The sequence below is a fragment of the Methanoculleus sp. genome (assembly GCF_030019085.1).
Lineage (GTDB): Archaea > Halobacteriota > Methanomicrobia > Methanomicrobiales > Methanoculleaceae > Methanoculleus.
Genome location: NZ_JASEFJ010000017.1, coordinates 1 through 40382, shown reverse-complemented (window position 1 = coordinate 40382; position 40382 = coordinate 1). Strand labels below are relative to the sequence as shown.

The window sequence follows — 40382 nt, the reverse complement described above, 5'->3', positions numbered from 1 at the left end:
ATGAATCCTCTGGCCCTGCAGAAATTCATAGCCCCCTCTTCACTCCGGAGATCTTCTGTTTCAGTTTCATCATCCGAAGGTCTCTCTCGGCCTGATTGTTGGTGAAGGGGATGTTGAAATCCTTCATGAATGCCAGGATCTCTTCCTGGTAGTTGCGACAACGATCCAGGAGATTCTTTGCTTTTGACTGTTTCTTTCTCCCATGCTTTCCCTGTCCCCTGGGGTCTCGGAGATTTTCGTTTCCTCCTCCGCTGCTTTGAGAATCTTCTGATACTGTTCTTCAAAGGCAGCGATTCTCTCCGGCACGAGAATAGTCTCCTCTTCTTTTGCAACATCCACCGCGGCTTTTATCCCGTTGAGGAGGTTGCTCAGAGTTTTGCTCCACTGATGGTTGTAGTTCTCTGAGATCCCCCGGCGTTCGCGCAGGAGGTGGGCGTTACAGATAGCATGATCACTGGTATACCTGAAGTATGGCGCCCAGAAGTCATGGATCATCGTTCCCTGGAGTGCGGGCAGGATTCCCATGGCATCGGTTGCTTGCGCTCCTCGTTTTCGATGGCACCCGTAGGAGGTGAGGTGGTCGGTACTGGCGACATGCAGCCAATGCCGCGTGTCGCCCACCCGCATGCTGGTTTCATCGACGTGGAGAACCTGTGCATCTTGCAGGAGGTTTCGGGTATGTTCTTCAACTCCGGTCAGGTTTCGAGAGCACTCACCCGTGATTGCAACAACAGTTGCCTGGCTCAACGAGTGGCCAAAGAGGTCAAAAACCATCTCAGAGGCCCGTTCATAGGGAAGCAGCTGGTAGATGCAGAAATAGACCAGGAGCACCTTCAGGTTGATGTCATACTGCACGGGGTGCGCTACCTCGACAGGAAATCAGTTGGGTGAAAACACCCACAATGGGGGCACCGTTTGTGTTCTGCACGGTGTTCAGTCACGATAATCCGGGGAGGAGGTATGTCAAAAACCTGACGTCGTTCTACGACAGATGGGTCGACATGTTCCAGGGATGCCCCGCACCGGGAACAGGTGGAAGCAGTATGGACGAGGACCACATACGGGTTTGGAACGAGCTGAAGGGTATGACCTTCGTGGCCCTTCTGACCACCCGGAGGGCGTTCACCCTTCTTCCGTGATGTTTTTGGTCGATGAAACCCATCCATCGAGGGAGGGCGACTGCTGTTGCGACTGTTCTGGTTCAACTGGGATTCGAGGTCGGCAATCCGGGCCTTTAGGTGAGCATTCTCAGCACGGAGTTCCGTGATGAGACGCTTGAGATCACCGATGACTGCAAGAAGAACCGGGATATCCTCAACGGTGTACTGGGAGAGAGGTCGATTCTCAACACCTGTTTCGGGATATGGGTCTTCAGCAGTCATTATATTTTATTTAGAGACCATTATAAAAAGATCTTTCGGTTTGGGCTGAATAGTTATTCCTGGATATATGGTTTGTAGGGGTCGAGTTTGCTGGGTTTATTTCGGGTGTGGGGGGTTTCCAGAGGGTGATCGCTCCTGAGGTAACGTCTCACGGTCTTGCGATCAAGACCGGTCTCACGGGAGAGTTCGCTGATATTGACCCGTCCGGTGTTCTGTTCCTGTTCACGTGCGAGATCTTTGAGCATAAATAACGACAAATGTCAGAGAGGTCAGAAATCTGTTCAACTAAAGTCATTGACATCCTTCCGTATATGATTCTTTCTCCTGAATAAGTGCGATATACTCGTTTACCAATCGCTCGCTCATCTCGAGAGTCCGAGAGATTTCGAGTGGGCTCATTTGTCCATAGAGTGTTTGGACTTTTTTGAATGACTTGATGTAACGATCACAGGCTTCTTCAGTGTGACATGTTTTTCGAGCGATATCGGGAGTGGGAACATTTTGCAGGAACAATGTGACAATTTGTTTTTTGTGAGTCAGGGATGGCCCGATATCATGGACGGTTCCACGATAGGGAAGGATGACCGCATGCTCCTCCTGGTATTCCCGGATATCCTTTCCAATAGTACCTGCGCTCACACCCAGCAATTCAGCGATGTCAGCCTGCGTGAGAACACCGTTCTGCTCAAATGCTTCATTGAGCAGCCGTGCTACCTTGAACCTCCTGATTTCCTTGTGAGAATAGCCATTCAATCGCATATTCCTATCTTTTTCGTGAGCCAGGGAGAGGATGACAGGGGTGACTTTCATCTTCGCCAGAGTCTTTGCAGGACCAGGTTTCTCATTCTTGTCAACAGCGAACCACAGAGTCTGGCCAACCTCGAGGGTCCAGGGATCCTGGGAATATTGCCGGAACAACCGTACCATATCCTTGGCAAACATATCCTGAATCTTCTCGCCGCCGATGAATGAATATTCATCCCTGATCAGATGCTTGATCGCTGACTCAATCCCTTTTCCTGCAGATGGGGCGGAACTCATGGACTGACCCCCCGTCCCCCTTTTTTCCTGTCGAGTTCGGGAGACGATACCGTCATGATTTGGGCTATCCGATCTCCTCCCATCTCCTTGTATGTCTCATACAACGAGAGATATTCCTGGATCACTTTCTCTGACTGACTCGTCAACTCCCTGATTTGCAAGGGAGAGTATCCCTTGGATGTGAGCAGAATGACCTTTGAGAAACCGTTGATGTATCGCTTGATGGCATCGCCTGTATGGCGCGTTCTCTGCTCGATATCGGTATACTCATACCCTTTCAGGTAAAGTTCGATTATCTTGGTTTTGTGGGATACCGTCGGTCCGATGTCCTGGATTGAACCCCGGGTAGGTACCTCGATACCTTGTTCTCGCATCTCCCGCATGTCCCTCTGGATGGTGCGAGTACTGGTCGTAAGGAGCAACGCCAGGTCTTCCTGGGTCAGGAGCCCTCCCTGATCGTAGGTTTCATTGGCAAACCTGAGAAGCTTGTGTTTCCTGAGGCCACTGACGCCCTTTAACTCGAGGATATCAGCATCTTCAGGTTCTGATATCGTGAGGGCCACGGATACCAGGGAAAGTTGCTCTATTGATTTACCGGGTGGTTCGTGTACGCTGACTGCATGGTAAATGATCTGGCTGTCGTTGCGGAGGTTCCCATAGTTTGCCTCGATGTGCTCGTGCATGAGGTGGACCAGCGAGCGACATATCGCCCGGGAAAATCCATAATCTTTCTCCAACTCGGTAAATAACTGGTTCTCATTGGTTTTTTTCCAGGCGTTGGTCAGTAATTTGGGGTTATCTCCTGCAGCCGACATGTCTTTATCCCGTAATCCATGTGCCTCATGCAACGTTAAATGGGTCGACATTTGTCGGAGATGTAAACCAATCCTCCGTGTCGAACATCTGGCCTCAACAAGTTACTAACTTGAACCGGCCTGGGGAACCTTATTCCGACGCGATTGAGGAAACTCATTCCGACGTTGACAGCTCCGAGATGTGGGGGTTAGGGTAGAGGGATCTTGCGGTCGCTTATTCGGGAGATAGCGTGAATCGGGGAGGCGATTACCTTCACTTAAACGATGAAAAAGAGGGAAAAACTGTAATAAAAAAGCCTCCTTGCGCTATGTCTTTGACCGGAAAATGGCGCGGGCAAGCCGTTCGACGAAACTCTCTTTGACGCCTGCAGTCTCCTCCTCGACATACTCAATGCCTGCCACATCCGCTGCGATGTGCCCGAAGGCGCGGGATGCGCTGGATGTCGGATATTTCACAACAACCGGCGTCCTCGCGGCGGACGCGCGCCGAACGTTTGGGTCCTCGGGTATGACCCCGATCACCCTGGTTCCAAGGAGTTTCTCCATCTGAGCCGTGTTGAACTCGTTCCCGCTGCTTGCGACCCGGTTGATGATCGCCCCCTCTATATGCCCGCCAACGGTCTCTGTCAGGATCTTTGTCTTTAAAGAATCGACAATCGAGGATATCTCGGGGTTTACCACCAGGATCACGCCGTCTGCGAGAGTCAGCGGGATGACCCCGTCCCTGCTGATCCCTGCAGGGGCATCAAGGATCAGGATATCGAACTCGCTTACGAGATCCGTCATGACGCCTTTAAGCCGATCCGGGTTTGACTGCTGGAATCCCTGTAGAGAGAGTCCGGATGGGACAACTTTTACCCCGAACGGCCCTTCATAGATAGCATCCCTGACACGTGCCTTACCAGCCAGCACCTCGTGCAGGGTCACAGGCAGTTCGTCAAGCCCGAGAATGAGCCCGAGGTTTGCCATGCCGACATCGGCATCCAGAATGCAGGTCTTCTTACCGTAATGGGCAAGCAGCGCCCCCAGATTTGCTGTGACTGTTGTCTTCCCTGTACCGCCTTTGCCGGAAGCAATTGTGTATACCTTTACCATGTAACCACTTGATGTTTTGATCTCGTCGGTCTCATACCCAGTGCCGCAGGGTGCTCTGTATATCCTGTTCGAGTGCGTCTCTCTGCTCCCTTGAGATGGGTGCTGAAGGGCGGGTGATGGCGATCACCGTCTCTCCGTGGTGGGATATGCCAAGGAGTTCGACTCCATTCTCGTCATGTAATCTTCCCTCTTTATACATGTGGCTGTAACGCGCGGCCTCGTTCTCACTCCCCTGTTTTGTTGAGGCGATCAGAAGGCCGTCAGCGGATGCCAGGGTCACAGATTCAAGATCGTATTTCCTGCAGATTGCATCAAGAGCCTCTTCCAGGCTTCCCATGGCGCCGGGCTTGAGGGGTTCGAGGATGGGCCCCTTGCGGGTCGGACTTGAGGTATCCGCTGGCGGTAACGGCACCTGCGGAGAGCCTGCCATCTTGAGAGTTCGACTGATCTCCGCAAGGTAGTAGGTAATTGTGGCAAAACCGATCGTTGTTATTATCGTGAGGAGGATCAGAAAGAACTGGATGATACCGGTTGAATCCATTCTGCTATCAGCCCCTGAAATTATGTTTTGTTCTCCTTGATGAGATGATCGAGGTGGATCTTCTTGAGCATTTCCTTGCAATTCGTCCTGAAACTGCTGACAAGGTTCTCGATGTTTATCTCTTCCATATTCTGGATGAGTGTGTCAATCTCGTCACCTTCCGATTGAGAGGTCTCGGCCATCTCCTGCGCGGGTTTAACACCTGACATGGGGATGGTATGCGACTCAGCGGCGGGTTCAGGAGTGTGGGCGGAAGACCTCTTCCCCACGCTGGAGACGGTATCTGACCTTTCTGGAGCAGCACCTGCTTTTGAGGGTTTCGCTGGTTTACCGTCCATAACCGGTTTGGCCTCTCTGGAAATACCGCTGCCTGCGGGCTGGTTTCCGGGTTTTCCGGGAGTTGCCGCTTTCGCCCCCTCTGAAACACCCCTTTTCGCTGGCGATTTTCCGGGTTTTCCTGTGGTGGGCACCTCGATCGCACACTGGCGGTTGAACTCCTGAGAGAGTCGAACCTGCTCGGCCGTCAGAATGTTCAGTTCAGCCCCTGCTTCCTCCTCGCTCCCAAGCACCGCATCAAGTGCCTGCTGCCCTTTTAGCACCCCATACTCGGCAAGCATTAACTGACCTTCGTTCAACACGATGGTCGCGCTCTCGCTGCCAAGGACAATCTTACAGATCCCGGTAAACCTTGCTGTTCTCATCTCTTCGATCAGGGCAGGTGTTGTCGTGGACTTGATGATCTTGTGGAACCGGCCTCGTGGCAGTTGCATTCAGGCAAAGCTAGCTATTTTGTAGGGTATAAAGTTTGTCATTTATATCTCCAATGAAAAGAGGATTGTGCATGATTCTGAGTTTCATCTGAGGTACAACTAATCCTTTATAGTTCCCCTACAGTCGATCCACTCTTCCAGTATAGCCAGAATCTTCTCTTCTGCAACGTGGATCCCCTCCCTGACCGCCGGATCAATCTCCTGGCTGAATGCCTGGATCTCACCCACTTCAATCCCGATAACCACGATCTCCCCCGTATAACCGAGTTCCTTTGCCATCGTCACCGCATCCACGATCCCTATGTCGTGGGGTATCCTTGCGGGGATCTCAGGGGTTGGAAGATTTTCAAATGTAACGACGTCGCCTGTGTGGTCACCTATGCCAACCGTAGCATCTACGATAACAACCTTGTCGTAGCCTTCCATCAATGGGATCAGGTCGAAACCGCCGGTACCGCCGTCGATCGTATCAACTCCGGGAAATCTCCTCTCAAAGAGGTGCATCACAAGGATCCCTACCCCATCGTTTCCCATGAGTGGGTTGCCGCAGCCGATGATGCAGACACGGTTTTCGCGCATCTTCCTCGTACCTACTGATTATATCCTGCGGGGTACAAAAGTGTACTGAAAGATCCCTGACCGCGAAGATCCGGTTCCAGGAGTGGGGTGGTGAGGCGCAATGATTCATATCGTACCGAAACCGACCGATACACCGGAAGACAACTCAACCGGTGCCGTTATACGGGAACTGGAGCGGGCGTGTGCCCGCTACCGTCTCCTTGACCTCGCTGCAATCGACCCCCTCAACTCGAGGCTTGAGCAAGAACTCATATGGGTCTGCGGCATACGGCAGGACCTACACCAGTTCGAGACGCTGGACGTGCTTTCGCTCTCTAACCGGATTATCAACACTCCTGCAGCCATCGCCACCTGTGCTTCCAAGGTGATGACGACTGCACTTCTCATGCGGCATGGAGTGCGGACGCCGGAGACAGTCTACTTATCTTCAGAAGAGCAGGCGCGTGACTTCCTTATGCGGCATGGAAAGGTTGTTTATAAACCCGTCTACGGGTATGATGGGAATGGCATCCGGCTTGTGACAGAGCCCGGCGACCTCGGACCCGGCCCCTGGTATCTGCAGGAATACGTCCCGAACGATCGGGACTTCCGTGTCTTCGTCCTGGGTGGGGAGGCTGTTGGCGCGATAACCAGGATCTCTCGGGGGTTGATGCACAACATCCATCAGGGCGGGATTGGCATGCCGGTCGAGATCGACGACGAGATGCGCGCCATAGCCGAGGTCTCAGCAGCAGTGGTCGGCGTTGATTACTGTGGCGTCGACCTTCTGTGCGACCGGGAAGGATACACGGTTCTTGAGGTGAACGGGACGCCGAACTGGCACTGCATGGCAGCACCCATCCCCAAACTGCTTGCCTCATACCTCGTTGAGTGCGAACGCAAGATGCGCGCCTGAGAAGATAGGAGCGGTCTTCGACACCGGGTGGTGCCGCTCCGCATATGTGTGCAACCTTACTGGAGGAATTCGAGGTCTTTTAAGGTCTTATCGGCGAGTTCTTTCATCCTGGCAGAAATCCTGTTTGATGACGCGAATTCCACGTCCTTCATGGCATTTGCAAGTTCGGTTCCAAGCACGAAGATGGCGTACTTGTGTTCCATTTTACTCTTATGCACCTGAGAAGGGTCGATCTTCAACGCGTAGTATTGCGAAAATTTCAGTTCCGGGTTCTGCACCTCAAAAAAATCTTTAATTTCAGTTAGAATCCCATGTAGCGCTATTAACTCTTCTTTGTGCATCGTCTCTCCCCGAGAGAGAAGATAGTGAACGTTAATATATATAAATTTGCACCAGGGATCGGTCATCAAACTATCTTTATGAGTCTGATTGAGAGCGGACGCTTTATAATCCCCTTAAAGTCCGTGGCAGCCACGAACTCAAGGTCTTTTCCACCGAGTTGATCGAGGAGTTTCTGGTCAATTACACGGTCAACGACAAGTCCCTCGACATCGCCGTTCAGGTTCTGGAGTGCGTTTTCGAGATCTGCGGCGCTGGATTCCAGGAGGACGGTATAATCTGGGGAGAGAAATCTGGCAATCTTTTTGTTCCGGACGTCTGCCATGTGTTCACCGAGCGTCGAGGGTGGTTTTTTGCTCTCCTCAACCGGCGGTGGCAGTTCATCCTCGCCGCGTGGTACCCTGACACTCACTGGTGTCGCATGAACAGGCACTCGCTCTGTAGCCTCCTCCAGCGGGAGGTGTTCGATCAGTCCGACGGCAGGCACTTTGTTCCGGAGCGCTTTGACGATCTCTTTACGACTCATCTCCTCGACGCTCTTTCCGCGCGGGCAGTAGGCCACAAAGTCGATCTCGGCGACCTGGAGGAGTTCGCGAAGGATCAGGTCGCCACCCCTGTCGCCGTCTAGTAGCGTGGTTGCAGTCTTCTGAGCGCAGAGGTCGATTATTATCTGTGGGATGTTTGTACCTTCCACCGCAACGGCGTTCTTGATCCCGTAGCGTAGCAGGTTGACAACGTCAGCCCGTCCTTCAACGATTATTATGGCATCGGAGGCCATAACGTGAGGGCCGGCGTGGACTCGCTCTTCCCCGAGGTACTCAAGTTTCTCGATCCTGATGGCTTCCCTGACTTCGTCGAGCAGTTCGTCGCTGTTTATGGATCCCTCATCGAAGTTTTCGAGGAGAAGTTCTTTTGCACGCTCGACGATCCGACGTCTTTTCGTCACCCGGATGTCTTCGATGCGGTCAACCATCACATGGGCCGTACACGGTCCAACCCGGTCGATCGTCTCAAGCGACGAGGCGAGAAGTGCGGTTTCTGCCCTATCGAGCGATGATGATATGAGGATCTCACCTTTTGTCTCACCACGTTTAGTGGTTATCTGTACATCTATCCTGCCTACACGGCCGGTTCTCTGCAAATCACGCAGGTCAAGGTCTTCGCCAAGCAAACCTTCCGTCTGGCCGAATATAGCACCCACTACGTCGGGTTTATCGACCACCCCCTCGATCTGCAGCGTAAGGTGGATAAGGTATTTTGTTGTATCAGGTGAATACATGGAGCCCTGCCCTCCTATGTAGATATAATCATGATTTCCGTAACCCACACGGTTACTTTATGCGCGGATATACGGGTTGATATATATTTAGGATACGATTACTTAAATCAGATGGGGCCGTATCGCAATTTTTTTTAAGTGAATAATTCAAACCAGAAATAGGTTTTAACCCCTATTTTACTTTGTTCTTCTACTCTCTTCTTTTACGAAGGATACAGGCAGAATGCCCTCGACGGAAGGAAGGGGATGAATGCCGTCAAATAGCAGATCCCAATTATTTTTGTGCAATGCGTAAAAAAGTACCAGTATCGACTCCCGTAAAATTGTAGGTTACGCCTCCTATGGACATTTCATGTATTGGATCGCTTCAGGCATTCGAGAGCACGGGAACGTGACAGACCGGCGATCGACACAACCTTTGATGAAGACGCATATCCGGCAACGATCGTCACGTTGCCACGGGGCACCTCAAAAGTCTTTGCCAGGAGGTCTATGATGGCACGGTTTGCTCTTCCACCTATTGCGGGTGCTGCCACATGACATCGTATACTCTGGCGCCACTCGTTGTAACCTGCGGGGAACAGAGACCGTTTTGCGCCTGTTGTAACATCGAGAGCAAGTGTCACTCCGTGTGGCGTTTCGGAGATAGCATCGACATAGGTCTCCATCAGAAAAGCCCCTTGGACGAATGTCGCCCGGCACTAACGATCCAGGATCACTGGTGGCCTGTGCCGTCCCTCACCCGATCGAACCCATATGCCGGGCGTGCCTGTCGCGCACCCGGGTTGTCCCGTGGTTCATATCCAGGCGTCATGCCGACGATCGCCCGGGGACCTATAAGGTGCGCTTTATCGGCTCAGCATTATTTATCCGGGTGCGATAAATATCCTTCGCCGGGGTAGAATTGCGGGTGTCTCTCCTGGAGGTCGCCGTGGGCGTAGACCCGCACCCCCCCAACGATCACCACTTCCGGGAAGATCGCTTCATGCCCCTCGAACGGCGACCACCCGCACTTCGCATGGAGGCCGGAAGCATCGATCCGGCTGAGTTCGTCAGGGTAGAGGGCATAGTCCGCCCGATCGCCAGGTTCAAACCCCGGGCGGGAGATGCCGAGGATTTCCGAGGGTTTCCATGAGGTCTTTTCAATAACGGATGAGAGGCTGAGTCGCCCCCGGTGCACCTCCGCCATCAGGAGCGGGACCATCGTCTCGAGACCGGGGATCCCTGAAGGTGCATTCCCGAATTGCACCTTCTTCTCGGCAAGAGTATGGGGGGCGTGATCAGAGGCAATGACGTCGATCGCATCCCAGCATGACCGGAGAGCGCGTCGTGTCGCTTTGTCCCTCAGCGGCGGGTTAACCCGTGCCAGGGTGTCGTCCGGATCGAAGTCTTCGTATGAGAGGAAGAGGTGGTGCGGTGTCACCTCCACGGTGCCGTGTGCGGCCCTGACCGAGGCAGCGGTGCTCAGGTGGCAGAAATGGAGCCGCATCTCTCCTGGTGCGAGTTCGCCAACCCTTCTTACAGCGCGTGCCTCGCCCTCAGGCGGCCGAGCCCGGTCGTGCTCGGCGAGGGTTTCCGGCGCCATCCCGCAGACCTCCTCGGCATGGATGGTGGCAAGCCCACCGAGGGCGTGGATACGGGCGAACAGATTCCTCAGGCTCTCCGGGTCGAGTCCTTCACCGTAACTCGACGGTGCTGCGAATATCTCTCCAAACGCCATCGCTCCTGCCTTCCACATTCCTGTCAGGTCCGCATCCGGGAGGACGCCGGCGTTAATGGCAAACCCGCACACGGCCTGTTCCTCAGCCTCGTGAATCCGTGCAAGGAGGCGCTCGGCCGTGGTGATTGGGGGGACGGTGTTAGGCTGGTCAACGACGAGTGTAACCCCGCCGGCGACCGCGCTTACCGTGCCCGAGCACCAGTCCTCCTTATCTGCCTGAACCCCGCCCCGCATGTGGACGTGCATGTCGACCGCGCCGGGAAGGCAGGTAAACCTGCTGCAGTCGATCGTCTCATCGGCTCGAACCGCTGCGCCTATGTGACTGACAACGCCGCTGGTAACTGAGATGTCGGCGCACCTTCCGGTAAGCAGTGTAACGTTCCGGAGCACCAGGTCGGCGGTCACCGGCAGCATGCCTCCAGGTCGTCCCGGGTCGCATAGTGGACTTCAATCATGCAGGTGGGGTGGTAGCGGGTCTTTGAGTCGCGGAGCCCCGGTACACCCATGTCACACTCCCGGTTGATGTAGCGGTAGCGGTCACGAAGCGCCCTTGCCGTATCGCTCATGATAACCTTGTAGATGTCGCGATAGGTCTCAGGAAGCGCTTTTTCGAAGTGGACAACGGCCATACTTCTGTTCACCGGCCCCACAATCGATATCGCCCCGATGGAGTCTCCGATCCTTATAGCCCAGCCTTCAAGTCCGATCTCAAAGAAGTTGTTCACAGCAAACAGGATTGCATCTCTCTCGTAAGCAAGGATGGGCATGGAGTCACACTCGCGCCACTCGCACCAGATTACCAGGAATTCCCAGACGTCGTCCAGGTTATCTCGGGTGATCTCCTCGATGGCGTATTTGTAGTCCCGCGCAAACCGGTGCACCTGATGCCGTATTGTGGCGTAACCCTTACCCGGGAGATCGGCGAGGTCCGCCGTCCGATAGACGTAGTCAAAGAAGTTCCTGTCGGGGTGCAGTGGTAGGTCGGGATAGCGTTTCCGGAGGAATGCTTCGCCGCCTGGATCGAGAACCTGCATAGGTATCTCTCCACCCTCCCTGAGTGCGAGTTCGATGACCTCATCGAGCAGATCGGGATCTTCCGGCCCGATCGGGTAACGGAAGGTGGTTACACCATCGATGGTACTTGAAAGGACTATCGAGTCACCGGATTTACAGAAGCGGTAATCCGCATAGTGGTTCCAGCAGACCATGTTCGCGAACGTGTTGTCGCTATGCACCTGTGGGTAGTGTTGATAATGCTCCTGAAAGAGTTCGTGGTCTTCCAGTTTCACGGGTTTGAAATCAGCAAATCTCAACATTCTTCATCTCTTTTCAGGGTACCACCGCATTGGTGTATGCCCCTCCATTCTCTGGAAACCAAGCCCGGTATAAAATGTCTCGGTTCCGGGCTCGGCTATAAGGGCGATCCAGGTGATACCTGCAGACTTACATTCTTTGAGCAGCGCAGATAAGATCATCGTTCCGATGCCCCGGCCCCGGCAGTCCGGGAGGACGACCAGATCCTGAACGTAGCCGTCAGAGACTCCATCTGAGATCACCCTCCCCATACCGACCGCCCTCCCGCTCGAGTGCTCGACTGCGACGGCAAAGGCAAAACTTCCTCTGATGAGCCTGGTCAGGCCTGCCGGGTCCCATTCCTCTTTCCACCAACCGCCAGACCGGTAGAGATCCTCAATCGCCTCCACATCCCACGAGTCCACAAGACATATCTCGACCTCTGTCCCATCTACCATTGAATCTCTCCGTAAAGAGCCATTCTGGAGCAACCTTGAGAAAAAAAGAGGTGGTTGCTCCCTAACAGACCCGTGGTACTGGGTCACCGATCGGTGGTTCGATGAACCTCTCTCCCCCCACTGCCGTCCGCATAACAACATGCGATCCTTCGACGACCTCGCCGACGATCGCTGCATCATGCCCGTAAGGGTGCGAGCGCAGTACCTCAAGAACGGTCTCTGCATCATCGGGCGCGACCCCCATGACGACCTTTCCCTCGTTTGCCACCTCGAGGGGATCTATGCCGAGCATACCGGCGGCGCTCCGAACGCTCGTCCTGATGGGGAGTTCCTCCTCCTCTATTATAACCCCAACGCCGCTCTTCCTTGCCATCTCGTTTATGGCGTTAGCAAACCCTCCTCTTGTCGGGTCTTTCATGGCGTGAATGTCACCGGCAGCAAGCGCCCGCTCGATAAGCGGCCATAGAGGGGAGACGTCGGACCTGATCTGGCCGCCGAAATCGAATCCCTCCCGGTGGGCCATGATGGCGATGCCGTGGTCACCGAGGGTGCCGCTGACGATGATCAGATCGCCGACCAAAAGCCCGCTGTCCCGTACCACCCGCTCAGCGATGCCGATGCCGCTGGTGTTGATGATGATGGTGTCAAGCGCACCTCGCTCCACCACCTTGGTATCCCCGGTGACAAGGCTTGCACCACATTCTCCAAGTGCGGTATCCATAGAAGCGACGATCCGCTCGAGGTCTGCAACCTCGAACCCCTCGGGGATGACCATGCCGCAGGAGAGCGCGATCGGTCGCCCACCCATCATGGCAAGGTCGTTGATCGTTCCGCATATGGCGATACGCCCTATATCCCCTCCGGGGAAGAAGATAGGCGAGACAACATGGCTATCGGTCGTAAAAACGATGTTCTGGCCGTTTAGTGGGATGACCGCGCCGTCGTCAAGCGATTCGAGCCCTATCCCGCCGGCGTTGTTGTGCTTCAGGTTGGTGATGACGCGCAGCAGTTCGCCCATCACCTCGCCGCCGGCACCGTGCATGAGATTGACCTTCATTCTTCGTCCACTTCTATCTCGATGTTGGTGACCACAATCTCCATTCCTGCAACGATCTCAGGAAGCTTCCCGCATTGGGGGCAGACAAACCGTTCGTCCCCCTCGTAACCGCAGGAGCAACGTGTGCGCACATCGACGTTCTGGCAGGAGAGTTCGGTCGCCGGGAAGAGCGGGTCGTCCTCGATGATGACGTTGAAGAGGAACTCCACCTGTTCGGGGTTCACCATTGCCATCCTGCCGACGTTCACAGAGATACGTTTCACCTCTTTTGCGTTGTTCTCCACCGCAGCCCGGCGGGCGGTTGTGTAGATGTCGTAGGCGATGCTGTACTCGTGCATCAGTCCTCCATCGCAGCGTAGACCTGCTTGAAGACCTCGCGGGTCTCAAGCCCCTCCTCTCTGCTGAGGCGCTGGATGGCGAACCCCACATGGACGAGCACAAACTCACCGACCCTGACATCGACAAGGTCGAGCCGGACCTCCTGCTGCAGGTCGCCGAAGTCGACGACGCCGATGTTGCCCTCTTTTATCTCGATTACCTCACCGGGTATTGCAATACACATGACCTCTCTTCCTCTTCTGTTAGTTTTGTCTGCGTGTCAAAAAAGGTTGATCATGCTGCAGAAGGGGTTGCCGGAGAACGGTCGTATCCTTGCGCTCATGCAGCGGTTTCACATGCCGGTGCACCATAAATCGGGCTGAATGACACATTCTTTATGATCCCTTGACATGCTGCCATAAAATAAGCGATCTGAGGCATAAACTCGCCACAGTTTCTACGTAGCGGCGCGGGCAGTACGTGGCGATTGGCGGTGGGAAGCCGTGTCAGTGACAGGATAAAATTTCAGGTAAGTTATCGCGCCTGGAACCCTGTGAAGGGAATTTCCCTGGCACTGTATCGGTTGAGAATCGCTATTTCAGGGAGAGGCTGACGGGGGGAAAGCCCCCCTGTCTTTCTAAGCCTCACTAAAAAACCACATGATGCCCGTCAGGGCTACAGGCATACCGGATGAAGATCGGGGGTCATTTTCATACGAAAACATCACTTGCCGGACTCTACAATTGGTCGGCACCGCTTCTCTTCCACTCTCACCCAGAAAACCGTTCCTGGTGTCAGACCTGGATAAAAAAGGTTTTATCAGGCGAACATCTCGCCGAAGTTTGTATGGATATGGTGGCGATCGAAGTCCACCGAGAGTTTCTCGATCGCTTTCATGAAATCCTCGTTGGTGACGGTTTCGCGCTCCATCCTGATGGCAAACATGCCCGCCTCCATGCATATCGCCCTTAGATCGGCACCGTTCTTGCCCTCTGTTAGCCTGGCAACCTCGGCAAGATCGACGTCTTTGCCAAGGTTCATGTGCCTGGTGTGGATCTTAAGGATGGCAAGCCTTCCCCGGTGGTCGGGGAGCGGTATCTCGATCATCCGGTCGAATCGACCGGGTCGCAGGAGGGCGCGGTCAAGAATATCGATCCGGTTGGTTGCGGCGATGATCTTGACATCACCCCGGTTATCGAACCCATCCATCTCGGCCAGGAGTTGCATCAGAGTCCGCTGCACCTCGCGGTCGCCGGAGGTTGTCGAGTCGCTCCGCTGCGCGCCGATCGCATCGATCTCGTCGATAAAGATTATTGACGGGGCTTTCTGTTTCGCAAGGTCGAAGAGTTCTCTGACCAGACGGGCACCCTCACCGATGTATTTCTGAACCAGTTCTGAGCCGACAACCCGAAGGAAGTGCGCATTCGTGTGGTGGGCTACCGCGCGTGCGAGGAGGGTCTTTCCCGTCCCCGGCGGGCCGTAGAGGAGCACGCCCTTCGGCGGGGATATCCCGACCCTTTCAAAGAGGTGGGGCTTCGTGAGGGGGAGTTCTACGGCTTCCCTGAGTTCTTCGATCTGCGGTTCAAGGCCGCCGATGTGCTCGTAGGTCTCTTCCGGACACTCGACAAGTTCCATACCATAGACCTGCGCGTCATAACTCGTGGGTAGCACATCAACGATCGCAAGGGACTGCTGGTTGAGCGTGCACCGCACCCCTGGCTTGAGGAGTTCGGGGTCTATGAGCTGGGAGGTGCGAACCAGGAACCGCGGCCCCGCGCTGCTACGCACAATCACCCTGTTACTGTCGATAACATCGGTAACCGTACCGATAACGAGGGGGGGACTCCTGAGTTGCTCTATCTCGCTCTTAAGTTTGCGGAGCTCGCGCTCGTAGCGGATCTTCTGGGTCTCGATGTAGCGTTTCTCGGACTCCATCTGTCTGAATTGCTCGCGCAGTTCCAGGTTCCGGTTTTCGAGGCTGCTGATCCGTTCAAGGAGGTACTGGTAGATGTCTTCACCGGTTTCCTTGTCTGGTGCCTGCCGGGCAAAATCTCCCATATGTCCCCTCGATTAATTATATAGGTTAAAATAAATATAAAGTTGTTTGCGAGAGTTATGCAGTGTGAACTATGCGGTGCTCCCATCCAGGGACAGTCGAAAATCATCAAGATCGAAGGGGCGGAACTCCGCGTCTGCGCTCGATGTGCAAAATACGGTACAGAAGTCCAGCAACCACGCCAGAGTGTTGGTTCGCAGAAGACACAGGGGTTCGCTGCTCCACAAACCCCCCGGCGGAGATCCAGAGATGTCTTTGACCTGATGGAAGGCGAACTGGTCGAGGATTACACGAACCGGATCCGCGCGGCCCGTGAAGAGCGAGGCTGGTCCACGCTTGACCTTGCACAGGCGATCAAGGAACGCGAGCTCCTGATCAAGAAGATCGAGAAGGGGGACCTCATCCCCGAGGATGATGTCCGGCAGAAACTTGAGAAGGCGCTCAATATCAGATTGATAGACTCGGGTGAAGACTCCACCTCCACAGGGGGACCTGGCCGGGTGACAACGACCGTCGGAGATGTTATTTCCTTTAAAAAGAGTCGGAAATAAGCCATTCCCACATTATTGGCCCGGACGGGGTGCTCCTGACTCTCGCCCGAGGGGGTATCGGCATGTTTTTATACATGAACAGATAATGCTACTTCCAATGCGTGGTGAATGTTTTTTCGCCGGTGACCGCTTTTACCCCGGTTAACGGAGTTGCCATCACCTGCGCAGGAGTAATTCGCCGATTTTTTACCGCCGATCCCCATAACAGCGGAGCGGCAGGTATCTATCGCTATTTTAACTGGTTTAGCCAGTTTTGATCTTTCCCGGAAAAGACCGTATCATCAAATTCCGGGAGGAGAATGGTTATGAGAGGTAAAGAGATTCGTCTGGAACGTATTATGGATCGAAACACCGGCAGGACCATCATCGTGCCGCTCGACCACGGGGTGACGCTCGGCCCCATCCCGGGGCTGATCGATGTTGAGAAGACGATCGATCTGGTTGCTGAAGGCGGAGCAAACGCTGTGATCGGGCACCTCGGACTTGCTCTGCACGGTCACCGCCGGCACGGTCGTGATGTGGGTCTGATCATGCATCTCTCTGCGAGCACCAGCATTGGTCCTGACCCAAACGATAAGGTTCTCGTCAACACGGTCACAAACGCCATGAAGATGGGTGCTGACGGAGTCTCGGTGCACATCAACGTTGGTGCTGACTCGGAAGCACGGATGCTCCAGGATCTGGGCAGGATCGCGGTTGAGTGCATAGAGTGGGGGATGCCGCTCCTTGCGATGATGTACCCCAGGGGCAGGAAGATCGCAGATGAGCACGATCTCGAGAGCGTCAAACTTGCGGCCCGCGTGGCAGCGGAACTCGGTGCCGATATAGTCAAGACGGTCTACACCGGGGATCCTGACTCGTTCCGTGAGGTGACCCGGGGGTGCCCGGTGCCAGTCGTGGTCGCGGGGGGTTCAAAGACCGATGAGCGTGCGATCCTGGATCTGGTGGAAGGCGCAATGAATGGTGGAGCTGCCGGGATATCGATCGGGAGGAACGCCTTCCAGCACCCGGCGCCCGACCGCCTCATCCGCGCCGCAGCAATGATCGTCCATGGGGGGCGGTCAGCAGATGAAGCGATGGAGATTCTAAGAGTCTGATAACCATGATCGGAAAAGAGATCAGGCTTGAGAGAATTATGAACCGGAACACCGGTTGCTCCGTGATCATCCCAATGGATCACGGGTTCACGATGGGGCAGATCGAGGGGCTCCGCAACATGCCAGAAACCGTCAACGCCGTGAGCGAAGGGGGTGCAAACGCCATCGTCCTCCACAAAGGCATGGTTAAGGGGGGGCATCGGAAGAGTGGAAAGGATATCGGGCTCATCGTCCACCTATCCGCAAGCACCTCGCTGAACCCTGATCCAAACGACAAGGTGCTTGTATGCACCGTGGAAGAGGCGGTTGCGCTCGGCGCCGACGGTATCTCGATCCACATCAACCTTGGCGCGCCGAACGAGTCGCGGATGATAGAATCGGCGGGCGAAGTGGTCAGGGACTGCAACCGCTGGGGTATGCCGCTGCTGATCATGATCTATCCACGCGGCAAAGGGATCGATCCTGTATCGCCGCAGGCGGTCGGGCACTGTGTCCGCGTCGCCGAGGAGCTCGGTGCCGACCTGATCAAGACGAACTACACCGGGGATCCTGCCTCGTTTCGGCAGATCACTGCCGCGTGTTCGGTACCCGTCCTGATCGCCGGAGGCGAGAAGGGGGGTGACCTTGAGACGCTCACAACCATTCGGGACGCCGTTGACGCTGGTGCTGCGGGGGTCTGCATGGGTAGGAACGCTTTCCAGCGCCATGATACCGCACGGTTCGTGGCCGCGGTCTGCCGGGTGGTGCATGAGGGTGTAAGTCCAACCGAAGCCCTGGGGACGGAGCAATGAAGTTGTTCTGGGTTGATCTCCGGCCCTGGAGAAAAGACCTCGCGACCACGGCGATCGAGAGCGGGGCAGATGCCCTTCTCGTCGATGATCCGGAACGCGTTCGGGAACTCGGGCGCGTTAGGACGGTCGCACCTGACGGTGACCTGGTTCCCGGGAGAGACGTCTTTGAGGTTGAGATAGTTGACAAAGATTCCGAGGAGGAGGCAGTCCGGCTTTCCCGGCAGGGCCAGGTGATCGTCAGGACACGGGACTGGACGGTGATCCCCCTGGAGAACCTGGTTGCGCAGTCGGGGAGGATCATCGCTGCAGTCTCGAACGTCGAGGAGGCGAAGGTCGCCCTGACCGTCCTTGAGCGTGGTGTGGCGGGGATCCTGCTTTCAACCGATGACCCGGAGGAGATCCGGCGGGTGGCAGAGGTGATCGCCGGTTCAACCGCGCCAGTCCCCCTCGTCCCATTCGAGGTGACCCGGATCATCCCTGTCGGGATGGGCGACCGGGTATGTGTGGATACCTGTTCAATCCTGGCGGATGGAGAGGGGATGCTCGTCGGAAACACCTCATCGGCGTTCCTGCTGGTGCACCCGGAGACCCTGGAAAACCCCTATGTGGCGCCCCGGCCGTTCAGGGTGAACGCCGGAGCGGTGCACGCTTACACTCTCCTGCCCGACGGCAAGACCGCATACCTCTCTGACCTCTCGGTGGGTGACCGGGTGCTGATCGTGGAGCACTCGGGGGAGAGCCACGAGGCGGTTGTCGGCAGGCTGAAGATCGAGCGCCGTCCTCTCCTCCTTGTGGAGGCGAGGTCAGGAGAGGCGAAGGCGAGTCTGGTACTCCAGAACGCCGAGACTATCCGTCTTGTGAGAGAAGATGGCACGCCCATATCCGTAGCCGCGCTGGCGGTGGGTGACCGGGTGCTCGGCAGTCTGGCGGAGGGCGGGCGACACTTCGGGATAGCCGTCGCCGAGACTATCATGGAGAAGTGAGGGCATGATTGCAGGTATCATCGGCGGCACGGGTCAGATGGGGCGGTTTTTTGAAGGTGTCTTTCAGGCCGCGGGCTGGGAGACGGTCGTCTCCGGGAGGAGGACAGAACTCACGAACCGGGATGTTGCGGAGACAGCAGACCTTGTGATGGTCTCGGTGCCGATCCGCGTCACCGTGGAGGTGATACGCGAGATCGCACCGCTGCTCTCGGAGGACCAGATCTTCTGCGATCTCACCTCCCTCAAGGTCGAACCGGTCCGGGCAATGCTTACCTCCAGTGCAGAAGTGATCGGGCTTCACCCGATGTTCGGGCCCGGCGTCGCGTCGTTACGGGGTCAGACGATCGTTGCAACCCCGGCTCGATGCCGCCAGGAGACCCTCGATACTCTCCTCTCGGTCTTTCGTGAGCAGGGGGCGGAGATCACCATCTCAACAGCGGAAGACCACGACCTGATGATGGCAGTGATCCAGGGTCTTACCCACTTTGTGACGCTCGCAAAGGCTGAGGCCATCCGACGGACAGGAACTGACGTTGCGGAGTCTCTCCGATTCACAAGCCCCATATACAGGATCGAGATGGGGCTGGTTGGACGGATCCTTGCCCAGGACGCCGGCCTCTACGGGGATATCCTCCAGATGAACCCGGCCATACCGGAGGTGCTCGCCAGGTTTGAGGAGGCGGTCATGGCGCTCCGGGAGATCGTAGAGGCCGGGGATGCCGATCGGTTCCAGGAGTTCTTTGCCGCCAATGCCGGGCATTACACCTCTTACCTGAAGTCTGCAACCGAAGAGACTGACGACCTCATCAACCACGTGGTGGGCGGTCGATGACCGTCCTGACGCTCGGACCGGCCGGCACGGTCAGCCACGACCTTGCAACACGACTATACGGCGACGATATCAAACTCATGCCGACGATCCGTTCGATCATTTCCGGGGTGGCGACCGGTTCGGGCAGCGGGCTTGTGCCGATCGAGAACTCGGAGGCCGGAGGCGTGGGGGAGACGCTCCAGGGGTTGATGGAGTTTGGGGTCTCGATCACCGCCGAGGCCTACATGCCCGTTCGCCATCACCTTGCGGCGCGGGGCGATCCTTCGCGCCTCTCGGTCATCTACGCCCATCCTCAGACACACGAGCAGTGTTCCCTCTTCCTCGACGATCTCGGGGTGGAAGTCGTTCACACGAGCAGCAACGCTGCGAGTGCGGTTGCGATGCAACGAAACGAGAACGCCGGTGCCATAGTATCAGAGATGGCGGCGCTGATCTACGGCCTCCCGATCGCCTTGAGGGACGTTCAGAACCGGAAGGACAACACCACCAGGTTTGTCGAGATCTCTACTCTCCCCCGTGATGTTGCAGGATGTACGAAGTGCAGTCTCCTGGTTGACCCGGAGATCGATCGGGTCGGTCTCCTTGCCGATATCCTGGGGGTTTTTGCCCGACGCGGGATCAATCTTACCCGGATAGAGTCGCGGCCGTCCCGGAGGGGTATGGGGAAGTACCTCTTCTTCATCGACCTTGAGATCTCTGAAGGCTGGTGGGAGGCGAAGGAGGAACTCAGTGGCATGACAACGGTGAGAGAACTCGGGTGCTACCCCCGTCTGGAGGTGCCCGGAGTATGATGGTCAGGGTTTCGCGGACCGGCCCGGTCGAAGCGGTCTTTGAGGCGCCGCCTTCAAAGAGTTACACCCACAGGGCGCTGATTGCGGGAGCGCTCGCGGAGGGGAAGACGCGTATCGCGAACCCTCTCCGGGCGGTCGATACGGAACTGACCGCTGCGGGACTTGAGGTTCTCGGAGTGGCGATCGAGTGGCGGCCTGGAGAGATTCTTATCACCGGTTGCGGCGGCACCTTCCAGACAGAGGGGGAGGTGACCATCGACTGCGGAAACTCGGGGACGACACTGCGACTGCTTGCATCCTTGGCGCTCCTTGCCCCCCACCCGGTTGTGCTGACCGGCAGTCCCAGGATGCTTGAGCGGCCTGTCGGCCCCCTTGCCAGGGCGCTGGAGGGGCTCGGGGGTGAGATTGTGTTTCCCGGTCGGCCGGGCTACCCGCCGGTCAGGATCTCCGGGAGGCTTCGTGGCGGGAGGACGGAGATCGACGGGAGCGTGAGCAGCCAGTTTGTCTCGTCCATCCTGATGGCAGCGCCATGCGCGGAGGAGGATGTGGAGATCACGCTCCCGGCGCTCCCTGCCTCGCGGTCGTACCTGGATCTGACACTGGACGTGATGCAGGGATTCGGTGCCAGGTTTGAGCGACAGGGCTACGAATGGTTCCGTGTGGAGAGCGGCGTGCCTTACCGGGGGAGGGATTACCGGATCGAGGGCGATTACTCATCGGCGTCCTACCTATTTGCGATCGCGGCTATCTGCGGCGGCAGGGTCACCGTAAGGGGCCTGAACCCGGTTTCCGTTCAGGGTGACCGCCGGTTCCTGGACGCTCTTGTCTCGATGGGCTGCAGCGTCACATCCAGTGGGGACGCGGTGACGGTTGAGCGGGCGGGCGATCTTGATGGTATAGAGATCGATATGTCCTCTTCCCCCGACACCGTCCAGACCCTGGCGGCAGTGGCGGCGGTGGCTGGATCGCCGACAACGATCCGCGGGACGGCACATCTCCGCTACAAGGAGAGTGACCGCATCGCGGTGACGGCGGATACGCTCCGCAGGATGGGTGCTGGGGTCGAGGTGACGGAGGACTCCATCAGGATCAAACCTGCACCGCTTCACGGCGTGGCTGTCAACCCCCACGACGACCACCGGACGGCGATGGCGTTTGCCGTCGTCGGGCTCGCCGTGGGGGGGGTGGTGATCCGGGACCCTGACTGCGTGGAAAAGTCATTTCCAGGGTTCTGGGAAGCTCTATATGGGGAGGGGTTGCTGTGAAGGTCGTGCTCATCGGTTACCGAGGGACGGGAAAGACCTCGGTTGGTCGAATCCTTGCGGAACGACTGGATTTGCCCTTCTTTGACACCGATACACTGGTTGAGCGGACGGCCTCGGTCTCGATCCCGGAGATCTTCCGGCAGCATGGCGAAGCGCGGTTCCGTGCCCTGGAGCGCGAGGTTATCGAGTCACTTGCGGGCGTGGAGGGGGTGATCAGCACAGGCGGGGGGGCGGTCTGCGACCCGGCGAACGTCGCCTTCCTGCGGCGGCAGGGGAGGGTCTACCTGCTCTCCGCCACGCCGGAGGCCATAAGGAAACGGATCGCCGGGAGCGACCGGCCGGGGCTGACCTCTCTCTCGCCAGAGGAGGAGGTGCGAAGCCTCCTTGCCCGGCGAAAGGACGCCTACCTTGGCGCTGCCGATACCTGTATAGATACTGGTTCCCGAACACCGGTTGAGGTTGCTGGCACCATCCTCAGAGACCTCCGCGGGGAAAAAAGTATCCCGCCGGAAGAGCGGTGCGAGCGTGACCTCCTCCTGGAACGGTTCGGGCTCTCCGGTCTGCGGGAGATGCTCGACCTGGATCCGTGGCTGATGGTCTGTGGCATCGCCGGTTACCCCTGTGCCCACAGCAGGAGCCCGTTCCTCTATAATCGGCTCTTTGAACGGTTCGGGATGAACTACCACTACACGAGGTTTGAGTGGCCGGACGTCGGGACGATCATCCGCCTGGCGTCCCTCCTCCCGACAAAAGGTCTCTCTGTCACCATCCCCTTCAAGACCGATGTGATGCGTCACCTGGATGAGGTGGACGAGCATGCTGCGGCAATAGGTGCGGCAAACACCGTGGTCAGATGCGGTGGGAGGTCTTACGGGCATAACACCGACTGGCTGGGCGTACGGACGCCGCTTCTCCACCGGCAGGGCGCCAGGGCGGTTGTGCTCGGTGCGGGGGGTGCGGCGTCCGCAGCGGTCTACGCCCTCCGTTCGCTCGATATGGAGGTGACGGTCCTTGCCCGGCGAGCCGATGCGGCACAGAGACTTGCAGAACGGTTCAACTGCCGCTGGGGGGGACTGGAAGATTTCAGGGGGTGTGAAACCGATGTGGTGCTGAACGCAACCCCGGTCGGGATGGAGCCGGACACCCGGAGCCTGCTTGATGCCAGCGACCTTGAGCGGGGGATGACCGTGTTTGACCTGGTCTACACTCCACCGGATACGCCTCTCATCCGGGCTGCGAGGGAGGCCGGGTGCGAGGCCATACCCGGCACGGAGATGTTCGTCCACCAGGCTGTGGAACAGTTCCGACTGATCACCGGGATCGCGGTCTCGCCGGAGGAGGTTCGGGAGGTGCTTTCATGAACACGTTTGGTAGAAATTTCAGGTGCACGACGTTTGGCGAGAGTCACGGCAGGGCTGTAGGTGTGGTCATCGATGGCTGCCCACCGGGGATGCCCCTGGTGGAAGGAGATATCCAGCCCTACCTCGACCGTCGGCGACCGGGGAAGACCCCGCTTGAGTCCGGACGCAGGGAGCCAGATCGGGTGGAGATCCTCTCGGGGACGTTTGAAGGGCGGACGACCGGCGCTCCTATCGCGCTCATAGTTGCCAATCAGGACGTCCGTTCGGAGGACTACGACGCGCTCCGGGACGTCTACCGCCCCGGGCACGCGGACTATACATGGCAGGTGAAGTACGGGCTACGCGACCACCGTGGGGGAGGCCGGAGTTCCGGCCGGGAGACGCTCGGGCGGGTCGCTGCCGGTGCGGTGGCGATCCACTGGCTTGCGCCGCGCGGCATCGCGATCCGGGGCGAGGTCGTCGAGGTGCATGGTGTGAGGGGACGGGAAGCGATGGAGGCAGAGATCCGTGCCGCCCGCGATGCAGGTGACTCCGTGGGTGGGGTAGTCGAGGTGACGGTCTCGGGCTGCCCGCCAGGTCTTGGCGATCCAGTCTTCGGGAAACTCGATGCCGCCATTGCCGGCGCCATGATGGGTATCGGGGCGGTTAAGGCCGTTGAGATCGGTGAGGGGTTCGGCGCAGCCCGACTCCTGGGGAGCGAGATGAACGATGCAATAACCGCAGAGGGGTTTGCAAGCAACCGTGCCGGCGGCATCCTTGGCGGGATAACCAACGGAGAGGATATCGTTGTTCGGCTCGCCGTAAAACCGACCCCCTCGATACGCAGCCCTCAGCGGACAGTCGATATCGCCGGGGTGGAACGGGAGATAAGGGTTGAAGGGCGGCACGACCCCTGCATCGCTCCCCGGATCGTCCCTGTTGCAGAGTGTATGCTGGCGCTCGTGATCATCGACGCAATGCTTGAAGAGGCGAAGTACCGGGGATGGGGTTAGCCCCACACACCGGTGTGGCGTTACCCGCCGTCAGATCAGAGATGCGGTTTACCCGAACCCCTACCTCACCTCAATAGTTCAGCGATCTCGCGCATCTCTCTGATATGATACTGCCCTTCGGCCATCGGCCTTCCTGCGTGGCAGAAGACAAACTCTGAGCCGAAGAGGGGCAGGATCGCACGTGCGAAACGGAACCTGCTGCCCATGACGCTTGTGCAGATTGGTTTCTGTGCATCGTGGGTGAACCGGAGTAGGTCGATGAGGTCGTTTGGGTTTTCGGGCTGAACGACGATCTTCGGGATATCGCCATATGACCTGAGCGTCCTCTCGATCCTATTCAGGTCTGCCGTGCCGGGCATCTCGTCTATGTGGAGGGAGGCCAGGATCCTGACCCCCTGGCTCCTGAGGGATGGGACATGCTCGCGGTAGCGCGTTTCAACGTCAACGATATCGACGTATCTTGCAATTGGCCCGACTATCCCGGCCCAGAGTTCGGCATCGCCGACAAAGTCTCCACCTTCTTCCCTGCTCCTTAGCGTGGCGATCAGGGGTATGGCTGTCATCTCCCGGATTGCACGGACGTGATCCAGCAGGTCACCCTCCATACGGTCGAGTCTGATCTCAATGAATGCCGGGTTGTATTCCAGCACCCCGCTGATGAGGGCAGGGTCATCCACGGATACGGCGATCTTCATATCTGAAGGATGTATTTCCATGCTGTATCACTTAAATGCCTGCCCTGTGTCATTCGCCTCTGAGGATCTCGAAGCTATCAGACCAGAGTAACTTCAAGGCTGCCCTGGTTTGATGAACCTCTTCCAGGGCGGATTTTTGAAGGACCCTATGTCGCTGCAAGGCCGTACCTCCTCCTTCTCTATGACATTTCCCTGGTACAGTCTCCGGGAGGTACTTTTCTGGCGTCAACTCTTATTTCCGTCCCGGTGCACGGCTTTCCCCTCGGACATCACCACCCACCTCCCGGTCGGTCGGGTTATTCGTGGGCAGAGCAGGGTATAGCCAAAAACCCCATAAATGTGGAAACGCCTCTGCCGCTGCAGGGTATATAGTCTTCTGGAGCGAACCCTAACAGAGAGATGCCGCACAATCATGATCGTGGTCCAGGGTTGCCGGAACTGCTTGCGCCGGCAGGGTCTCCTGAGGCTCTGGCCGCAGCAGTCAGCGCGGGTGCCGATGCCGTCTACCTCGCCGGGAGAAGGTTCGGTGCCCGGCAATACGCGGCGAACTTCTCGGAGGAGGAACTCGTCTCCGCAATCGATTATGCGCATCTCCGGGGTGTCAGGGTCTACGTCACCGTGAACGTCCTGGCCAGGGAATCAGAACTCCCCGATCTGGCCCGCTACCTCTACCGACTCTACGAGATCGGGGCAGATGCCGTCCTGGTTCAGGATCTCGGTGTGGCGGCAGTTGCACGTGAGATAGTCCCGGGCCTCCCCCTCCACGCATCCACCCAGATGACGATACACAACCGTGAAGGCGTTGCCTGGGCCGCTGAAGAAGGCTTTTCCAGGGTGGTGCTGGCGCGGGAACTCACCCTTCCCGAGATCGAGGACATATCTGCCGATCCCCGTGCAGAGGGGGTGGGTCTTGAGGTCTTTGCCCACGGTGCTCTCTGCTACTCTTACTCCGGTCAGTGCCTCCTCTCCTCTGTTATCGGCGGCCGCAGCGGGAACCGCGGTATGTGTGCCCAACCGTGCCGGAAACCCTACCGGCTCGTGACCGCCGGTGTGGATGAATACGGTCGGCCGGGGGAGCCACAGCCCCTGCCCGTGAATGAGCGATACCTCCTCTCTACGCGGGACCTCTGTGTCTATCCCTACCTCGATCGCCTGGTGCAGGCCCCGGTGGCCTCGCTAAAGATCGAAGGCAGGATGCGTTCTCCCGCTTACGTCGCCACTGTGACCCGGATTTACCGGCGTGCTCTCGATGCGATCGCCGCCGGGGACGACTGGTCGCCCTTAAGGGAGGATCTGCGAGACCTGGCGCTCGCGTTCAACCGGGAGTTCACGGAGGGCTACATCCTCGGCGCCCACGATCTCATGGGCCGTGACCGGCCGGGGAACCGGGGGGTAATGCTCGGGCGGGTTACAGGTTACGACCCGCTGAGGGGGGAGGCAACCGTTCGCCTTACAGGGGATATAGTGCCAGGATCCGGTGACGGCGTGGTCTTCTGGGGAGAGGATCCCGGGATGGATGTGGGAGCGGTTATCCGCGGGGCACCCGCTGTCCGGAACGGCACGCTACGACTCAGCGTTCCTGCGCCGGTAAGGCCCGGTGCACGAGTCTTCCTCACAAGGAGCATGGACCTGGAGGAGCGGGCAAAGAGGATAATGGATGCGTCTCCTGAACCGCTGCAACTCGATCTCCTGGTCACCTGGGACGGGGAGACACCCTGTCTGGAGGCGGTCGTCGAACCGATCGGCGGCGAACCGCTCCGGGTGCGTTACCGCTCCGCTCTCCGGATGGAACCGGCACGGAACCGGCCGCTGACAGAAGAGCAGATCGCGGAGCAGTTCGGGAAGACGGGGGGGACGCAGTTTGTGATCCGGAACATGGATATCCGATATCCTGGCGGGCTTTTTGCCCCGCTTGGAGAGTTGAACCGCGTCCGGCGGGCATTTCTCGAGCGGGTTGAGGAGACCCTCCTTGCCGCGCGACGCCCTGATGCGGGGGCGGTTAATGCGGCCCGGCAACGGCTTGAAACGGCGCTTGCCGGGATTGGAAGGGTGGCGTTGCTCGGCCGTGAACCCCGTCCCCTCCAGGTCTCGGTCTATACCGACACCCTGGATGGCGTGGAGGCCGCTCTCGGTGGAGGGGCGAGGACTCTCTACCTGGAGGTGGCCGCTGTCCCCTATCTCCTCAAAGAGGCTGCCAGAGTCTGTCGCGAAGGGGGTGCAGAAGTTGTCTGGAAATGGCCTGCAATCACCCGGCGCTCGTTCCTGGATACGGCGACGTCCATCCTGCCATCGCTATACGGGGCTGGCGTTCGCGGGGTGATGGTGAGCGGGATGGGTGCCGCGGATGCTGTGAGGCGTGCCGAACCACGGATGAGCATCTACGGGGCTGCCGGGTTGAACCTCTGGAACCACCGCGCCGCCGCGAGACTTGAGGGGCTGTTCAGGCGGTGCACGGCATCCCCGGAGCTCCCTGCCGACGACCTCGCCGGGCTTGCAGCCTCGACTGGCGGGACTCTGGAACTTGAGGTGCTGGTCCAGGGCAACATCGAGGCGATGGTGAGCGAGGACCGACTTTTGGCGAACGTTGGCGGGGAAGCGATAGACATCAGTGGTTTTGTCGGGCTACAGGACGGGCGCAACCGGGTATTTCCGCTTCGATGCGACTGTGAGGGCAGGACTTACATCTCAAACGCGGTTGAGACCTGCCTGATCGATCACATCCCGGAGATCGCCGGGATGGGTATAGATTCCGTTGCCATCGATGCACGGGGCCGGGGCCCCCGTTACGCCGGAGAGATGGCCCGCCTCTACAGGATTGCGGTCGCTGCTGTGGCGCGGGGGGACTCAGGTATACTCCCTGGGCTCAGGGACGAGGTTAAACGGCGGGCTCTTGGTGGGATCACCGGGGGGCATTTTGTCAGGGGGATTGAGGGTTGAGAGTCGTCATGTGTGAGGGGTTGTTGATGAAAGACCGGGGCCTGCATCAGAGTTAATACCGGATGGAGCAACCTATCAGGCAGACGTGATGGATATGGATTCGCCGTTCATCCTGATCAACCTCAAGACCTATAAGGAAGGTATGGGCAGCAACGCCCATCGGATAGCTGCTGCGGCCGAGACCGTGGCAAAAGAGAGCGGGGCGGTCATAGGTATCGCGCCGACGTTCACTGAACTCCATCCGATGAGTTATCACTACTCGATCCCGGTCTACGCCCAGCATATAGACCCGATCGCCCCTGGCGCCCATACCGGTCATATCCTTCCGGAATCTGTCCGGTCGGCGGGCGCACGTGGCACCCTGATCAACCATTCCGAGCGCCGTCTCACCCTTGCGGATATCGACGCCTGCGTTCAGGCTGCCAGGAGGCTCCACCTTGAGTCGGTCGTCTGTACTAACAACGATGCTACCAGCGCTGCTGCCGCAGCGCTCGGCCCGGACTACGTGGCGATCGAGCCCCCCGAACTGATCGGAAGCGGGATTTCGGTCTCAAAGGCCGATCCCGGGATAATCGAGCGATCTGTCAATGCTGTGAGGAGAGCAAACCCGAACGTAAAAGTCCTGACCGGGGCAGGAATCCAGTCCGGAGAGTGTGTGAAGATCGCCATAGACCTCGGGACATGCGGGGTTCTCCTCGCCTCGAGTGTGGTCAAGGCCGAAGACCCTGAGGCCGTCCTCCGAGACCTGGTCTCACTGATCTGAAACAACTACGTTATCAGCGATATCAGATCGTGCCTGGTGATCACACCCTGCACCCTCCCTTTCTCGATGACGATCACCGCATGACTGTGGCGTAGCAGGTGGACAATCGTATCTATCGGCGTTGTGGGAGGAACCGTGGGGAACCCGGGCTCCATGTAGTCCCTCACCACCCGCTGGTGTTTCTGGTAAAGTCCTCCATCTTCCATTGCGTTCGTGATGGCCGACTCGGATATGCAACCGATGGGTACGCCGTTCTCGAGCACGGGCAACTGTGATATGCCTTTTTCTCCCATGATCTCAATGGCACGGCTGACGGGATCCTCCGGCGTGACCGAGAAGACCGGGGAGTGCATCACATCGGCTGCTGTGACCGCTGACTTCTCTACTGCCTGCAGAACGTTCACGATCTTTGCGAGCGTGCTGACTCTCGGATCCACGCTACCCGCCTCGATCCGCGCCACCATGGACTGGCTGATTCCGGCCATTCGGGCCACATCGGCCTGTTTTAAGCCCATCTGGATCCTTTTCGCACGAAGTTCCGCTGGAGTTGGGATCTCCATTTGATTACCCATAGTAATTTTTTACAATATATACCTGCCTGCGAGGTGTGAAGGTGGAAACCCGGTAAGCCACAGACCTGACAGCGGTGGGATGGGACCACCTCTGACGCCACTGACAATCGGACGCTTGATTTTGAGGGGGGTGAAGGTGAGAGGAGATGATGAGATCAAACCAATGATTCTGATGCACATCACTGTCATTGTTTCCCGACAGTATGCGCTGGGCCCATTCAAATCGCCACTGGTGAACGTCTCTCACCGACCCCCTCCCCCCCCCGCCGCCCGGTGGGGGGTAATTTGTGGCGACTCCCGGCGGGAAGCTTTGCCAGGTAGATGGCCGACTCACTGCCCGATCTTTAATAGCATCTCTTCAAGCGTCGGGTAGTGCGACTCGATCCTCTCGATGGTTGCGCCGGCGTCTGCAAGTTTCGCGGTCATCCGGTTCAGGTCTTCGATGGTCTGCGCCTCTGCCAGGTAGCGGCCGTCGGAGGCGATGTAACTGACCGGGGTCGTAAACGTCGCGGGGTCGGGTATCCGGAAGAAGATCTGGTAGGTGATCGATCCGAAGGCCTCACGTAGTTCAGGCATGCTGCCTTTTGCCACTACCTTCCCCCGGCGCAGGATCAGAACCAGGTCACAGGCCTCTTCCACCTGGAAGAGGTTGTGGGCGGAGAAGACTACGGTCTTATCCCGGTCGCGCAGCCCTTTTATATAGTCGAGCACCGATCGTGAGGTCATCGGGTCGAGGCCGGAGGTGGGTTCGTCGTATATTAGCAGGTCCGGGTCGTGGATAAGCGATCGCGCTATCGCAACCTTCCGCTTCATCCCTTTTGAGAGTTCTCCGATCTTCTTACCGTCGGGATCGAGCGCGAGTTCGTCGAGGAGTTCTCTCGACCGTTTCCTGATGACGTTCGCCGGAAGACCGTAGATCTCACCGAAGAACGAGAGGTACGCCTCAACGCTCATCGTCTCGTAGAGCCTGGACTCTTCCGGGAGGTAGCCCAGGTTCTGTTTCAGGTCGAACGGTCTTTTAACAACGTCGATACCATTTATGACAAGACTGCCCCTCGTCGGTGTGATAAGCCCGGCCATTATCTTTAAAAGAGTCGTTTTGCCCGCGCCGTTGTGCCCTATCACCCCCAGGATCTCTCCATCGTCCAGGTCAAATGAGACGCCGTCGAGGGCCGGGAACTCGCCGTAGTACTTTACAAGATTGCGGGCGGTTATCATCCGGTATCTCTTTTGTCTTCGATGCCTACTAATAGGTTGCTCTACAAAAATATGCTTCTCTCACACCTTCCGGGATCACCATGAGTCTTCTCTCTTCCATCCGGACGATCGCCATCTGGGAGATAAAACGCTCCATGAGCACGATGGGAAAAGGTATCCTGCCGCTTGCCGTGGTGCTTCTCCTCCTGCTGGTGCTGGTGACGGCATTTGCCGCAGAGAGCGGTCTCCATCTACAGGATGGTATGTATCGGATCGGTGTTGATGACCCCGACACGGCCAGGATCGTCGCGTCCGACACCCGGTTTGTCACATACCTGGATGACGGGGCATCACTCCGGGAGAACCGGTTTTCTTACGATATCGTCATCATAAACGGGGAGGTCTACGCTGTTGACACGGATAAGGGGCGCGCGGCGCTAAATACGCTTGAGCGCGATTACGAGAGTTACGTTGCAAGCGTTGCCGCAGCGGAACCCGACCTCTTCGCCGCCTATCCCCTCTGGATCGACCTCCAGTACGTGAAGAGCGAGATCGATTTCCTGGCGACTCAGAGCGGGCAGCAGGTCGGCGCCCCGGTGGAGACAAAGAGACCTCCAACTCCATCCCTCCCGGTCGAGGAGGTGACTCCGCCATCCCAGGGCAAGCTCACCACAGAGGAGGAACTCCGGGAGCATCTCATAGAGTCCGGGGACGGTCAGCCCCTCAAGCGCTACACCTCCCTCATCTCTGGCGAGTCCACCACAGATAGACTCCTGACACCCTCCGAGCTCTCGCCGCCGCTACCGTTTGACACCATCATCCTGGTCTTCGTCTTCATATTCCCGCTCTACTTCACCTCCCAGTTCTTCATGATGAGCGTGATGAACGAGCGGGTGGGACGGGCAGGTGAGGCGCTCCTCTCTGCCCCCGTCCGCCAGGCGGCGATCGTCGTCGGGAAGGCCCTTCCTTACTTCACGATCATGATCCTGATCGCGGCCGCGATCACCCTCTTTGCCAGGGCACCCCTCACGATCCTCCTCCCGCTTATACCTGTCATCCTCTTCTTCCTGGCAAACGCCCTGATCATCGGGATGACCTCCCGGAGTTTCAAAGAACTCTCGTTCATCTCGATCTTCTTCTCGACCATCGCAACGTCCTACCTCTTCTTCCCCACAGTCTTTGCAAACACCCACGTCATCAGCATCGTCTCCCCCCTCACCCTGGTAGTACTCGCGATCCAGGGTGATGGGTTCACCGCGATGGAATACCTCTACTCGACCGCGCTCTTCTTTGCAACGAGCATCATCCTCTTCTACGTCGGTATTGCAAACTTCAGGGAAGAGCACCTCTTCTCGGAGAGACGCCTGACATCACGGGTTGTTGACTTCATCTCGACCGGGATCAGCCGGAACCACCCGCACCTCTCGCTCTTTCTGCTCGCCGCATTCATGATCCCGTTCGTCTTCATGGCCGAGATGCTGACGCTTGTCCTTTTCTTCAACATCCCAATGCCGCTCTCTCTCCTCCTGCTGACGCTCACTGCCGCGGTCATCGAGGAGTTTGCAAAATCGATCGGGCTTTACGCGATAGCCAGGGATCGGCCCGGTTTCCTCACGGTTAAAAACCTCCTCATCGGGGCAACGGTCACAGGTCTCGGGTTCCTTGTCGGCGAGAAACTACTTCTCTTTGCCACGCTTGCCCAGATCACCGAGTCGATCTTCGGGAGCATCCTCTTCCTCTCTCTCCAGGCGCTCTGGATGCCGCTCCTCCTCCACATCGCCGGGGTGCTGATCACAGGCGGGTTCCTGCTGCTCGGAGGGCGGCGTGCCTATGCTCCGGGGATAGTTGCGGCAGGGATAGTCCACAGTCTCTACAACCTTTACTTCATCGGGGGGATGCTCCTTTGAACAGGCGCCATATCAATCTGATCGCGAAGAAAGAGATCGCCGGGCTCTCATCGGAGAAGACGATCGTCTTTGCGATCCTCCTCCAGGTCTTTATCGCGATGTTCTCCTCGTTCTTGATGGTTGGACTCACCGCGATGTACGACCCGGAATCGATCGAGGGCTACTCGACGGTCACCTACAGAGTCGGTTACGCCGGGGCGGAATCACCGCTGATCGATCAGTTTGCAAAACGAGACGATCTCATCCTTTACAGGATGGATCTCGGTGAGGCGCTTGCGGCGTTGCGCGAGCGGATGGTCTCTGCCGTGGTCTACGTCCCGGACACACCTCCAGACGCTGAAGACCCGGTCACGGTGACGCTTTATCTCATCCAGAACGACCTGCAGTCGGGTGTGGTCAACGTCAAGATAAAAGAGGTTCTTCAGGACTATGAAGAACAGCTCCGTGAGATCCGGGCAGATCGGTTGATCTACTCGCCAGTGGAGTTGAACTTCCCTGACTCGGGGGGTGGCGAGAGCTTCTTTGAGTTCGTCTACGGTCTCCTCATCCCGCTGCTCGTCTTCCTTCCGGCGATCGTATCGGCGGCCCTGATCATCGACCTGATCACGGAGGAGTACCAGCGCCAGACGCTTGAGACGCTGCTCTCGACACCGATCACGTTCACGGAGGTGATCTGGGGAAAGATTGCCGCCTGCGAGGTTCTGGTTCCTCTCCAGGCGGGCGCCTGGCTCATCCTCCTCTGGCTGAACGGTATCCCTGTGAATAACGTCATGGCGATCCTCCTCCACGTCTCGACGTCGGGTCTAGTCCTCATACTGCTCGGGGCGCTTGTCGCGCTCCATTACCGTGAGAGGACGAGTGCCCAGTTCATATTCTCGACGGCGCTTGTAGTGGTATTCCTATTTGTCATGGCAGTCCCCTACAACCCCTTAAACCTCATCGTAAGGCTGGCGGTGGACTCCATCGGCCCCACCCACTGGCTGGTTCTGGCGCTGGTCGCTGCTGCAACGGCGCTTCTGGGGTGGGCGATCACTGTCTACGCCCGCCGGGTAGGGGAGAAGAGTCCCTGAGGGAGCGGGTTATCGACTCGGTTGCACCGCGTGAGACGGCAGCCTCTACCCCTACCTTTTGTATACAGTCGGGGCAATAACTGGATCATGGAGATCACGATCCTATCCCCCGGTATCTACACTTACGGCGCCATGCTGATCGGCGGCGTTCTTCGTGACGCAGGTCATCGGGTGACCCTCACCCGGACGCCTGATGTCCCTGCGAGTTCGATCCTGCTGATTAGCCTCTTCTCAACCCAGCACCTCCTTGATCCTGCGATCAGGAACCTGATCCGGGCACACCGCGAGCGTGGCGGGCGGGTCTACGTGGGGGGCCCAGTCTCGGCCGCGCCGGAGATGGTGCTCGGTGAGCTTGCCCCCGATGCGGTTGTCGTGGGCGAGGGTGAGGAGACGGTGGTCCGCCTGGTCGAGGAGGGGGTCTCGCCAGATCTCCCGGGAATCGCGTTCATTGATGGCGGCAGAACCGTGGTGACGCCTCCCGCCCCCCCTGCACCGATAGAGCGCCCTCTACCCCTGATCCCGGACGATATAGGGAGCCAGAGTATCAGGGGGGCGAGCGCCTACATCGAGACCCACCGGGGGTGTATCGGCGGGTGCACATTCTGTCAGGTGCCCCGATTCTTCGGGAGGAGGGTCAGGAGCCGATCGATCGAGAGTATCGTCGAGGAGGTGAAGGCTTTTGCAGCCCACGGCGCAAAACGGCTTTCTATATCCGGTGGGACGGGGTCGCTCTACGGTTCGAGCAATGGGGAGATGAACCCTGACGCCTTTATCGCCCTCCTGCGCGGAATGGCAGAGGTGATGGGGCCTAAAAATATCTCCGCCCCGGATATCAGGGTGGACTGTATCACCGACGAGATACTTGACGCCATAAAGCGCTACACAATCGGCTGGATCTTCTTCGGGATCGAGTCGGGGAGCGACCGGGTGCTCCGGATGATGGGCAAAGGTGTGACGGTCAGCCAGGTTGTGGAGGCGGTGGAGCGGTGCCGGGGATATGGGCTCCATGTTGCCGGGAGTTTCATTGTCGGGTATCCGGGTGAGACCGAACGGGACTACCAGGCGACAAAGGATCTGATCGCCACCCTCCTGCTCGACGATGTCTTTGTGAGCGCTGCCGAGCCCATACCTGGAACGCCGCTTGCCGATCTCGTGGTAAGGACGCCCCGCGATAAGAACCCGGCTTTTATGCCACATGTTGGGGAGTACCGGGCGCTCGGTCTGACCGAGAGCGAGGCCCGGTGTTTCGACCTGATGATGCACGCTGACCTCTTCCGCCCCCAGATCCGGCTCATTACTGATGAGGTTTACAACGCTTACCTTGCCGAGGTGAGGAATCAAGGAGGGGATATCCGGGCGGCAACCGAACTCATCCTCCGCTATGCCGGGGTGTAAGGTCATCCCGGCAACCGTTCAGCCACTTCTACACCACCCATCCGCGAGCGTCCGCGATACCCTCACAGAACCAGTTTCGTCTGGATGGTTTCCTTCCGGTTGCCGAAGGTGAGGTGGCGTGCGGCGACCTTACCCCTGATTCCGGCACGCTCAAGGTCGGCCGGGCCGGTGAAAGGCCGCTCTTTGCGGAGTGTGATGATTCTGTCCGCGGCCTTCGGTCCTATCCCGGGGACGCGAAGGAGGTCCCATCTACCTGCGGTGTTTATGTTCAAGGGGGCTTTGTCGGCTGCAAGGACCTGTTTTGGGTCACGGTTTTCGAAGAACCCTCTCTCATCGAGAGCCGCCCGGAGTTCGTCGACCGTAAAACCGTAATCCCTGAGGAGGTAGTCGGCCTGGTAGCACCGTTGTGCCCTCCATGCCGGCGTGTCGGGGTGCTTTGCGAGTGGTGTTCCTGGCAGGGAGCGGAACGCCGAGAAGTAGACCCTGGCCGGCCTGACCCTGCGGTACTGCCCGGCGAGACAGGAGAGGATCTCCGCATCTGTCTCGTCCGCCGCCCCGATGACGAGCTGCGTTGTGTGCCCACCGGGCTTCTCCTCCGCCACCCACGCCTGTCGTTTCAGGATATCCTGCTGGTAATCCTTCACCCCGGCTATGCAACCCAGGCGGTCTGAGGATGTGGTCTCCAGGTTGATGCTGATGCGATCTGCCACCCTGGCGGCGTCATGGATATCCGCCCGTGTTGCGCCGGGGAGGATCTTGAGATGGAGGTAACCGTCGTAGCCCCTGCGCCGCAGGATCTCCCCCGTCTCCACCAGGTCGTGCATCACAAGGTCGACGTCGTGCGGGATACCGGAACTGAGGAAGAGTCCCCCGACAAGGTCTTCCTGCCAGAGGCGAAGGAAGGCGTCGGCGAACTCAGGCGGTGAGAACCCCAGTCGTTCACGCTGGAGTCTGATGGAACAGTAGGCGCAGTCGTAGGAGCAATAACCGTTGAGAAGCACCTTGAGCATCCGGCCGCATCCGCCCGCCCGGCGGTTGTAGGTTATGTGCGTCGCCGTAGAGAGGACCTGGATGCATTCGCCGGGTGCGCAGATGTCAAACTGGCCGGCGGCAGTGAGGCTGGAGAGTTTCTGCTCCGCAACGGACATGATTGGATCATGGGTCCACAGGTAAAAGAGTCTGTCGCGTGCGGGGTGAAAGTGTTTATTGGTCGCTGTCGTCAGGGAGCAAAATATCCGGGCTTGTTATATATTAAGATAAATATATATTTTATGGAAGAGCATGTCCGGTTCTCGACAGGATCAGAAGAATCAAATGCGTTCTTCCGATGCAAAAACCGCCTTGACGCGGAGTACAGGAGAGAAGTCCAGGCGACAATCAATTCAGAGGTATCCTCCACGCGCTGGCGCCTGTGATGATGCCGTTACAGCGCTCGGGCGCAGCCTGGTCCACCACGGTCCGCACAACGACCGTGCCTTTCTGTACCATCTGGACCCGGCGGACCTCCCTGAGGTCACCGGCAGGCTTTGGGCGTTTGCAGAAGAGCGGGGGTATTCCCATATATTTGCAAGGATACCGGCCACCGCCCTCGATCAGTTTTTATCAGGCGGCTACATGCCGCTGGTGCGGATCCCGGGTCTATTTCGCGGGGAGGTGGATGGCTACTACGTGGTGCACCACCGTCTCACGTCTGGTAGCGAGAGGAGCGGGAACGACGAAGTCCTTGCGGTTGCCATGGCTAAAGCCGGAGAGCGGGTTGCGGCGGGTCCGGCGCTTGAACCGGGTTTCACCGTGGTCCGTGCCACGGTGGCGGACGCCCCGGCAGTTGCATCGATCTACAGGAGGGTCTTTGGGACCTACCCTGTCCCCGTCGATGAACCCGGTTACCTTGCGCAGAAGATGCAGGAGAATCTGTGGTGTTTTGGTATGGTTGGGCCAGGCGGTCGCATGGTCGCGGTCGCTGCAGCTGAAGTTGACACCCCTGTAGAGTTTGCTGAGATGACGGGTTTTGCGACTTTGCCCGACTACCGTGGGCATGGGTTTGCAGCCTCTCTCCTCCGGGTTATGGGAAGGTTATGTCCGATCGAGGGGGATAAAGACGGTGTTTGCCATCGCCCGGGCAGATTCATGCCCGGCCAACATCATGTTTTCCAGGGCTGGATACGCCTTTGCAGGGGTGCTTCCTGAGTGCGTCAACATATGCGGATCCCTTGAAGATATGAACGTCTGGTGGAAGTCTATTGGTGTTATGGATAGATCCGGGCCGGTGGTTTGCCCGGGAAACAATATCCTGTTTAAAGGCGTACCATTCACAAGAGTGAAAGGTGAATGCGGAGTCAGCCGGATTATGATGTCATAATTGTTGGAGGAGGACCCGCCGGCAGCACCGCTGCGTTCCTGCTTGCAAAAGCCGGCCACCGCGTGGGGCTATTTGAACGGGCGGTGTACCCACGTGAGAAGGTCTGCGGTGGTTGCCTGACCCAGAAGTCAGTCCGGTTCCTTGACAGGGTTTTTTCCCTGCCGCTCGACGCTATGCGGCGAGAGGGTTTGCTCGATTTCACCGGGAAGGGGTATGCCCTTTACATCGGTGATCGCCGCCTCCTCGCCGAAGACCTGGCAGAACCGTTCTACTTCACTCGACGGGAGCGCTACGATGCCTGCCTTGCCCGGATGGCGCGGTGGGCCGGGGCGGAGGTCCTTGAAGGCATGGAGGTGACCGCGGTCAACCACGTTCAGCGGACGGTAACCACCGCGGGCGGGGAGCGTTACTCTGCCAGTGTTATCATCGGGGCTGACGGGGTCCACAGCCGCGTCCGGCGCTCTCTCCCGAAGGGTGTTGTTGACCCACAGCGGTGGCGCAAGAACCTTGGCCTGGCGCTGGAGATTAAGATCGACCGGAGGGAGGCGGGGGTACACCTGAACAGGGAAGCGGCGATCCGTCTGGACGCCGAGATTGGGATACCCCATGTTTTCCTCGGCGCCTGCCCGATGGGTTACGGCTGGGTCTTCCCGAACACTGATGCAGTCATCGTGGGTATCGGTGGTTTGTTTGAGGCGAACCGGAAGGGACTTCCCGACCGTTTTCGAGAACTCCTTGTGAAAATTGGGTTTGCAGCGTTTTCAGACCGAAAGCCTGCAGGACGCCTACTGTCGTTTGGCAATTACATCCCATCTCCGGCCCATGAAGGGACGGTTCTGGTCGGGGATGCAGGCGGTTTCACAAGCCCCATCCTCGGCGAGGGGATCTTTTATGCCCACCGAACGGCAGAACTCGCCGCTCATGCAATAGACCGACACCTCACCTCGGGCGCGCCGCTTGCCGCGACATACACCTCCCTCCTGAACCGTCGTCTCATTCGTGAACTGGAGGCGGAGATGAGGGTCCGGGACTTCCTCTACAGCCACCTCAACGGCGGGACGCCTGCTATCCTGCTCCGGTTTCTTGCCAGGGTGGTGCGCCGCCCTGTCATCGAAACTGTCCATGGGCATCGCTCTTTTCAAGGGTTTCGGCGTGATGAGGATCTCCACACCGCCGTCTGGTGAGAACGCTCGCGGGTTCTATCACCGCGCCCGTTCTCTCGCAGCCAGCAGAACCCTTGCCACCCTCTCTTCCCCACCCTCATGACGGAGATCGGTGTGCACCCTGGCATGACAGATCTCACAGAGCGTTATGAGGTTGGCCATCTCATCGTTTGAAGTATCGTGATCGAGGTGGTGGATGTGGAGATCCTGTCCAGCGCCGCAGATAGCACAGCGCCCTCTGTCACGTTCAAGAACCCTCCTGCGTGTCTTCTTCCACGCCCGAAGGGCATACTTCTCTCGTGCCCGGATGGGGGTCTCAAACCTCTCGCAGTAGACCCGGCCATCGCCTCTTACAGCGAAAGGGCACTGGAGACAGAGTCGGTAAAACCCGTTCTGGTCGGGGCGATCGCCGCAGAGGGGAGACCCCGAACGGTCGAAGGCGTCAAGGCTCACCTGAAGTGTGTGGCTCACGATCAGGAGGTTTTGTCTGTGGCGTGTGATAAAAACTGGTTTTCACCCCCCACAACCCGCCGACCGGCAGGGCGACCGGAGTCTCAAGCGCAGAACTCTTCGATCGAGGCCTGACGGGTACGCCCGCCTTCCAGGTTTGAGATCCGGATCCCGAGAAGCCGGACGTCTGTGCCGTTCAGGAACGGCTGGATGAGTTCAGAGACTGCTCTCTGGATCACGCCCGGGTCTGCGGTGAACCGTTCCAGCGTCCTCGATCGGGTATACGTCTGGAACCCGCTGTACCTAACCTTGACCGTGATCGTCCGACACCGGAGACCCGCGGTGCGAAGCGTCTCTGCAACACTCTCCGTAAGCCCGGCCAAGGTCTCCGCGATCACCGACGGATCGGAGATATCCATATCAAAAGTCCTCTCCCGCGAGATGGATTTTCGTCCCTCCCTGCACTGCACCTCCGCACCGTCGATACCAGTGGCGAGGTGGTACACCCGGATGCCGGGTCTTCCAAGGTGTGCGACAATCTCCTGGATATCTCTTCGTGCGAGATCGCCGATGGTCAGGATACCCATTCGCCGGAGTTCTTCGCCGTTTCGTCTTCCGATCCCCGGGATCTTCTCCACGGGGAGGGGGGCCAGGAACGCCTTGACCTCCTCCGGGCGGACGACCATCAACCCGTCGGGTTTACAGTAGTCGGAAGCGATCTTTGCCACGGTCTTTCCCGGTGCGACCCCTACCGAACAGGTAAGCCCCGTCTCCTCGCGGATCTCTTGCTTGATTGAGGCAGCAATCGATCCTGCCGTTGTGAAATCCCCGGTATTGCTTAGATCGAGGTAGGCCTCGTCTATGCTCACCTGCTCAAACAGCCTGCTGTGCCGGGAGAGGATCGCCATGATACTCTCTGAGACCTGGAGATAGAGCGACCGATCCACCGGGAGGTAGACCCCGTGGGGACAGAGGTCATAAGCCCGGGAGATGGGCATCCCGGAATGCACCCCGTAGTGCCGGGCTTCATACGAACACGTGCTCACGACCCCCCGACCGCCCCCTCCTTTCGGGTCGGCGCCCACGATCACCGGGCGCCCGGCAAGCGATGGGTTGCGGAGGACCTCGATGGAAGCAAAGAAACTGTCCATGTCTACGTGCAGCACGATCCTGCTTCCGGCGGTTGTCATCCTACAGAGTTCTCCTTCTCGCTAACTTAAAAAGAGTAACTGGATGGTCAAGGTGATGTTGCAGGGGTGACAGGGATGGGGAGACCGGCCCGGAATGGGGTGTTGGTAATTGAGGGTGCCTCCTCCGTTCAGCCCACGGATCGGGAATGGCAAAGATGTGAAGAGATCATTGAGAATAGGCGGATTTTGTGATATTAATTTATACTATCATAATACGTGGGCGAGTGAGCGATCACTCGCTCCACCTATTTTCCAGCTGACCGGCAAGAATACTTGCGTTTGCAGGGTTATGAGGACGTGCAATAAAAAGGGGTAGTGGTGTTCGGTTTTTACCGGGCCGGGATGATGAGCGAACGCTCGCCGGCGGGCATGTACTCGCGGAT

The 40382-nt window shown here is 58.0% G+C and carries 43 protein-coding genes; 17 read left to right on the top strand and 26 right to left on the bottom strand.

What is annotated here, in order from left to right; genetic code table 11:
* Nucleotides 1-25: 25 nt before the first annotated feature.
* From QMC91_RS10020 to QMC91_RS07795, 10 genes are all read right to left on the bottom strand, one after another.
* Nucleotides 26-169, bottom strand: a complete 144-nt coding sequence (locus tag QMC91_RS10020; RefSeq protein ID WP_366944393.1) for a transposase — start codon at nt 167-169, stop codon at nt 26-28.
* A complete protein-coding gene (locus tag QMC91_RS07835) occupies nt 124-774 on the bottom strand; it encodes a transposase (RefSeq protein ID WP_366944392.1) in 651 nt (216 codons plus the stop codon). The genes QMC91_RS10020 and QMC91_RS07835 overlap by 46 nt, the downstream gene beginning before the upstream one ends.
* An 89-nt stretch (nt 775-863) precedes the next feature.
* Nucleotides 864-1382: a DUF6444 domain-containing protein gene (locus QMC91_RS10015; protein ID WP_366944391.1), complete on the bottom strand. Its 519-nt coding sequence runs from the start codon at nt 1380-1382 to the stop codon at nt 864-866.
* 53 nt (nt 1383-1435) lie between these two features.
* Nucleotides 1436-1627 (bottom strand): hypothetical protein, encoded by a 192-nt coding sequence (locus QMC91_RS07825; RefSeq protein WP_300237437.1) that lies wholly within the window; start codon nt 1625-1627, stop codon nt 1436-1438.
* A 46-nt stretch (nt 1628-1673) separates the two neighbouring features.
* Entirely contained in the window at nt 1674-2423 is a 750-nt protein-coding gene (locus QMC91_RS07820; protein ID WP_300237435.1) for a DUF1670 domain-containing protein, read from the bottom strand.
* Complete coding sequence (locus QMC91_RS07815) at nt 2420-3238, bottom strand: DUF1670 domain-containing protein (protein ID WP_300237433.1); 819 nt, start codon at nt 3236-3238, stop codon at nt 2420-2422. The genes QMC91_RS07820 and QMC91_RS07815 overlap by 4 nt, the downstream gene beginning before the upstream one ends.
* 306 nt (nt 3239-3544) lie before the next feature.
* Nucleotides 3545-4333, bottom strand: coding sequence for a cell division ATPase MinD (gene minD / locus QMC91_RS07810; protein WP_300237431.1), 789 nt, complete (start codon nt 4331-4333; stop codon nt 3545-3547).
* A 31-nt stretch (nt 4334-4364) separates the two neighbouring features.
* Nucleotides 4365-4874 carry a hypothetical protein gene (locus QMC91_RS07805; RefSeq protein ID WP_300237429.1) on the bottom strand — a complete coding sequence of 170 codons (510 nt, stop codon included), beginning with the start codon at nt 4872-4874 and terminating at the stop codon, nt 4365-4367.
* Between the two features lie 20 nt (nt 4875-4894).
* Nucleotides 4895-5644, bottom strand: coding sequence for a hypothetical protein (locus QMC91_RS07800; protein WP_300237427.1), 750 nt, complete (start codon nt 5642-5644; stop codon nt 4895-4897).
* Between the two features lie 99 nt (nt 5645-5743).
* Complete coding sequence (locus tag QMC91_RS07795; protein WP_300237425.1) at nt 5744-6223, bottom strand: hydrogenase maturation protease; 480 nt, start codon at nt 6221-6223, stop codon at nt 5744-5746.
* Between the two features lie 100 nt (nt 6224-6323).
* Between QMC91_RS07795 and QMC91_RS07790 the strand changes: the two genes are divergently transcribed.
* A complete protein-coding gene (locus QMC91_RS07790; protein ID WP_300237423.1) occupies nt 6324-7118 on the top strand; it encodes a RimK family alpha-L-glutamate ligase in 795 nt (264 codons plus the stop codon).
* Nucleotides 7119-7174: 56 nt separating this feature from the next.
* Here QMC91_RS07790 and QMC91_RS07785 read toward each other — a convergent pair whose 3' ends face one another.
* The 10 genes from QMC91_RS07785 to QMC91_RS07740 form a co-directional block, all read right to left on the bottom strand.
* On the bottom strand, nt 7175-7459 hold the full coding sequence (locus QMC91_RS07785; protein ID WP_300237421.1) for a UPF0058 family protein: 285 nt from the start codon (nt 7457-7459) through the stop codon (nt 7175-7177).
* A 65-nt stretch (nt 7460-7524) separates the two neighbouring features.
* Nucleotides 7525-8736 (bottom strand): DNA primase DnaG, encoded by a 1212-nt coding sequence (gene dnaG / locus QMC91_RS07780; protein ID WP_300237419.1) that lies wholly within the window; start codon nt 8734-8736, stop codon nt 7525-7527.
* 350 nt (nt 8737-9086) lie between these two features.
* Nucleotides 9087-9404 (bottom strand): DUF167 domain-containing protein, encoded by a 318-nt coding sequence (locus QMC91_RS07775; RefSeq protein ID WP_300237417.1) that lies wholly within the window; start codon nt 9402-9404, stop codon nt 9087-9089.
* Nucleotides 9405-9598: 194 nt separating this feature from the next.
* Complete coding sequence (gene pyrC, locus QMC91_RS07770) at nt 9599-10870, bottom strand: dihydroorotase (RefSeq protein ID WP_300237416.1); 1272 nt, start codon at nt 10868-10870, stop codon at nt 9599-9601.
* Nucleotides 10858-11772, bottom strand: a complete 915-nt coding sequence (locus tag QMC91_RS07765) for a phosphatidylglycerol lysyltransferase domain-containing protein (RefSeq protein ID WP_300237414.1) — start codon at nt 11770-11772, stop codon at nt 10858-10860. Before QMC91_RS07765 ends, pyrC begins: the two co-directional genes overlap by 13 nt.
* A gap of 3 nt (nt 11773-11775) precedes the next feature.
* Nucleotides 11776-12207: a GNAT family N-acetyltransferase gene (locus tag QMC91_RS07760; RefSeq protein WP_300237412.1), complete on the bottom strand. Its 432-nt coding sequence runs from the start codon at nt 12205-12207 to the stop codon at nt 11776-11778.
* Between the two features lie 61 nt (nt 12208-12268).
* A complete protein-coding gene (hypE, locus tag QMC91_RS07755; protein WP_300237410.1) occupies nt 12269-13264 on the bottom strand; it encodes a hydrogenase expression/formation protein HypE in 996 nt (331 codons plus the stop codon).
* Nucleotides 13261-13602 (bottom strand): hydrogenase maturation nickel metallochaperone HypA, encoded by a 342-nt coding sequence (locus tag QMC91_RS07750; RefSeq protein ID WP_300237408.1) that lies wholly within the window; start codon nt 13600-13602, stop codon nt 13261-13263. Before QMC91_RS07750 ends, hypE begins: the two co-directional genes overlap by 4 nt.
* Entirely contained in the window at nt 13602-13826 is a 225-nt protein-coding gene (gene hypC / locus QMC91_RS07745; RefSeq protein WP_300237406.1) for a HypC/HybG/HupF family hydrogenase formation chaperone, read from the bottom strand. The genes QMC91_RS07750 and hypC overlap by 1 nt, the downstream gene beginning before the upstream one ends.
* A 575-nt stretch (nt 13827-14401) precedes the next feature.
* Complete coding sequence (locus QMC91_RS07740) at nt 14402-15640, bottom strand: proteasome-activating nucleotidase (protein ID WP_300237404.1); 1239 nt, start codon at nt 15638-15640, stop codon at nt 14402-14404.
* 57 nt (nt 15641-15697) lie between these two features.
* Here QMC91_RS07740 and QMC91_RS07735 point away from each other — a divergent pair, with 57 nt between their 5' ends.
* From QMC91_RS07735 to QMC91_RS07695, 9 genes are all read left to right on the top strand, one after another.
* Nucleotides 15698-16189, top strand: coding sequence for a multiprotein bridging factor aMBF1 (locus QMC91_RS07735; protein ID WP_300237402.1), 492 nt, complete (start codon nt 15698-15700; stop codon nt 16187-16189).
* A 305-nt stretch (nt 16190-16494) separates the two neighbouring features.
* On the top strand, nt 16495-17286 hold the full coding sequence (locus tag QMC91_RS07730) for a 2-amino-3,7-dideoxy-D-threo-hept-6-ulosonate synthase (protein ID WP_300237389.1): 792 nt from the start codon (nt 16495-16497) through the stop codon (nt 17284-17286).
* Between the two features lie 5 nt (nt 17287-17291).
* Nucleotides 17292-18077, top strand: coding sequence for a 2-amino-3,7-dideoxy-D-threo-hept-6-ulosonate synthase (locus QMC91_RS07725; protein ID WP_300237387.1), 786 nt, complete (start codon nt 17292-17294; stop codon nt 18075-18077).
* Nucleotides 18074-19060, top strand: a complete 987-nt coding sequence (locus QMC91_RS07720; RefSeq protein WP_300237385.1) for a 3-dehydroquinate synthase II — start codon at nt 18074-18076, stop codon at nt 19058-19060. The genes QMC91_RS07725 and QMC91_RS07720 overlap by 4 nt, the downstream gene beginning before the upstream one ends.
* A gap of 4 nt (nt 19061-19064) precedes the next feature.
* Nucleotides 19065-19892: a prephenate dehydrogenase/arogenate dehydrogenase family protein gene (locus QMC91_RS07715; protein WP_300237383.1), complete on the top strand. Its 828-nt coding sequence runs from the start codon at nt 19065-19067 to the stop codon at nt 19890-19892.
* On the top strand, nt 19889-20683 hold the full coding sequence (locus QMC91_RS07710) for a prephenate dehydratase domain-containing protein (RefSeq protein ID WP_300237381.1): 795 nt from the start codon (nt 19889-19891) through the stop codon (nt 20681-20683). Before QMC91_RS07715 ends, QMC91_RS07710 begins: the two co-directional genes overlap by 4 nt.
* On the top strand, nt 20680-21948 hold the full coding sequence (aroA, locus tag QMC91_RS07705) for a 3-phosphoshikimate 1-carboxyvinyltransferase (RefSeq protein WP_300237379.1): 1269 nt from the start codon (nt 20680-20682) through the stop codon (nt 21946-21948). The genes QMC91_RS07710 and aroA overlap by 4 nt, the downstream gene beginning before the upstream one ends.
* Entirely contained in the window at nt 21945-23309 is a 1365-nt protein-coding gene (gene aroE, locus QMC91_RS07700; RefSeq protein ID WP_300237377.1) for a shikimate dehydrogenase, read from the top strand. Before aroA ends, aroE begins: the two co-directional genes overlap by 4 nt.
* Nucleotides 23306-24301, top strand: coding sequence for a chorismate synthase (locus QMC91_RS07695; protein ID WP_300237376.1), 996 nt, complete (start codon nt 23306-23308; stop codon nt 24299-24301). Before aroE ends, QMC91_RS07695 begins: the two co-directional genes overlap by 4 nt.
* Nucleotides 24302-24366: 65 nt before the next feature.
* On the opposite strand, the gene QMC91_RS07690 is transcribed toward QMC91_RS07695, so the two are convergent.
* Entirely contained in the window at nt 24367-24996 is a 630-nt protein-coding gene (locus QMC91_RS07690; protein ID WP_300237374.1) for a type I 3-dehydroquinate dehydratase, read from the bottom strand.
* A 399-nt stretch (nt 24997-25395) separates the two neighbouring features.
* On the opposite strand from QMC91_RS07690, the gene QMC91_RS07685 reads away from it, so the two are divergent.
* Together QMC91_RS07685 and tpiA are read left to right on the top strand one after the other, a co-directional pair.
* Entirely contained in the window at nt 25396-27933 is a 2538-nt protein-coding gene (locus QMC91_RS07685) for a U32 family peptidase (RefSeq protein ID WP_300237372.1), read from the top strand.
* A 94-nt stretch (nt 27934-28027) separates the two neighbouring features.
* Nucleotides 28028-28696, top strand: coding sequence for a triose-phosphate isomerase (gene tpiA, locus QMC91_RS07680; RefSeq protein WP_300237370.1), 669 nt, complete (start codon nt 28028-28030; stop codon nt 28694-28696).
* 5 nt (nt 28697-28701) lie between these two features.
* On the opposite strand, the gene QMC91_RS07675 is transcribed toward tpiA, so the two are convergent.
* Nucleotides 28702-29256, bottom strand: a complete 555-nt coding sequence (locus tag QMC91_RS07675; protein ID WP_300237368.1) for a CBS domain-containing protein — start codon at nt 29254-29256, stop codon at nt 28702-28704.
* Between the two features lie 342 nt (nt 29257-29598).
* Nucleotides 29599-30486 carry an ABC transporter ATP-binding protein gene (locus QMC91_RS07670; RefSeq protein WP_300237366.1) on the bottom strand — a complete coding sequence of 296 codons (888 nt, stop codon included), beginning with the start codon at nt 30484-30486 and terminating at the stop codon, nt 29599-29601.
* An 80-nt stretch (nt 30487-30566) separates the two neighbouring features.
* Between QMC91_RS07670 and QMC91_RS07665 the strand changes: the two genes are divergently transcribed.
* From QMC91_RS07665 to QMC91_RS07655, 3 genes are all read left to right on the top strand, one after another.
* Nucleotides 30567-32372 carry a PrsW family intramembrane metalloprotease gene (locus tag QMC91_RS07665; RefSeq protein ID WP_300237364.1) on the top strand — a complete coding sequence of 602 codons (1806 nt, stop codon included), beginning with the start codon at nt 30567-30569 and terminating at the stop codon, nt 32370-32372.
* A complete protein-coding gene (locus QMC91_RS07660; RefSeq protein WP_300237362.1) occupies nt 32369-33442 on the top strand; it encodes an ABC transporter permease in 1074 nt (357 codons plus the stop codon). The genes QMC91_RS07665 and QMC91_RS07660 overlap by 4 nt, the downstream gene beginning before the upstream one ends.
* Nucleotides 33443-33529: 87 nt before the next feature.
* On the top strand, nt 33530-34837 hold the full coding sequence (locus QMC91_RS07655; protein ID WP_300237360.1) for a methyl-coenzyme M reductase glutamine C-methyltransferase: 1308 nt from the start codon (nt 33530-33532) through the stop codon (nt 34835-34837).
* A gap of 62 nt (nt 34838-34899) precedes the next feature.
* Here the strand turns inward: QMC91_RS07655 and QMC91_RS07650 are convergent, their stop codons facing one another.
* The gene (locus QMC91_RS07650; protein WP_300237358.1) at nt 34900-35985 is read right to left on the bottom strand and encodes a helix-hairpin-helix domain-containing protein; all 1086 of its coding nucleotides are present in this window, start codon (nt 35983-35985) and stop codon (nt 34900-34902) included.
* Nucleotides 35986-36178: 193 nt separating this feature from the next.
* On the opposite strand from QMC91_RS07650, the gene QMC91_RS07645 reads away from it, so the two are divergent.
* Both QMC91_RS07645 and QMC91_RS07640 read left to right on the top strand, forming a co-directional pair.
* A complete protein-coding gene (locus QMC91_RS07645) occupies nt 36179-37024 on the top strand; it encodes a GNAT family N-acetyltransferase (protein ID WP_300237356.1) in 846 nt (281 codons plus the stop codon).
* Nucleotides 37025-37165: 141 nt separating this feature from the next.
* Nucleotides 37166-38380: an NAD(P)/FAD-dependent oxidoreductase gene (locus QMC91_RS07640; protein ID WP_300237354.1), complete on the top strand. Its 1215-nt coding sequence runs from the start codon at nt 37166-37168 to the stop codon at nt 38378-38380.
* 18 nt (nt 38381-38398) lie between these two features.
* On the opposite strand, the gene QMC91_RS07635 is transcribed toward QMC91_RS07640, so the two are convergent.
* Together QMC91_RS07635 and dinB are read right to left on the bottom strand one after the other, a co-directional pair.
* Complete coding sequence (locus QMC91_RS07635) at nt 38399-38830, bottom strand: HNH endonuclease (protein WP_300237352.1); 432 nt, start codon at nt 38828-38830, stop codon at nt 38399-38401.
* An 83-nt stretch (nt 38831-38913) separates the two neighbouring features.
* Nucleotides 38914-39999, bottom strand: coding sequence for a DNA polymerase IV (gene dinB, locus QMC91_RS07630; RefSeq protein ID WP_300237350.1), 1086 nt, complete (start codon nt 39997-39999; stop codon nt 38914-38916).
* Nucleotides 40000-40382 lie beyond the last annotated feature (383 nt).

What these genes read in the sequence shown, in the direction of transcription:
- QMC91_RS07835 (WP_366944392.1), bottom strand. Translation starts at nt 774, where the DNA reads ATGGTTTTTGACCTCTTTGGCCACTCGTTGAGCCAGGCAACTGTTGTT.
- QMC91_RS10015 (WP_366944391.1), bottom strand. Translation starts at nt 1,382, where the DNA reads ATGACTGCTGAAGACCCATATCCCGAAACAGGTGTTGAGAATCGACCT.
- QMC91_RS07825 (WP_300237437.1), bottom strand. Translation starts at nt 1,627, where the DNA reads ATGCTCAAAGATCTCGCACGTGAACAGGAACAGAACACCGGACGGGTC.
- QMC91_RS07820 (WP_300237435.1), bottom strand. Translation starts at nt 2,423, where the DNA reads ATGAGTTCCGCCCCATCTGCAGGAAAAGGGATTGAGTCAGCGATCAAG.
- QMC91_RS07815 (WP_300237433.1), bottom strand. Translation starts at nt 3,238, where the DNA reads ATGTCGGCTGCAGGAGATAACCCCAAATTACTGACCAACGCCTGGAAA.
- minD (WP_300237431.1), bottom strand. Translation starts at nt 4,333, where the DNA reads ATGGTAAAGGTATACACAATTGCTTCCGGCAAAGGCGGTACAGGGAAG.
- QMC91_RS07805 (WP_300237429.1), bottom strand. Translation starts at nt 4,874, where the DNA reads ATGGATTCAACCGGTATCATCCAGTTCTTTCTGATCCTCCTCACGATA.
- QMC91_RS07800 (WP_300237427.1), bottom strand. Translation starts at nt 5,644, where the DNA reads ATGCAACTGCCACGAGGCCGGTTCCACAAGATCATCAAGTCCACGACA.
- QMC91_RS07795 (WP_300237425.1), bottom strand. Translation starts at nt 6,223, where the DNA reads ATGCGCGAAAACCGTGTCTGCATCATCGGCTGCGGCAACCCACTCATG.
- QMC91_RS07790 (WP_300237423.1), top strand. Translation starts at nt 6,324, where the DNA reads ATGATTCATATCGTACCGAAACCGACCGATACACCGGAAGACAACTCA.
- QMC91_RS07785 (WP_300237421.1), bottom strand. Translation starts at nt 7,459, where the DNA reads ATGCACAAAGAAGAGTTAATAGCGCTACATGGGATTCTAACTGAAATT.
- dnaG (WP_300237419.1), bottom strand. Translation starts at nt 8,736, where the DNA reads ATGTATTCACCTGATACAACAAAATACCTTATCCACCTTACGCTGCAG.
- QMC91_RS07775 (WP_300237417.1), bottom strand. Translation starts at nt 9,404, where the DNA reads ATGGAGACCTATGTCGATGCTATCTCCGAAACGCCACACGGAGTGACA.
- pyrC (WP_300237416.1), bottom strand. Translation starts at nt 10,870, where the DNA reads ATGCTGCCGGTGACCGCCGACCTGGTGCTCCGGAACGTTACACTGCTT.
- QMC91_RS07765 (WP_300237414.1), bottom strand. Translation starts at nt 11,772, where the DNA reads ATGTTGAGATTTGCTGATTTCAAACCCGTGAAACTGGAAGACCACGAA.
- QMC91_RS07760 (WP_300237412.1), bottom strand. Translation starts at nt 12,207, where the DNA reads ATGGTAGATGGGACAGAGGTCGAGATATGTCTTGTGGACTCGTGGGAT.
- hypE (WP_300237410.1), bottom strand. Translation starts at nt 13,264, where the DNA reads ATGAAGGTCAATCTCATGCACGGTGCCGGCGGCGAGGTGATGGGCGAA.
- QMC91_RS07750 (WP_300237408.1), bottom strand. Translation starts at nt 13,602, where the DNA reads ATGCACGAGTACAGCATCGCCTACGACATCTACACAACCGCCCGCCGG.
- hypC (WP_300237406.1), bottom strand. Translation starts at nt 13,826, where the DNA reads ATGTGTATTGCAATACCCGGTGAGGTAATCGAGATAAAAGAGGGCAAC.
- QMC91_RS07740 (WP_300237404.1), bottom strand. Translation starts at nt 15,640, where the DNA reads ATGGGAGATTTTGCCCGGCAGGCACCAGACAAGGAAACCGGTGAAGAC.
- QMC91_RS07735 (WP_300237402.1), top strand. Translation starts at nt 15,698, where the DNA reads ATGCAGTGTGAACTATGCGGTGCTCCCATCCAGGGACAGTCGAAAATC.
- QMC91_RS07730 (WP_300237389.1), top strand. Translation starts at nt 16,495, where the DNA reads ATGAGAGGTAAAGAGATTCGTCTGGAACGTATTATGGATCGAAACACC.
- QMC91_RS07725 (WP_300237387.1), top strand. Translation starts at nt 17,292, where the DNA reads ATGATCGGAAAAGAGATCAGGCTTGAGAGAATTATGAACCGGAACACC.
- QMC91_RS07720 (WP_300237385.1), top strand. Translation starts at nt 18,074, where the DNA reads ATGAAGTTGTTCTGGGTTGATCTCCGGCCCTGGAGAAAAGACCTCGCG.
- QMC91_RS07715 (WP_300237383.1), top strand. Translation starts at nt 19,065, where the DNA reads ATGATTGCAGGTATCATCGGCGGCACGGGTCAGATGGGGCGGTTTTTT.
- QMC91_RS07710 (WP_300237381.1), top strand. Translation starts at nt 19,889, where the DNA reads ATGACCGTCCTGACGCTCGGACCGGCCGGCACGGTCAGCCACGACCTT.
- aroA (WP_300237379.1), top strand. Translation starts at nt 20,680, where the DNA reads ATGATGGTCAGGGTTTCGCGGACCGGCCCGGTCGAAGCGGTCTTTGAG.
- QMC91_RS07695 (WP_300237376.1), top strand. Translation starts at nt 23,306, where the DNA reads ATGAACACGTTTGGTAGAAATTTCAGGTGCACGACGTTTGGCGAGAGT.
- QMC91_RS07690 (WP_300237374.1), bottom strand. Translation starts at nt 24,996, where the DNA reads ATGAAGATCGCCGTATCCGTGGATGACCCTGCCCTCATCAGCGGGGTG.
- QMC91_RS07685 (WP_300237372.1), top strand. Translation starts at nt 25,396, where the DNA reads ATGCCGCACAATCATGATCGTGGTCCAGGGTTGCCGGAACTGCTTGCG.
- tpiA (WP_300237370.1), top strand. Translation starts at nt 28,028, where the DNA reads ATGGATTCGCCGTTCATCCTGATCAACCTCAAGACCTATAAGGAAGGT.
- QMC91_RS07675 (WP_300237368.1), bottom strand. Translation starts at nt 29,256, where the DNA reads ATGGAGATCCCAACTCCAGCGGAACTTCGTGCGAAAAGGATCCAGATG.
- QMC91_RS07670 (WP_300237366.1), bottom strand. Translation starts at nt 30,486, where the DNA reads ATGATAACCGCCCGCAATCTTGTAAAGTACTACGGCGAGTTCCCGGCC.
- QMC91_RS07665 (WP_300237364.1), top strand. Translation starts at nt 30,567, where the DNA reads ATGAGTCTTCTCTCTTCCATCCGGACGATCGCCATCTGGGAGATAAAA.
- QMC91_RS07655 (WP_300237360.1), top strand. Translation starts at nt 33,530, where the DNA reads ATGGAGATCACGATCCTATCCCCCGGTATCTACACTTACGGCGCCATG.
- QMC91_RS07650 (WP_300237358.1), bottom strand. Translation starts at nt 35,985, where the DNA reads ATGTCCGTTGCGGAGCAGAAACTCTCCAGCCTCACTGCCGCCGGCCAG.
- QMC91_RS07640 (WP_300237354.1), top strand. Translation starts at nt 37,166, where the DNA reads ATGCGGAGTCAGCCGGATTATGATGTCATAATTGTTGGAGGAGGACCC.
- dinB (WP_300237350.1), bottom strand. Translation starts at nt 39,999, where the DNA reads ATGACAACCGCCGGAAGCAGGATCGTGCTGCACGTAGACATGGACAGT.